The 47232-nt window shown below is 68.8% G+C and carries 57 protein-coding genes, 1 tRNA gene and 3 pseudogenes; 24 read left to right on the forward strand and 37 right to left on the reverse strand.

The features are described 5' to 3' along the window. The 4 genes and pseudogenes from B043_RS12870 to B043_RS0111875 form a co-directional block, all read left to right on the forward strand. Window positions 1-258 (forward strand): annotated as a pseudogene (locus B043_RS12870) (transposase); the annotation flags it as partial. 31 nt (window positions 259-289) lie between these two features. Further along, the gene (locus tag B043_RS0111865; protein WP_018462162.1) at window positions 290-1195 is read left to right on the forward strand and encodes an ABC transporter ATP-binding protein; all 906 of its coding nucleotides are present in this window, start codon (window positions 290-292) and stop codon (window positions 1193-1195) included. Then, complete coding sequence (locus B043_RS0111870) at window positions 1188-1940, forward strand: hypothetical protein (protein WP_018462163.1); 753 nt, start codon at window positions 1188-1190, stop codon at window positions 1938-1940. The genes B043_RS0111865 and B043_RS0111870 overlap by 8 nt, the downstream gene beginning before the upstream one ends. Next, complete coding sequence (locus B043_RS0111875) at window positions 1930-3003, forward strand: YbfB/YjiJ family MFS transporter (protein WP_018462164.1); 1074 nt, start codon at window positions 1930-1932, stop codon at window positions 3001-3003. Before B043_RS0111870 ends, B043_RS0111875 begins: the two co-directional genes overlap by 11 nt. Here B043_RS0111875 and B043_RS0111880 read toward each other — a convergent pair. Both B043_RS0111880 and B043_RS0111885 read right to left on the reverse strand, forming a co-directional pair. Then, window positions 2990-3310: an FUN14 domain-containing protein gene (locus tag B043_RS0111880; RefSeq protein WP_018462165.1), complete on the reverse strand. Its 321-nt coding sequence runs from the start codon at window positions 3308-3310 to the stop codon at window positions 2990-2992. The genes B043_RS0111875 and B043_RS0111880 overlap by 14 nt on opposite strands. Before the next feature lie 42 nt (window positions 3311-3352). Continuing rightward, window positions 3353-3904: an HD domain-containing protein gene (locus B043_RS0111885; RefSeq protein ID WP_018462166.1), complete on the reverse strand. Its 552-nt coding sequence runs from the start codon at window positions 3902-3904 to the stop codon at window positions 3353-3355. Window positions 3905-3920: 16 nt separating this feature from the next. Between B043_RS0111885 and ispF the strand changes: the two genes are divergently transcribed. Genes ispF through B043_RS0111905 form a run of 4 tightly spaced genes read left to right on the forward strand, consistent with a single transcriptional unit; the run spans window position 3921 to window position 5793 of the window. Next, window positions 3921-4379 carry a 2-C-methyl-D-erythritol 2,4-cyclodiphosphate synthase gene (ispF, locus tag B043_RS0111890; RefSeq protein WP_016330087.1) on the forward strand — a complete coding sequence of 153 codons (459 nt, stop codon included), beginning with the start codon at window positions 3921-3923 and terminating at the stop codon, window positions 4377-4379. After that, entirely contained in the window at window positions 4372-4968 is a 597-nt protein-coding gene (locus B043_RS0111895) for a trimeric intracellular cation channel family protein (RefSeq protein WP_018462167.1), read from the forward strand. Before ispF ends, B043_RS0111895 begins: the two co-directional genes overlap by 8 nt. Window positions 4969-4977: 9 nt before the next feature. Then, the gene (gene moaC, locus B043_RS0111900) at window positions 4978-5460 is read left to right on the forward strand and encodes a cyclic pyranopterin monophosphate synthase MoaC (protein ID WP_016330089.1); all 483 of its coding nucleotides are present in this window, start codon (window positions 4978-4980) and stop codon (window positions 5458-5460) included. Window positions 5461-5469: 9 nt separating this feature from the next. Continuing rightward, entirely contained in the window at window positions 5470-5793 is a 324-nt protein-coding gene (locus B043_RS0111905; RefSeq protein ID WP_018462168.1) for a NifB/NifX family molybdenum-iron cluster-binding protein, read from the forward strand. Here B043_RS0111905 and B043_RS12480 read toward each other — a convergent pair. From B043_RS12480 to B043_RS0111940, 6 genes and pseudogenes are all read right to left on the reverse strand, one after another. After that, entirely contained in the window at window positions 5750-6715 is a 966-nt protein-coding gene (locus B043_RS12480) for a hypothetical protein (protein ID WP_018462169.1), read from the reverse strand. The two genes, B043_RS0111905 and B043_RS12480, sit on opposite strands and share 44 nt — an antisense overlap. Before the next feature lie 10 nt (window positions 6716-6725). After that, window positions 6726-8174: a phosphodiester glycosidase family protein gene (locus B043_RS0111925; protein ID WP_018462170.1), complete on the reverse strand. Its 1449-nt coding sequence runs from the start codon at window positions 8172-8174 to the stop codon at window positions 6726-6728. A 34-nt stretch (window positions 8175-8208) separates the two neighbouring features. After that, window positions 8209-10563: an RtcB family protein gene (locus B043_RS13505; RefSeq protein ID WP_425425195.1), complete on the reverse strand. Its 2355-nt coding sequence runs from the start codon at window positions 10561-10563 to the stop codon at window positions 8209-8211. A gap of 21 nt (window positions 10564-10584) precedes the next feature. Continuing rightward, window positions 10585-11088 (reverse strand): annotated as a pseudogene (locus tag B043_RS13440) (RtcB family protein); the annotation flags it as partial. 91 nt (window positions 11089-11179) lie between these two features. Further along, window positions 11180-11434 carry a hypothetical protein gene (locus B043_RS0111935; protein WP_016330094.1) on the reverse strand — a complete coding sequence of 85 codons (255 nt, stop codon included), beginning with the start codon at window positions 11432-11434 and terminating at the stop codon, window positions 11180-11182. After that, window positions 11431-11694, reverse strand: coding sequence for a hypothetical protein (locus B043_RS0111940; protein ID WP_016330095.1), 264 nt, complete (start codon window positions 11692-11694; stop codon window positions 11431-11433). The genes B043_RS0111935 and B043_RS0111940 overlap by 4 nt, the downstream gene beginning before the upstream one ends. 123 nt (window positions 11695-11817) lie before the next feature. On the opposite strand from B043_RS0111940, the gene B043_RS0111945 reads away from it, so the two are divergent. Beyond that, window positions 11818-12261: a Fur family transcriptional regulator gene (locus B043_RS0111945; protein WP_018462172.1), complete on the forward strand. Its 444-nt coding sequence runs from the start codon at window positions 11818-11820 to the stop codon at window positions 12259-12261. Between the two features lie 72 nt (window positions 12262-12333). On the opposite strand, the gene B043_RS0111950 is transcribed toward B043_RS0111945, so the two are convergent. After that, a complete protein-coding gene (locus tag B043_RS0111950) occupies window positions 12334-13731 on the reverse strand; it encodes a leucyl aminopeptidase (RefSeq protein WP_026234272.1) in 1398 nt (465 codons plus the stop codon). A gap of 27 nt (window positions 13732-13758) precedes the next feature. Between B043_RS0111950 and B043_RS0111955 the strand changes: the two genes are divergently transcribed. Genes B043_RS0111955 through B043_RS0112000 form a run of 10 tightly spaced genes read left to right on the forward strand, consistent with a single transcriptional unit; the run spans window position 13759 to window position 23426 of the window. Continuing rightward, a complete protein-coding gene (locus B043_RS0111955; RefSeq protein ID WP_413217166.1) occupies window positions 13759-14646 on the forward strand; it encodes a DUF1385 domain-containing protein in 888 nt (295 codons plus the stop codon). Further along, window positions 14643-15740 (forward strand): tRNA 2-thiouridine(34) synthase MnmA, encoded by a 1098-nt coding sequence (gene mnmA, locus B043_RS0111960; protein ID WP_018462174.1) that lies wholly within the window; start codon window positions 14643-14645, stop codon window positions 15738-15740. Before B043_RS0111955 ends, mnmA begins: the two co-directional genes overlap by 4 nt. Window positions 15741-15766: 26 nt before the next feature. Next, window positions 15767-16741, forward strand: coding sequence for a PstS family phosphate ABC transporter substrate-binding protein (locus B043_RS0111965; RefSeq protein ID WP_018462175.1), 975 nt, complete (start codon window positions 15767-15769; stop codon window positions 16739-16741). A gap of 57 nt (window positions 16742-16798) precedes the next feature. After that, entirely contained in the window at window positions 16799-17701 is a 903-nt protein-coding gene (pstC, locus tag B043_RS0111970; protein WP_018462176.1) for a phosphate ABC transporter permease subunit PstC, read from the forward strand. Beyond that, entirely contained in the window at window positions 17694-18881 is a 1188-nt protein-coding gene (pstA, locus tag B043_RS0111975; RefSeq protein WP_018462177.1) for a phosphate ABC transporter permease PstA, read from the forward strand. The genes pstC and pstA overlap by 8 nt, the downstream gene beginning before the upstream one ends. Further along, window positions 18875-19690: a phosphate ABC transporter ATP-binding protein PstB gene (pstB, locus tag B043_RS0111980; RefSeq protein WP_016330103.1), complete on the forward strand. Its 816-nt coding sequence runs from the start codon at window positions 18875-18877 to the stop codon at window positions 19688-19690. The genes pstA and pstB overlap by 7 nt, the downstream gene beginning before the upstream one ends. Window positions 19691-19700: 10 nt before the next feature. After that, window positions 19701-20867, forward strand: a complete 1167-nt coding sequence (locus B043_RS0111985) for an MFS transporter (RefSeq protein WP_018462179.1) — start codon at window positions 19701-19703, stop codon at window positions 20865-20867. Between the two features lie 2 nt (window positions 20868-20869). Further along, window positions 20870-21901 (forward strand): DNA replication/repair protein RecF, encoded by a 1032-nt coding sequence (gene recF, locus B043_RS0111990; RefSeq protein WP_016330105.1) that lies wholly within the window; start codon window positions 20870-20872, stop codon window positions 21899-21901. Beyond that, window positions 21886-22644: a DciA family protein gene (locus tag B043_RS0111995; protein ID WP_018462180.1), complete on the forward strand. Its 759-nt coding sequence runs from the start codon at window positions 21886-21888 to the stop codon at window positions 22642-22644. The genes recF and B043_RS0111995 overlap by 16 nt, the downstream gene beginning before the upstream one ends. A gap of 5 nt (window positions 22645-22649) precedes the next feature. Then, window positions 22650-23426, forward strand: a complete 777-nt coding sequence (locus tag B043_RS0112000) for a C40 family peptidase (protein WP_018462181.1) — start codon at window positions 22650-22652, stop codon at window positions 23424-23426. Here the strand turns inward: B043_RS0112000 and B043_RS0112005 are convergent. Both B043_RS0112005 and B043_RS0112010 read right to left on the reverse strand, forming a co-directional pair. Then, window positions 23423-24343, reverse strand: a complete 921-nt coding sequence (locus B043_RS0112005; protein WP_018462182.1) for a nitroreductase family protein — start codon at window positions 24341-24343, stop codon at window positions 23423-23425. The genes B043_RS0112000 and B043_RS0112005 overlap by 4 nt on opposite strands. A gap of 5 nt (window positions 24344-24348) precedes the next feature. Then, window positions 24349-25476, reverse strand: coding sequence for a prepilin peptidase (locus B043_RS0112010; protein WP_018462183.1), 1128 nt, complete (start codon window positions 25474-25476; stop codon window positions 24349-24351). Between the two features lie 86 nt (window positions 25477-25562). Here B043_RS0112010 and B043_RS0112015 point away from each other — a divergent pair, with 86 nt between their 5' ends. Beyond that, window positions 25563-26723, forward strand: a complete 1161-nt coding sequence (locus tag B043_RS0112015) for an acyl-CoA dehydrogenase family protein (RefSeq protein ID WP_018462184.1) — start codon at window positions 25563-25565, stop codon at window positions 26721-26723. Here B043_RS0112015 and rlmN read toward each other — a convergent pair. After that, window positions 26692-27783, reverse strand: a complete 1092-nt coding sequence (rlmN, locus tag B043_RS0112020; RefSeq protein WP_018462185.1) for a dual-specificity RNA methyltransferase RlmN — start codon at window positions 27781-27783, stop codon at window positions 26692-26694. The two genes, B043_RS0112015 and rlmN, sit on opposite strands and share 32 nt — an antisense overlap. An 85-nt stretch (window positions 27784-27868) precedes the next feature. Between rlmN and B043_RS0112025 the strand changes: the two genes are divergently transcribed. After that, window positions 27869-27944, forward strand: a tRNA-Trp gene (locus B043_RS0112025). Between the two features lie 27 nt (window positions 27945-27971). Then, the gene (locus B043_RS0112030) at window positions 27972-28673 is read left to right on the forward strand and encodes an FAD-dependent oxidoreductase (RefSeq protein WP_016330112.1); all 702 of its coding nucleotides are present in this window, start codon (window positions 27972-27974) and stop codon (window positions 28671-28673) included. Here B043_RS0112030 and B043_RS0112035 read toward each other — a convergent pair. From B043_RS0112035 to B043_RS0112095, 13 genes are read right to left on the reverse strand one after another with little or no spacing between them, the layout of a single operon-like run. Then, window positions 28590-29567: an A/G-specific adenine glycosylase gene (locus B043_RS0112035; protein WP_026234275.1), complete on the reverse strand. Its 978-nt coding sequence runs from the start codon at window positions 29565-29567 to the stop codon at window positions 28590-28592. The two genes, B043_RS0112030 and B043_RS0112035, sit on opposite strands and share 84 nt — an antisense overlap. Further along, window positions 29564-29974, reverse strand: a complete 411-nt coding sequence (locus B043_RS0112040; protein WP_018462187.1) for a CoA-binding protein — start codon at window positions 29972-29974, stop codon at window positions 29564-29566. The genes B043_RS0112035 and B043_RS0112040 overlap by 4 nt, the downstream gene beginning before the upstream one ends. Window position 29975: 1 nt before the next feature. Continuing rightward, window positions 29976-30626, reverse strand: coding sequence for a nuclease-related domain-containing protein (locus tag B043_RS0112045; RefSeq protein ID WP_018462188.1), 651 nt, complete (start codon window positions 30624-30626; stop codon window positions 29976-29978). A gap of 9 nt (window positions 30627-30635) precedes the next feature. Beyond that, a complete protein-coding gene (locus B043_RS0112050; RefSeq protein WP_018462189.1) occupies window positions 30636-31481 on the reverse strand; it encodes an NAD+ synthase in 846 nt (281 codons plus the stop codon). Beyond that, complete coding sequence (locus B043_RS0112055) at window positions 31478-32341, reverse strand: nitrilase-related carbon-nitrogen hydrolase (RefSeq protein WP_018462190.1); 864 nt, start codon at window positions 32339-32341, stop codon at window positions 31478-31480. The genes B043_RS0112050 and B043_RS0112055 overlap by 4 nt, the downstream gene beginning before the upstream one ends. Then, a complete protein-coding gene (locus B043_RS0112060; protein ID WP_018462191.1) occupies window positions 32338-33888 on the reverse strand; it encodes a 1,4-alpha-glucan branching protein in 1551 nt (516 codons plus the stop codon). Before B043_RS0112060 ends, B043_RS0112055 begins: the two co-directional genes overlap by 4 nt. A 4-nt stretch (window positions 33889-33892) precedes the next feature. After that, window positions 33893-34702 carry a [LysW]-aminoadipate kinase gene (locus tag B043_RS0112065; RefSeq protein WP_018462192.1) on the reverse strand — a complete coding sequence of 270 codons (810 nt, stop codon included), beginning with the start codon at window positions 34700-34702 and terminating at the stop codon, window positions 33893-33895. Between the two features lie 9 nt (window positions 34703-34711). After that, window positions 34712-35746, reverse strand: coding sequence for an N-acetyl-gamma-glutamyl-phosphate reductase (gene argC, locus B043_RS0112070; protein WP_026234276.1), 1035 nt, complete (start codon window positions 35744-35746; stop codon window positions 34712-34714). Continuing rightward, window positions 35739-36584, reverse strand: a complete 846-nt coding sequence (lysX, locus tag B043_RS0112075; protein ID WP_018462194.1) for a lysine biosynthesis protein LysX — start codon at window positions 36582-36584, stop codon at window positions 35739-35741. Before lysX ends, argC begins: the two co-directional genes overlap by 8 nt. Before the next feature lie 6 nt (window positions 36585-36590). Then, entirely contained in the window at window positions 36591-36755 is a 165-nt protein-coding gene (gene lysW / locus B043_RS0112080) for a lysine biosynthesis protein LysW (protein WP_016330122.1), read from the reverse strand. Beyond that, on the reverse strand, window positions 36749-37066 hold the full coding sequence (locus B043_RS0112085; protein ID WP_016330123.1) for a paraquat-inducible protein A: 318 nt from the start codon (window positions 37064-37066) through the stop codon (window positions 36749-36751). The genes lysW and B043_RS0112085 overlap by 7 nt, the downstream gene beginning before the upstream one ends. A 9-nt stretch (window positions 37067-37075) precedes the next feature. Next, window positions 37076-37567, reverse strand: a complete 492-nt coding sequence (locus B043_RS0112090; protein ID WP_016330124.1) for a LeuD/DmdB family oxidoreductase small subunit — start codon at window positions 37565-37567, stop codon at window positions 37076-37078. Then, complete coding sequence (locus tag B043_RS0112095; RefSeq protein ID WP_018462195.1) at window positions 37560-38810, reverse strand: 3-isopropylmalate dehydratase large subunit; 1251 nt, start codon at window positions 38808-38810, stop codon at window positions 37560-37562. Before B043_RS0112095 ends, B043_RS0112090 begins: the two co-directional genes overlap by 8 nt. Before the next feature lie 14 nt (window positions 38811-38824). Between B043_RS0112095 and B043_RS12485 the strand changes: the two genes are divergently transcribed. Together B043_RS12485 and B043_RS12490 are read left to right on the forward strand one after the other, a co-directional pair. Beyond that, entirely contained in the window at window positions 38825-39058 is a 234-nt protein-coding gene (locus B043_RS12485; RefSeq protein WP_018462196.1) for a type II toxin-antitoxin system HicB family antitoxin, read from the forward strand. Further along, the gene (locus B043_RS12490) at window positions 39048-39245 is read left to right on the forward strand and encodes a type II toxin-antitoxin system HicA family toxin (RefSeq protein ID WP_038037168.1); all 198 of its coding nucleotides are present in this window, start codon (window positions 39048-39050) and stop codon (window positions 39243-39245) included. Before B043_RS12485 ends, B043_RS12490 begins: the two co-directional genes overlap by 11 nt. Before the next feature lie 2 nt (window positions 39246-39247). Here B043_RS12490 and lysS read toward each other — a convergent pair whose 3' ends face one another. From lysS to B043_RS0112160, 12 genes and pseudogenes are all read right to left on the reverse strand, one after another. Further along, window positions 39248-40378 carry a homocitrate synthase gene (gene lysS / locus B043_RS0112105; RefSeq protein WP_018462198.1) on the reverse strand — a complete coding sequence of 377 codons (1131 nt, stop codon included), beginning with the start codon at window positions 40376-40378 and terminating at the stop codon, window positions 39248-39250. A 143-nt stretch (window positions 40379-40521) separates the two neighbouring features. Next, window positions 40522-41337: pseudogene (locus tag B043_RS0112110) on the reverse strand (isoprenyl transferase); the annotation flags it as partial. Window positions 41338-41347: 10 nt separating this feature from the next. Beyond that, on the reverse strand, window positions 41348-42469 hold the full coding sequence (locus B043_RS0112115; RefSeq protein ID WP_018462200.1) for an acyl-CoA dehydrogenase family protein: 1122 nt from the start codon (window positions 42467-42469) through the stop codon (window positions 41348-41350). Between the two features lie 37 nt (window positions 42470-42506). Next, complete coding sequence (locus B043_RS0112120) at window positions 42507-43067, reverse strand: UbiX family flavin prenyltransferase (protein WP_026234277.1); 561 nt, start codon at window positions 43065-43067, stop codon at window positions 42507-42509. Window positions 43068-43180: 113 nt separating this feature from the next. Next, on the reverse strand, window positions 43181-43558 hold the full coding sequence (gene rplL, locus B043_RS0112125) for a 50S ribosomal protein L7/L12 (protein ID WP_016330131.1): 378 nt from the start codon (window positions 43556-43558) through the stop codon (window positions 43181-43183). Window positions 43559-43568: 10 nt separating this feature from the next. After that, window positions 43569-44090, reverse strand: coding sequence for a 50S ribosomal protein L10 (rplJ, locus tag B043_RS0112130; RefSeq protein WP_016330132.1), 522 nt, complete (start codon window positions 44088-44090; stop codon window positions 43569-43571). A gap of 228 nt (window positions 44091-44318) precedes the next feature. After that, a complete protein-coding gene (gene rplA, locus B043_RS0112135; protein WP_016330133.1) occupies window positions 44319-45008 on the reverse strand; it encodes a 50S ribosomal protein L1 in 690 nt (229 codons plus the stop codon). Beyond that, window positions 45001-45444 (reverse strand): 50S ribosomal protein L11, encoded by a 444-nt coding sequence (gene rplK, locus B043_RS0112140; protein WP_016330134.1) that lies wholly within the window; start codon window positions 45442-45444, stop codon window positions 45001-45003. Before rplK ends, rplA begins: the two co-directional genes overlap by 8 nt. A gap of 44 nt (window positions 45445-45488) precedes the next feature. Further along, window positions 45489-46043: a transcription termination/antitermination protein NusG gene (gene nusG, locus B043_RS0112145; protein WP_016330135.1), complete on the reverse strand. Its 555-nt coding sequence runs from the start codon at window positions 46041-46043 to the stop codon at window positions 45489-45491. Continuing rightward, window positions 46040-46222 (reverse strand): preprotein translocase subunit SecE, encoded by a 183-nt coding sequence (gene secE / locus B043_RS0112150; RefSeq protein WP_018462202.1) that lies wholly within the window; start codon window positions 46220-46222, stop codon window positions 46040-46042. Before secE ends, nusG begins: the two co-directional genes overlap by 4 nt. Next, the gene (gene rpmG, locus B043_RS0112155) at window positions 46222-46386 is read right to left on the reverse strand and encodes a 50S ribosomal protein L33 (protein WP_016330137.1); all 165 of its coding nucleotides are present in this window, start codon (window positions 46384-46386) and stop codon (window positions 46222-46224) included. Before rpmG ends, secE begins: the two co-directional genes overlap by 1 nt. Window positions 46387-46429: 43 nt before the next feature. Beyond that, the coding region (locus B043_RS0112160) for an EF-Tu C-terminal domain-related protein (protein ID WP_018462203.1) at window positions 46430-47232 on the reverse strand (803 nt) is incomplete at its 5' end.

Consider the following 47232-nt stretch of genomic DNA (forward strand, 5'->3'; position numbering starts at 1 on the left):
CGTTGGGTCCAGGGAGTCAAGACACCACCCTATCGGGTCAGGGGAGGAAGGGTGGTGGAGACGGGGTGGAGAGGGTGGATGGGAAGGGTACGGAACTGGATAGAGACCCGCTTCAGCGTGATGGTGCGGTCTTTGGGGCTTCATCGGATAGAGGCCCGGTCCTACTGGGGGCTGGTGGCCCGGGTGAACCTCATCCTGCTTGTTCACAACCTCATACGTAGCCGGGTGCTTCTCAGGATGGCCGGGGTGGAGCTATGAGGTAGCACACGAAGGAATTAGAATTAGGTAGATGGAAACCCCCTACCTGGTGGCCCAGGACCTCTGGAAGCGCTTTGGAGGGCTGGAGGCGGTCCGGGGGGTGAGCCTGGTTTTGCGGCCGGGGGAGGTCCTGGCCTTTCTGGGCCCCAACGGGGCGGGCAAGACCACCACGGTGAAGATGGCCGCAAGCCTCCTCCTCCCCGACCGGGGGGAGGTGCGCCTTTTGGGCCAAGACCCCTTCAAGAACCCCTGGGCCCTCCGCCACCTGGGGGCGGTCCTGGAGGGGAACCGCAACACCTACTGGCGCCTGACCCCGCTGGAAAACCTCCTCTACTTCGGGGTGGCCCGGGGCCTAAGGCTTGGGGTGGCCAGGCGGCGGGCCCTGGCCCTTTTGGAGGAGTACGGCCTTTTGGAGAAGGCCCACGTGGAGGTGCGCCACCTCTCCCGGGGGATGCAGCAGAAGCTGGCCCTTCTCCAAGCCCTGGTGCACGACCCGGAAGTGCTCCTCCTGGACGAACCCACCTTAGGTCTAGACGTGGAGACGGCGCTTCTGGTGCAGGAAAAGATCCGCGCCCTGGCCCAGGCGGGCAAGGCCATCCTCCTCACCACCCACCAGCTGGAGGTGGCGGAGGCCCTGGCCCACCGGGTGGCCATCGTGCACAAGGGGCGCCTGGTCCTGGAGGGGGAGAAGGCGGGGATCCTCAGGCGCTTCGCCGGGGACCACTACGTGATCGAGCCGGAAGGCCCCCTGCCGGCGGAGGTCTTGGCCCGGCTTAGGGCGCTCGGGGTGGAGGGGGAGGGGCCCTTCCTCTACCGGGGGGACGGGGCGGGGCTTTGGCGGGTCCTCGAGGCCCTGAAGCCCCACCCCCTGAGGCGGGTGGCCCGGGCGGAGACGGGGCTTCTGGAGGTGTTCTTGGAGGTGGTGGGGCGTGCTTGACCTCTTTTTGGCCGAGCTCTACCGGAGCTTCCTCGGGCTCCGCCGCTACCCCCTGGACTTCCTGGGGGGGCTTGTGACCCTAAGCCTCATCTTCTACCTCCTCTTCGCTGGGGCGAGGCTCCTGGCGGGGCCTGGGGTGGAGTTCGGGGCGAGGCTGGAGGGGGTTTTGGTGGGGTACCTCCTCTGGACCTTCACCCTCTCCGCCTACAACGGCCTGAGCTTCGTCCTCATGGAGGAGGCCCGCACGGGCACCCTGGAGCAGCTCTTCCTCACCCCCTACGGCCCCACCCGCCTCCTCCTCCTGCGCCAGGCGGCGGACCTCTTCGGCCAGGGGGTCTTCGTCCTCACCCTGGGCCTCGTCCTGGCCCTCCTCACCGGGGCCCGCCCGGCCCTGACCCCTGGGGTTTTGCTCCCGGCTTTGGCCGTCCTCCTTGGGGGGTACGGCCTGGGGCTCCTCATGGGGAGCCTGGCCCTGCTTTTTAAGCGGGTAGAGCAGCTTCTGGGCCTTTCCCAGTTCCTCCTCCTCATCCCCCTCCAGGCCCCGGGGGAGGGGGTTTGGGCCCTTCTCCCCTTGGCCCCGGGGGCCGCCTTGGTGCGGGGGATGATGGCCCACGGAACCCCCTTGGAGCCCCTGCCCCTCCTCCTCGCCTGGGCCAACGGCCTGGCCTACCTTCTCCTCGGGCTTGGGGCCTTCCGCAGGGCGGTCCGGCGGGCCAAGGCGCGGGGGCTCCTCCATGGGTACTAGGGGGCTTTTCCTCCTCCTAGGGCCGGCTTCCGCCTTGGGGGTGGGCCGGTTCGCCTACGCCCTGGCCCTTCCCCTAATGCAGGGGGCCTGGGGGCTTTCCTACGCCCAAGGGGGGCTTTTGGGGAGCGCCAACACCCTGGGCTACCTCCTGGGGGCCCTTCTAAGCCACCACCTCCTTGGGCGCCTGGGCTACCGGAAGGGGTTCTTCCTGGCCCTTTTCCTGCAGGCCCTGGCCGTGGGCCTCACCGGGGCCTTCGGCTTCCCCCTGGCCTTCCTTTTGCGGCTCCTCCAGGGCTTTTTGGGGGCCCTGGTCTTCGTGGGCGGGGCGGCCCTCCTCATGGCCTCCGGGGGCTCGGGCCGGGTCCTGGGGCTCTACTACGGCGGGGTGGGCCTGGGCCTCCTCCTCAGCCCCCTGGCCCTAAGGGAAGGCCTCTCCCCCCTCGAGGCCTGGGGGCGGCTGGGGCTTACGGCCCTTCTCCTGGCCCTTCCCGCCCTGCGGGCCCTTCCGGCCCTAAGGGAGCCGCCCCCGCCCGCCCGGGGGGAAGGGGGCCTTGGCCCCATCCTTCCCCTCCTTCTGGCCTACGGGCTTTACGGGGCGGGGTACATCGGGTACATGACCTTCGTGGCCGCCGCCCTAGGCCAGGGGGCGCTCCTCTTCGTCTCTCTAGGCCTGGGAGCGCTCCTCACGGGGTTCCTGTGGGGCCCCTGGGTGGAGCGGGTGGGGGGGTGGCGGGGGCTCTTCCACGTCCTTTTGGTGCTCTTTCTGGCCAGCCTCCCGCCTTTAGCCCAGGCCTTCCCCGCCCTCAGCGCCTTCCTCTTTGGGCTTTCCTTCCTGGGGGTGATCACCGCCCTCACCCAGGCCTTCCGCGCCCTCCTGCCCCCTTCCGCCTGGCCTAGGGCCATGGGGCTTTCCACCGCGGCCTTCGCCCTGGGCCAGGCCCTGGGCCCCGCGGCCACCGGCCTCTTCGCCGAGGCGATGGGGCGGGCGGAAGGGGCGCTTTGGGCGGCCTCCTTCCTCCTCCTCCTGGCCCTCCTTCCCGCCCGGCCCCTTACCCGGCCCTAAGACCTAAAAGAAGCCCCCCCACGAAGCTCGCCCCAAAGGGGAGGTTGTAGGTGAGGGTGGAAAGAAGCCTCTCCCAGAGGCTCTTAAGGCCGGGCTGGTCCAAGAGGGGCTCCATGTCCTTCTGGATGCGGGTCCAGTCCACCTGGACGTACCCCGCCTGGGCCAGAAGCTGGAGGGCGATGAAGAGGAGGCCGAGGCCAACGGCCAGCAGGCGGCCGATCTTCTTCAAGGCGTAGCCCACCGCGTAGCCCGCCAGGCCCCCGAAGGTGATCTGGCCCAGGTAGGGGGTGAGGTCGGGAAGGTTCATCCCCCTCACCCTAGCCAGGATGGCGCCCCTTCGGCAAGGGGGCTATTTGAGCCCGAGGAGGTCCGCCTCGGCCTTCATGGCCTCCAGGACGAAGGCCAGGTGCTCGTCCAGGGAGAGGCCCAAGGCCTCCGCCCCCTCCCGGATCTCCTCCCGGTTCACCCCCTTGGCGAAGGCCTTGTCCTTGAACTTCTTCTTGAGGCTCGGGAGCTCGAGGCCCAGGATGGACCGGTCGGGGCGCACGTAGACCGCGGCGGCGATGAGCCCGGTGAGCTCGTCCACCGCGAAGAGGGCCTTGCTCATGAGGGTCCTCCGGGGCACCCCGGTGTAGCTGGCGTGGGCCAGGATGGCCTCCAGAACCTCCTCCGGGTAGCCCAGGCGCCTAAGCTCCTCCACCCCCCGGTAGGGGTGCTCCGCGGGGTATTTCTCGTAGTCCATGTCGTGGAGAACCCCCGCCATGGCCCAAAGCTCCTCGTCCTCGCGGAAGCGGCGGGCGTAGGCCCGCATGGCCACCTCCACCGCCCGCATGTGCCGCCTTAGGGACTCGCTTTCCGTCCACGCCTCCATGAGGGCCAGGGCCTCTGCAAAGCTCGGCATGCCCTAAAGTATAGCCATGCGCCTGGGCTACGGAGAGGACAGCCACCGCCTCGGGGAGGGCAGGCCCCTCTACCTCTTTGGCCTCGAGGTCCCAAGCCCCTTAGGCCCCTTGGCCCACTCCGACGGGGACGCCCCCCTCCACGCCCTCACGGACGCCCTCCTTTCCGCCTACGCCCTGGGGGACATCGGCCTCCTTTTCCCCGACACCGACCCCCGCTGGCAAGGCGCAAGGAGCGAGGTCTTCCTTCGGGAGGCCCTAAGGCGGGTGGAGGCCCTGGGGGGAAGGCTTCTCCAGGTGAGCGTGGTTGTAGTCCTGGACCGGCCCAAGCTTGGGCCCTTCCGGGAGGCCTTCAGGGAGAACCTGGCCCGCCTCCTTGGCCTCCCCCAGGACCGCATCGGCCTCACCTTCAAGACCTCCGAGGGGCTCGCCCCGGAGCACGTGCAGGCCCGGGCGGTGGTCCTCCTCCATGATTGAGCTCCTCGCCTGGCTCGGCACCCTGGTCTTTGCCGCCGCGGGGGCCCTTAAGGGGGTGGAGAAGGGGTTTGACCTCCTCGGGGTCCTGGTCCTGGCCCTGGTGACCGCGGTGGGGGGCGGGTCCATCCGGGACGTTCTGGTGGGCGTCCTCCCCCCTTCCGCCCTAAGGGACGAGGGCCTACTCCTCTCCACCCTTGTGGTGGGGCTTCTCGTCTTCCGCTTCCACCGGAGGGCCCTAAGGCTTTCCCGCCTCCTCTACTACCTGGACACCTTAGGCCTCGGCCTCTTCGCCGCCCTGGGCGCGGAAAAGGCCCTCTCCGCCGGGCTTGGCCCCTTGGGGGTGGGGATCGCGGGGGCCCTTTCCGGGGTGGGGGGCGGGGTGCTCCGGGACGTGCTCTCGGGGGAGGTGCCGGGCATCCTCTACCGGGCGGGGGACCTCTACGCCTCCGCGGCCTTCTTGGGGGCCCTCCTCTTCTACGCCCTCCACGGGCTCTACCCCGAGGGGGCCCTGGTCCTGGGGGCCGCGGCCACCTTCCTCCTTCGGGTCTTCGGGCGGAGGCTTGGCCTGAGCCTCCCCACCCCCCGGTAAACTCAGGGCATGGACCTCACCCACTTCAAGGACGGCCGCCCCCACATGGTGGACGTGACGGAAAAGGAGAAGACCTTCCGCACCGCCACCGCCGAGGCCTACGTGGAGCTCACGGAGGAGGCCCTCCTGGCCCTGGAAGGGGGGGGCGTGGGCAAGGGGGACCCCCTGCAGGTGGCCCAGCTTGCGGGGATCCTGGGGGCCAAGAGGACCGCGGACCTCATCCCCCTCTGCCACCCCCTGCCCCTTACGGGGATCGAGGTGCGGGTGGAACTGGAAAAGGAGGCCCGGCGGGTGCGCATAGAGGCCACGGTGCGCACCAAGGCGGAAACGGGGGTGGAGATGGAGGCCCTCACCGCCTGCGCGGTGGCCGCCCTCACGGTGTACGACATGCTGAAGGCGGCCTCCAAAGGGCTCGTCATCTCCAAGGTGCAGCTTCTGGAGAAGACCGGAGGCAAAAGCGGCCCCTGGCGCCGGGATAGGGGGGAGGGGTAATATAGACCCATGCGCATCGCCATCGCTCTAACCAAGGGGGAAGACCGCGTGTACCCAGGTCCCTTCGGCCACGCCCCCCGCTTCGCCATCTACCAGGTGGAGGGGGAAGAGGCCCGGCTTCTGGAGATCCGCCCGAACCCCTACGCGGCCCTCCACGGGGAGGGCAAGCACGAGAAGATGCGGGAGCTCCTGAAGGACGTGGACCTCAAGGTGGGGGCCCGCTTCGGGCACGGGGGAGGGCTTGGGGCCTTCCCCGTGGCGGGGCGGCGGGAGGTGCCCCCGGTGGGGCTTAAGGAGGTCCTGGCCCTCCTCCTGGCCCAAAGTACCGCCTGAGAAGCTCCCGGGCCTCCGGGGGGAGGGGGGTCCTTTCCAGGTAGACCTCCACCCCCCGCTGGACTCGCCCTGGGGGCCTCCCCTCCGGCCAGGGGCTCGGCAGGGGGGCTTCCCCTGGCCCCTCGCCGGGCGAGAGGAGGCCCGCCCCCGGGCCCTCGGGGGTGGGGCCTGGGGTTTGGGCCTCCCGGAGGGCTGGGGAAGCGCCCCCTGGGCCCGCCTGGCCTTGCCCTCCCCCGTCTTCGGAAGGGGTCCCTGGCCCCCTGGCCCCCCCTTGCTCCCCCTCCCGGCCCGGTTGGGCGGGGGTCCCCCGGGGTTCCGCCGTGCCCCCATCCCCTGACCCCCTGCCCCCCGCCCCTTCCGGGGGCCTCGAGGCGCCCCCCCCATCCTGCCCCCTTTCCCCTGTGGAGCCCTCTTGTGCGGTGGGCGTTTTGGGAGCGCCCTCTTGCCCTTCCTGGCCAGCTGGCCGGCCCTCCTGGGCGGGAGGGCTCCCTCCCTCCTGTGGGCGCCCCTCCCCCGATCCCCGGGGCTCGGAGGGAGGGGCGCCCACCTGGGGGGCCTGGGGCAGGAAGGGCACCCCCCCTTCCCCCGGGGCCAAAGGCCTCCAGAGGGCCAGGAAAAGGGCCAGGAGGTAGAGGAGGAAAAGCCCATAGGGGAAGGGGGGAAGGGGCACTGTCACCCTCTTCGCCTCCCGCCAGAGCCGCTCCTCCCCGTAGCGGAGGGCGGTGGGGTAGGCCAGGCTCACCCGGGCGATGGCCCTTAGGGCCTCCCCCGCCCAAAGCCGGGCCGGGAGGAGGAGGGCCAGGGGGGAAAGGAGGGCCAAGGGGGGAAAGAGGAGGCCCGAGAGGGCGAGGAGGAGGGCGAGAAGGAGGCGGTACCGCCAGGCCAGGCGGTGGGCGTAGCGCAGGTGAAACCCGGGCTCCACTCTACCCCCATTATGGGGTGTAGAGGGCCAGGGCGCTCACCACCGGCCGGGGGGTACCGGCGTAGGGGTTTTTGAGCCTCCCCCGCACCCAAAGCTGGGCCGAGCCCCCCCCGTCCATCCGTAGGGCGTTCCAGGCCCCAAGCTCCAGGAGGGCCTGGGCCAGGCGGTCGGGGGTGGTGGCCTCGGAGACGAGGAGCCAAAGCCGCCCCTCCCGTGTCCAGGCCACCGCGGCCTGGGGCGCCACCGCCTGAAGGGGCCTTGGGTCCTTGAAGTTCTCCTCCTCCGGCCGGAAGGCGTACCGCCCCTCCTGGAGGAGAAGGGGGCCGGCCTCGAGGGCGTAGCGGAAGGGGGGGTCCAGCCGGCCGTAGAGGCTAAGCCGGTCCCCCACGGCCAAGGGGAAGGGAGGCGCCCCTTGGGGAAAGGCCAGGGCCCAGGCTCCCCCAGGAAGCTCAAAGGGCGCGGGGAAGATCCCCTCCACCCTCTCCCCCCGCACCAGGGCCACCTCCTCCCCCGCCCGGCCCACGGGCCCCGGCACGGTGTGGGCGGTGTAGCGGGCGGGGAGGGCGTTCAGCCCCACCCGCACCCTTTCCCCCTTAGGGCCCGCCACCACCGCCTCAAAGCGGGGCCTGCCCAGGAAGAAATCCCACCCGTTCCAGAGGAGGGCGGTGCGGCCGAAGGGGTGGCTCACCGTGACCCCGTCCTGGACCCAAAGCCCGATGGGGGTCCCCGTCTTGGGGTCAAAGTACCCCCCGTTGAGGGCGGCCAGGGCCCCCGGGGCCAGGTCCTTGGGGAGGGCCCGCTTGCCGGGAATCCCCACAGGAAGGAGCCTCCCCCTTTCCGCCTCCACCAGGTAAAGCCTTAGGGGCTCCGGGGTGAAGGCCCAGACCTCGCGGTAGCGCACCCCCGGGGCCAGGGGCTCCTCCACCTCGGAGGGCAAAGCGTAGAGGTCCAGCACCAGGCGGGGAGGGTGCTCCAGGGGGAAGAGGCGGTGGTAAAGCCGCCCCTGGGCCTCCAGGGAAAGCTCCGTCCCCTCCGGGAGGAGCCGCACCCGAAGGGATAGGCCCGGCGGGGGCTTTAGGGCTAAAAGCCCCGGGGCCAAATAGGGCAGGAGGAAGCGGGCCCGGTCCCACCCCTGGGACCTTTCCCCAGGGAAGGCCCCGGGCAGGTCCAGGACGATGCGGAAGCCCCGCCCTTGGGGCCCCGCGCGCACCCCGGCCTCGGGAACGCGGAAGTACCCCAGGGCCTTCAGGGCATCCAGGGGCACCCTCTCCCTTTCCGGAGGGGGAAGGTCCAAGGGAGGCTCGGCCCAGCCCACCCCCGGGACGTAGACCAGCCGCACCCCCTGCCCCTCGTACACCCAGGCCCCGCCCTCCTCGCGGAAAGCGAGGCCGAAGGTTTCCGCCGGAACGCTTTGGGCCAAGGTGAGGCCCAGGAAGAGAAGAAGGCCAAGCCGCCTCATCCCCCCATTGAAGGGGGTTTGGATGAGAAAGGGCTTACCCCTTGACCACGATGAGGGGCCGCAGGCGGGCCACCTTCCTGCCGATGCCCGCCCCCTGCACCGCCTCCACCACCACGGAAACGTCCTTGTAGGCCTCGGGCATCTCCTCGTCCACCGTGGCCCGGGTGGCGGCCCGCACCAGGATGCCCCTTTCCGCAAGCTCCTTCACCAGGTTGCGCTCGCGGGCGGCCTTCTTGGCCTGGTGGCGGCTCATCTTCCGCCCTGCCCCGTGGCAGCTGCTGCCGAAGGAAACCGCCATGGCCTTCTCTGTGCCCGCCAGGACGTAGGAGTAGCGGCCCATGTCCCCCGGCACCAGGACGGGCTGGCCCACCTTCCGGTACTCGGGGGGGATCTCCGGGTGGCCGGGGCCAAAGGCCCGGGTGGCCCCCTTGCGGTGGACCAGGACCCGGCGGCCAAAGTGCTCCTCAAACTTGGCGTTGTTGTGGGCCAGGTCGTAAAGGACCCTTAGGCCGTGGTCCCTCGGGGCAAACCCCACCGCCTCAAAGGCCTCCCGCACGAAGTGGGCGATGAGCTGGCGGTTGGCGAAGGCGAAGTTGGCCGCGGCGGCCATGGCCTGGAGGTAGGCCTCCCCCTCGGGGCTCTTGATGGGGGCCGCGGCCAGCTGCTTGTCCACCAGCTCAATCCCGTACCGGGGGGCAACTTTTAGGAAGCGCTCCACGTAGTCCTGGCAGACTTGGTGGCCGAGGCCCCGGCTTCCGGTATGGATGAGGACCGTGACCTGATTGGGGAAAAGGCCGTAAGCCTCCGCGGCCTCCGGGTCGTAGATCTCGTCCACGTACTGGACCTCGAGGAAGTGGTTCCCGCTCCCCAGGGTGCCGATCTGGGGGGCCCCCCGCTCAAAGGCCCGCTCGGAGACCTGGTCGGGATTGGCCCAGGGGAGGCGGCCTTCGGACTCAATGAAGCGGAGGTCCTCCGGGTAGCCGAAGCCCCTCCGGATGAGAAACCCCGCCCCCTCCTTCAGGATCTCCCTTAGCTCCCGCTTGGAGAAGCGCACGTCCTTCCGCTCGCTCCCCACCCCCGAGGGGACCAGGCGGTAGAGGGCGTCCGCCAGCGCCCGCTGGCGGGGGAGGAGGTCCTCCAGGGTGAGGTGGGAGGTGAGGAGGCGTACGCCGCAGTTGGACACCACGAAGCCCTCGGCAATGAAGTTGTGGTCTGGATGGGCCATGGTGAGGTCGTAGACCCGTCCCCCGTAGGGCACCCGCTCCACGGCTACCACCTCGTCCATGGGCATGGCCCCCGCCCCCTCCAGGTATTCGGGGAAGGTGGGGAAGGCCCAGGGCCGGAAGGAACCCCGCTCCCCGTACACGCTCCGCTCCACAAAGCGGCGGGAAACGCCCAGGGCCTCGGCTACCCTTTCCGGGCTCCTAAAGTCCCGGTGGAGGGCCTGGGCCAAGGCAGCCTTCTCCGCCCGCTCGGCGAGGTGGGCCTCCTTAAGGCGGAGGTACAAAGCGGCGTGGAGGGCAAGCCGGGCCTTCCTAGGGCTATAGGCGTAGCCCACCTCCTCGTAAAGCCGAAGAAGGTTCTCTGGGGTGGCCCTAAGGACGAGCTTTAGGCGGTGGGAGGTGTCCCCGTCAGGGGCCTGCCAGTCCTTCTCTTGGTAGAGCCCCTGGACCTCGAGGCCCATCCCCTCCAGGAGGCGGGCCAGATCCTCCAGGAAGAGGCGGCCCGCTTGGAGCCAGGCCTGGCGCTTGGACTGGCTGAGGACCGGGGCCTGAAGGTTGTAGCCGTGGCCGGGCACTGGGGCAGGGGCCGATAGCTCCGCTCCGAAGAGGCCTGCCAGAAAGTTGGCCCTAAGCCAAGGGGGCAGCGCAAAGAGCCAAGCGGGCAGGGGGAAACCCTGCTTGGCCTTGGGCCCCAGGGGCAGGCCCAAGGCGTGGAGGAGGGCCAAAAGGCCCCGGGAGGAAGCCTTAAGGCTAGCCTCCGCTGCCTCAAAGACGCGCCCGCGGAAGGCGTGGCGGCGCCGCCTGAGGTAGGGCCCACCCGCCCGGAACCCCAAGCGGGCGAGATCCCTTTGGGCCTCGAGGAGGCCCTCGGGCTCGCCGTAGAGGATCAGGTAGGCCCGCCCCCCGCTCCGGTAAAGGGTCCCGTCCCCCAGGGCGTACCCGAGGAGGCGGAGGAGGGCGGGCAGGTGGGGGTGGGAGGCCTTAAGGGGAAGGAGGCCCCGCCCCTTGAGCTCCTGCCAAGCCTGGGGAAAACCCAGGGCCTGGCTTAGGGCCTTGGCCTCCTCCTCGGAGAGGAGCACGGTCTCGGGTGGGGGTTCGTAGGGCAGGCCCCGGAAAGGGTGGACGGCCACCCGGTCCCCGGGGGCCAGATGGCCTATGGGGCGCATCCCCTCAGGGGTGTAGACGGGGTGGTCCGAGGTGGCCTCCAGGACCCACCCACCCCGGGTGCGAAGGCGCACCAAAGCCTCCCCCTCCCGGGAGAGGAGGAAGGCCGCCCGCCCCTCTTCGGGCCTTTCCCCAAGCCGCCAGCACCAGAGATGAGGGTCTTCCTCCCCCGCGAGCTCTTCTATGGGCCGGGTGTATCCATCCCGGAAAAGCACCCGAGTGCCCGGGGGGAGGCAGTTGATGTCAAACCCCACCCCGCCCGGGCTCACCACCCCGCCCGCCTCGGGGTCAAAGGCCGCCACCCCCCCGATGGGGAAGCCGTAACCCCAGTGGATGTCCGGCATGGCCAGGGCGGGCTCCACGATGCCGGGCAGGGTGGCCACGTTCATGAGCTGCTGGAGCGAGGCGTAGCCCTCGGCCTCGAGGTCCTTTAGGATCTCCTCCGAGGCAAAGAAGACCGCGTCCACCCGCATCTTCCCCTGCCGGGGGATGCGGTAGGTGTAGGGGCCCACCTTCTGGAAAACCATGGCGCCCTCCCAAAACAAAACCACCGGGCTTTTCCGCCCGGCCTTACCTTCACCCTACCGCCTTATGCGCTATGCGTCAAGGGTATGCGCCCTAGGCCTGGAGCCCCGGGGGCTCGGGGGCCTCCCAGGCGAGCTCGAGGAGCCCGATGAGGTCCTCCACCGGCACCCCATAGTCCCGGGCCAGGCGGGCCACCTCGTGCCCCAGGCGGCGGAGATGGGCCAGGTGGCTTGGGTCCACCTCTTCCGCCAGGTCCCTAAGCCAGGAGAGAAGGGCCTGGGCCTCCTCGTCCGTTAGGCCGTCCGTGAGGGCCTCGTCCTCCATCAAGTAGGCTAGGTCTTCCCTCATCGCCGCTTCAGCTCCTCCTCCTTCCCCACCCAGCCCGCCCGGCGGGCCAGGGCCTCAAGGTGCTGGGGGTCCCCCAGGGCCTCGGCCTCCATCCTAAGCCGGGCCACCCGGGCCTCCAAGAGGGCCAGCTCCCCTTCCAGCCGCCTGGCCTCCTGGGCCAGGGCGTGGGCCCGCACCCCCTCCTGCAGGAAGAGGAACAGGGCATGGGCAAGCCCCAGGGCGAACACCAGGTGGAGAAGGCGGTGAACAGGCCGGTCCAAAGCGGGTTCATTATACCAGGCTGGGAGAGGGGGGCATGGAGGGCCTTCTAACAGACCACCTTTTCCAGGGTGTTGCATTTGCACAGGATAGGTGTATACTGGAATCGTAAGGAAGGAGGAGCCATGCCAAGGACTAGGGAAAAAGAAAACTATCGGGCGCGGCTAAAGGCGGTGGGCCTCCGGCACACCCTACCTCGGGAGCGCATTTTGAGCTTCCTGGACCGCAAAAACGTCCACCCCACCCCTGAAGAGCTCTACCAGGGTCTGAAGAAGCGGGGGTACGACATCGGCCTCTCCACCGTCTACCTGAACCTCCACGTCCTCCGGGAGCACGGCCTCATCTACGAGTTCAAGGACCCCAAGGGCAACACCCGCTACGACGGCTACAACGAGCCCCACGTGCACCTGGCCTGCCAGGAGTGCGGAAGGGTGGAGGACCTCCTCCTGAAAAACCTCCCCGAGCTGGACCTAGGCCCCGCCCTCCAGGCCGCGGCCGAGCGCTCGGGCTGGGACCTAGAGAGGGCCCGGGTGGAGTTCAGGGGCAAGTGCCCAGACTGCAAGGCCTAAAGGCCCCGTAAGGGAAGGCCCCCGTTTCCGGGGGCCTTCTTTACGTACCCCAAACGAAGGGTGCCCTAGGCGTTACAAGGCCTGGGCCAGCTCTAAGATGGTGCGCACCCCAAAGCCCGTCCCCCCTTCCGGCCCCAGGGCGTGGGCCTTGCGGGCAAAGGCCGGCCCGGCGATGTCCAGGTGGACCAGGGGCACCCTCACGAACTCCGCCAGGAAAAGCGCGGCCACGATGGCCCCACCGTAGCGGTCCCCCACGTTCTTCAGGTCGGCCACGGGGCTTTTCAGCTTCTCCCGGTAGCTCCCCTCGAGGGGCAGGGGCCAGACCTTCTCCCCCGCCCTTTCTGCCGCCTTTTGCACCCTCTCCCCAAAGGCCTCCTCCGTGGCGAAAAGGGCCGCCACCTCCTCCCCCAGGGCCACGGTGGCCGCCCCCGTGAGGGTGGAAAGCTCCAGGATCCGCTCCGCCCCCTCCCGCTCCGCGTAGGCCAGGGCGTCCGCCAGGGTGAGGCGCCCTTCCGCGTCGGTGTTCATCACCTCCACGGTCTTGCCGGAAAGGGTCTTCAGAACGTCCCCGAGCTTGTAGGCGTGGCCCGAAACCAGGTTCTCGCAGGCGGCGATGTAGCCCCGAAGCTCTACGGGAAGGCCGAGCTCCGCCGCGGAAAGGAAGGCCCCCAGCACGGCCGCCGCCCCCGCCATGTCCCCCTTCATGGTGGCCATGCTCTCCGTGGGCTTCAGGGAGTAGCCCCCCGAGTCAAAGGTGATCCCCTTGCCCACCAGGTCCAGCCGCGCCCGGGCCCCTTCTGGGCGGTAGCGGAGGACGATGAAGCGGGGGGGCTCGTCCGAGCCCTGGGCCACCGCCAGGAAGGCCCCCATCCCCAGGGCCCGGATGGCCTCCTCGTCCAGCACCTCCACCTCCACCCCATACGCCCTAAGGCCAAGGGCGGCCTCCGCCAGGACGCGGGGGGTGAGGGCGTTTGGGGGCTCGTTCACCAGGTCCCGGGCCCAGGCCACCCCCTGGGCCACCTTCCGGGCCCGCTCCAGCACCCCTTCCTCCACCCCGGAAAGGGTCAGGGTGAGGTCTTTTTCCTCCTTCTTCCCCTTGTAGCGGTCAAAGCGGTAGCTCCCCAGAAGAAGCCCCTCCACGAAGGGGTAGGCCTCCCCGTAGGGCTCGGCCACGGCCTCCCGGAAGCCCGTCTTCAGGAGGGCCTGGGCCAGCCTCCCCCCAAGGGCCCGGCCGTCCCCTTCCCGCCCCGTGCCGAAGAGGAGGGCGTACCCCTCGGGAAGGGCCAGGAGGAGGCTTTCCCCAGCCTCCCCTTTGAGCCCGGCCTCCTCCACCGCCCGCCTTAGGCGCCCCCCTAAGGCCTCGTCCAGGACCTTCCCACCGCCCAAAAGGCCCTCCGGACCGAAGAAGACCACCTTCAAGGGCGCCTTGGCCTCCAAAACCCCGGCTTCGGTTCGCTGAAGCGCAAGCACGCTTGGGTTATACCACGGTGTGCCAAAATGGGAAGGATGCTTCGGACCCTCCTTACCCAAGCCGCTTTGGGCGGGGCCGCGGCCATGGAGGGGGTCATGATGAAAGCCCCCTGGGCCTGGGCCCTGGCCGTCCGCCTCAAGAACGGGGAGATCCACGTGGAGCGCCACGAGGAGCCCGCCCTAAGCCAGCGCTACCCCTGGGCCCGCCTCCCCTTCCTCCGGGGGGTGGTGGCCCTGTGGGATGCCCTTTCCGTGAGCTACCGGGCGCTCATGCGGAGCGCGGAGCTCGCCGGGGAAGAGGAAATGCCCAAGGGGGCCCTTTGGGCCACGGTGGCGGTGAGCCTCCTCCTTGGGATTGGGCTCTTCATCGTCCTGCCCGGGGGGCTTGCGGGGCTTTTTGTGGACCCCGCCCGCCACCCCATCCTCCACAACCTCCTGGCGGGGGGGCTCAAGGTGAGCCTTTTGGTGGGCTACCTCCTCTTCATCGGCCGCATGCCGGAGATCCGCCGCTTCTTCATGTACCACGGGGCGGAGCACAAGGCCATCCACGCCTACGAAAAGGGGCTTCCCCTCACGGTGGAGAACGTCCTGGCCCAGCCCCGCTTCCACCCCCGGTGCGGAACCACCTTTTTGGTCTTTGTGGTCCTGGTCTCGGTGCTGGTCTACAGCCTCATCCCCGCCCCGGAGGTCCTGTGGTGGCGGCTCCTGGCCCGGGTCCTCTTCCTGCCCCTGGTGGCCGCCCTGGCCTTTGAGCTCCTCTACTTCTCCGCCCGCCATGAGGACCCCTTTTCCAAGGCCCTTAGGGCCCTGGGCTTCCGCTTCCAGGCCCTCACCGTGGCCGAGCCCACCCCGGACATGGTGGAGGTGGCCATCAAGAGCACGGAGGCCGCCCTGAGGCGGGAGGTGGTGGCGTGAAGCCCTCCGTCCTGGTGGCCCTCTCGGGGGGGGTGGACTCCTCCGTCTCCGCCCTCCTCCTGAAGGAGGCGGGCTACCAGGTGGTGGGGGCCATGATGCGCTTCTGGCCGGACTGGAAGGAGTTCCACACCGAGGTGGAGGAGGGGGCCTGGGAGAGCTGCTGCACCCCCGACGCGGCCTACGAGGCCCGGCGGGTGGCGGAGATGCTGGACATCCCCTTCTACCTCCTGGACTACCGGGAGGTCTTTGAGGAGCGGATCATCGGCCCCTTCCTCCAGGGCTACGCCGAGGGGAAGACCCCAAACCCCTGCGTCTTCTGCAACACCGACGTGAAGTTCGGGGCCCTCCTAAAGCACGCCAAAAGGCTCGGCCTGGACTACGTGGCCACGGGCCACTACGTGCGCCGGGAAGGGGAGGCCCTCCTCCGGGGCCTGGACCCGGAGAAGGACCAGAGCTACTTCCTCTGGGGCACCCCCAAGGAGGCCCTCCCCCACCTCCTCTTCCCGGTGGGCCACCTCACCAAGAAGGAGGTGCGGGCCCTGGCGGAGAGGGCAGGCCTCCCCACCGCCCGGAAGCCCGAAAGCCAGAACCTCTGCTTCGTGGCGGGGGACCTAAGGGGGTTCCTGCAGGAACGGCTCAAGACCCGGCCGGGCCCCATCGTGGACGCCCTCACGGGGGAGGTGGTGGGGGAGCACCAGGGGGCCAGCCTCTACACCATCGGCCAGCGGAAGGGGCTTGGCCTTTTCAAGAGCCACCTGGAGCGGTACGTGGTGGGGGTGGACCCCAAGGCCAACGTGGTCTACGTGGGGCCGAGGGAGGCGGCGCTTTGGGAGGGCCTCGAGGCCCACGGGGTCAACCTCCTCGCCGAGCTCCCCGAGGCGGTGGAGGTCCAGGTGCGCTACCGCACCCCCCCCGTGCGGGCCAAGGTGGAAAGCCTTGCCCCCTTGCGCCTCCGCTTTGAGAAGCCCCTCTTCGCGGTGGCCCCGGGGCAGAGCGCCGTCTTCTACCGGGGGGAGCGGCTTCTTGGGGGCGGGGTGATCCGCCGGGGGGTCTACAACCTGGCCGGTCTTGACCTTCTCCTGACAAAGGCCTGAGACAGTAGGGGAGGGAGGTTTTAGGTATGGCGAAGAAAGCGATCGGCCTGGTCTTGGCGGCGGCTCTCCTAGGGGTGGCCTCGGCCCAGCAGATCCGGGCGGACGGGTCCTCCACCGTCTACCCCATCACCCAGGCGGTGGCGGAGGAGTTCACCGCCCGCAACCCCAACGTAAAGGTGACCGTGGCCTTCTCCGGGACGGGGGGCGGGTTCAAGAAGTTCTGCCGCGGGGAGACGGACATCCAAGACGCCAGCCGCCCCATCAAGAAGGAGGAGCTGGAGGAGTGCACCAAAAACGGGATCCGCTTCCTTGAACTCCCTGTGGCCTACGATGCCCTCACCCTCATCATCCACCCCCAAAACACCTTCGCGGCTTGCATGAAGACGAGCGAGATCAAGGCCATCTGGGAGCCCAACAGCCGGGTGCGCACCTGGAGGGATGTCCGCCCCACGTGGCCCAACGAGCGCATCCAGCTCTTCGGGGCGGGGACGGACTCCGGCACCTTTGACTACTTCACCGAGGCCATCATGGGCAAGGCGGGGGCCATCCGCACGGACTACCAGCCCACGGAGGACGACAACGTCACCATCCGGGGGGTGGCGGGGAACCGCTACGCCCTGGGCTTCCTGGGGGTGGCCTACTACGAGGAGAACAAGGACAAGGTGAAGGCGGTGGCGGTGGACAACGGCAAAGGCTGCGTCCTGCCCACCCGGGAAAACGTCCTGAACGGCACCTACCAGCCCCTCTCCCGGCCCCTTTTCATCTACGTGAGCCTGAAGAGCCTGGAGCGCAAGGAGGTCCAGGACTTCGTGGAGTTCTACCTCTCCGCCCAGGCCCGCCGGGCCATCCGGAGCACGGGGTACATTGAGCTCCCCAGCGATGCCTACCAGGTGGTACAGGAGATCCTGAAGCGGCGCAAGACGGGGACCTTCTTCATGGACCTCCCCCCGGGCACGCCCCTCTCCAAGTTCGTGGAGGAGCTGAAGAAGGAGTTCAAGTAAGCTAGGCCCAGGAGTGGGGTGGGGGGCACCCCCCACCCCTTTAGAATGGACAGAGGCATGGACCTTCTCCGCCAGAAGCCCTCGCGAAACCCCAAGGAGATCCTCACCTACCTCCTCCTCCTCCTCCTCTCCTCCGTCACCCTCCTCACCACCTTGGGCGTGGTGGTGACCCTCCTTCTGGACGTGGCGGAGTTCTTCCGCCGGGTGCCCCTCTTAGAGTTCCTCTTCGCCCCCGAGTGGACCCCCCTTTTCGCCGAGCCCCGCTACGGCATCGCCCCCCTCCTGGCGGGCACCTTCCTGGTCACGGCCATCGCCCTCCTGGTGGCCGTACCCCTGGGGCTTATGCTGGCCATCTACATCTCGGAGTACGCCCCCCACCGGGTACGGGCCCGCATCATGGGGACGCTGGAACTCTTTGAGGGCATCCCCACCGTGGTCTTCGGCTACTTTGCCCTCCTCTTCGTGACCCCGCTTCTCCAGCGCTTCATCCCCGGGCTCAGCATCTTCAACCCCCTCTCCGCGGGGCTGGTGATGGGCTTCGCCATCGTCCCCTACGTCTCCAACGTGGCCGCGGACGCCATGCAGGCCGTGCCCCGCTCCATCCGGGAAGCGGCCTACGCCCTGGGGGCTAGGCCCTACGAGGTGGCCCTCAAGGTGGTCTTCCCCGCGGCCATCTCGGGGATCGTGGCGGCCATCATCCTGGCCACCAGCCGGGCCATCGGGGAGACCATGATCGTGGCCATCGCCGCGGGGCAGCGGCCCACCCTCACCCTGGACCCCCGGGAGACCATCGCCACCATGACCAGCTACATCGTCCAGGCGGCCACCGGGGACCAGCCCGCGGGCTCCACGGCCTCCTTGGCCCTTTTCGCTGTGGGGTTCACCCTCTTCCTCCTCACCCTCCTCCTCAACATCCTGGCCCAGTACGTGGTGGAACGGTATCGGGAGCGTTATGAATAGGGCGTTCGGCCAAGACCCTTGGAAAGCGCGCATAGACCGCACCTTCGCCCGGGCCCTGGTCCTGCCCCTCCTCTTGGCCTTTCTGCTCCTCGCCACCCTCCTGGGGGACACCCTCTACCGGAGCTTCTCCGTCCAGGTGGTAGGGGGGGAGGGGGCCGGGCGCACCTACCCCTTGGGGACCCCCTGGGAGACCCTGGTGAAGGAGCGCCTCCTGGCCGAGGGGTACCTGGAGGAGGAGGTCCAGGAGCTCCTCCAAGACCCAAAGGAGCGCCGGGCCCTTTGGCTCCAGAACCGGGTGGAGCTCATGCCCCTGACCCACGAAGGCCCCTTCCGTCTGGTCCTCACGGGCCTCTACGACGAGCGGCTTGGGGACTATAGCCTCCTCCAGGGCCTCCGGCGCTGGGAGGAGCTTAAGGCCTCCTTGGGGGAAGGGGAGCGGCTGGTCCTGAACCCCTGGCTGGACGCCTCCTTCCTCACCCGCTACCCCTCCCGGAGCCCCCTTCTCGCAGGGATCGCCCCGGCCATCGTGGGCACCCTATGGGTCCTGGGCCTGGCCCTCCTCATCGCCATCCCCGTGGGGGTGGGCACGGCCATCCTCCTGGAGGAGTACCTGCGCCAGGGGCGCCTGAGCCGCATCCTCGAGGTGAACCTGAGGAACCTGGCCGGGGTGCCCTCCATCGTCTACGGCCTCCTCGGCCTGGCCCTCTTCGTGCGGGGCTTTGGCTTCGGCCCCACGGTGCTGGCCGCAAGCTTTACCTTGGCCCTTCTCGGCATCCCGGTCATCGTGGTCACCTCCCGGGAGGCCCTAAGGAGCGTGCCCGACTCCATCCGCCAGGCGGCCTTCGCCCTGGGGGCCACCCGGCGCCAGGTGGTCTTCCGCACCGTGGTCCCCGCCGCCTTGCCCGGGATGGTCACGGGGGTCATCCTCTCCGCCGCCCGGCTCATCGGGGAGGCGGCCCCCCTCCTCCTGGTGGGGGCGGCGGCCTACGTGCCCTACATTCCCTCCGGGCCCCTCTCGGAGTACACGGTGATCCCGGTGCAGATCTACCTCTGGGTCAGCCAGAACCAGCCCGAGTTCGCCCGGGTGGCCGCGGCGGGCATCCTGGTGATGCTCATGGTGCTTTCCGTCCTCTACCTGGCCGCCCTTTACCTTAGGAACCGCTTCAGGAGGGAATGGTGAGCCTAGAAATGCTCAAGGACCACGAGACGGTGCGCACCGCGCCCGTCTCCGAGGCCGAGGCCCTGGTGGACGTGCGGAACCTCAGCCTCTGGTACGGCCCCAAGCAGGCCCTTTACGGGATCAGCGTGCGCTTCCCCAAGAACCAGGTCACGGCCATCATCGGCCCCTCGGGGTGCGGGAAGAGCACCCTCTTGCGCTCCCTAAACCGCATGAACGACCTGGTCCCTGGGGTGCGGGTGGAGGGGGAGGTCCTCTACGAAGGGGTGAACATCTACGACCCCCGGGTGGACCCCGTGGCCGTAAGGCGGCACATCGGCATGGTCTTCCAGAAGCCCAACCCCTTCCCCAAGACCATCTTTGAGAACGTGGCCTTTGGCCTCCGGCTTCTTGGGGTGAAGGGAAGCGAGCTGGAGGACCGGGTGGTGGAGGCCCTGAAGCGGGCCGCCCTCTGGGAGGAGGTGAAGGACCGCTTCAAGAAGGAAAGCGGCCTGAGGCTTTCGGGAGGCCAGCAGCAGCGCCTTTGCATCGCCCGGGCCATCGCCGTGGAACCCCCCCTCCTCCTCATGGACGAGCCCACGAGCGCCCTGGACCCCATCGCCACCCAGGCCATAGAGGACCTGATCCTGGAGCTCAAGAGCCGCTACACCGTGGTCATCGTCACCCACAACATGCAGCAGGCGGCCCGGGTCTCCGACCGGACCCTTTTCATGCACCTAGGGGTCCTGGTGGAGGAAGGCCCCACGGAGGAGCTCTTCACCAAGCCCAAGCACCCCTACACGGAGGCCTACATCACGGGGCGGTTCGGCTAAACTCTAGGGCATGCCGCCCCTTGCCCTCCTCTTCCTCACCCTCTTCAACAGCATCCTAGGGCTTTCCATCCTCTTCCCCATCCTGGGGCCCTTGGGCCGGGCCCTGGGGCTATCCGAGCCTCAGGTGGGGGCCTTCTCCACCGCCTACGCCCTTTTGCAGTTCCTCCTCGCCCCTTACTGGGGCCGGCGGAGCGAAGGGGGGCGCAAGCCCGTCCTCCTCGTGGGGATCTTGGGCTTCGCCCTAAGCTTTTTCCTCTTTGGGCTCTTCGCCTTTTTGGGCTTCAAGGGGGTGCTCACGGGGTGGGGGCTTTTCCTGGCCCTTCTCCTCGCCCGCCTCCTTGGGGGGGCCTTCTCCTCCGCCACCCTGCCCACGGCCCAGGCCTACGTGGCGGACGTTACGGGAAGGGAGGAGCGCACCGGGGGGATGGCCCTTTTGGGGGCGGCCTTCGGGCTTGGGGTCATCCTGGGGCCCGCCTTGGGAGCCGGGCTCGCCTCCCTCTTCGGCCTCCTCGCCCCCGTGTTCTTCTCCGCGGGGCTCGCCCTCTTGAACGCCCTCTTCGTCCATCTGGCCCTGCCGGAGTCCCGGGGCAAGGTGACAAGGGAGCCGGCCCGGCTTTCCCCCTGGGACCGCCGGGTCTTCCCCCTCCTCCTCCTGGGCTTCGCCCTGAACCTCTCCAGTGTGGCCCTGGAGCAGACGGTGGCCTTCCACTTCCAGGACCGCCTGGGCCTGGACGCTCTAAAGACCGCGCAACGGGTGGGCCTCGCCCTCTTCTTCTACGGGCTGGTGGCCGTTTTCATCCAGGGCTTCCTGGTGCGGGCCCTGCGCCCACCCCCGAGGGTGCTCCTCCTCCTGGGCCTACCCGTGGGGGCCTTAGGCTTCCTGGTCCTGGCCTTTGGGCAGGGGTTCTGGGCCCTGGCCTTGGGCCTGGTCCTCCAGGGGGCGGGGCAGGCCCTGGCCGCCCCGGGGGTCACCGCCGCCCTTTCCCTAGCCGTGGGGGAGGAGGAGCAAGGGGCGGTGGCGGGGCTCAGCAGCGCCGCCCAGGCCCTGGGGCGGATGCTCGGGCCCCTTCTCGGCACGGGGCTTTACCAACTCTTTCCCGAGGGGCCCTACCTCCTGGGGGCCTTTTTGCTCCTCCTGGCCCTCCTCGGCCTTAGGGCCCTTAAGGGGCGCCCTTAGCCATGCGGCTTCTCCTCTTCCGGCAACGGAACTTCCGCAACCTGGCCCTTACGGCCTACCGCCCCCCCGAGGGGCTTTCCGCGGTGGTGGGGGGGAACGCCCAGGGCAAGACCAACCTCCTAAGGGGGATCCACCTCCTCCTCACGGGGGAGATGGAGGGAGGCCTCCAGGACCAGATCCGCTTCGGGGAAGGGGAGGCCTGGCTGTGGGGCGAGGTGGAGACCGCCTTAGGGGTCTTCCGCCTCGAGGCCACCCTCACCCTCGAGGGGCGCACCTTCCGGATCAACGAGAAGCCCACGGGGCTTAAAGGGCTCCTGGAGCTTCCGGGCTCCGTCCTCCTTTCCCCGGAGGACGTGGAGGTGGTCCTGGGCAGCCGGGAGGCCCGGCGGGGCTTTCTGGACCGGCTGATCGCCCGCTTCTCCGCCCGGTATGGGGGGCTCCTTTCCGCCTACGAGAAGGTCCTAAGGCAACGGAACGCCCTCCTGCGCCAGGGGGGAAACGGCCTTTCCGCCTGGGACCAGGCCCTGGCCCGCTACGGGGAGGAGATCATGGCCTATAGGAGGCGCTTCCTCGCCCGCTTCCTGCCCATCCTGGAGGAGGTCCACGCCGCCTTGGGGGGAAAAGGGGTGGGGGTGGACCTGGAAGAGACCGCAGGCCAGGGGCTTCTGGAAGCCCTGAAGGCCACGGCCAAGGAGGAGCGGGAGCGGGGCCAGACCCTGGTGGGGCCGCATCGGGACGACCTCCTTTTCCTCCTTGCGGGCCGGCCCGCCCATCGCTTCGCAAGCCGCGGCGAGGCCAAAACCCTGGCCCTCGCCTTAAGGCTTGCGGAGCACCGCCTCCTCTGGCAACACCACGAGGAGCCCCCTCTCCTCCTCCTGGACGAGTGGAGCGAGGAGCTGGACGAGGCCCGGCAAAAGGCCCTTTTGGCCTACGCTCGAGGCCTCCCCCAGGCCATCCTGGCGGGGCTCAGCGCCCCAGAGGGGGTGCCGGTATGCTGGATGGAGGGGGGGGTGGTGCTGTGCCCTGGCGGCTGAAGGAGGCGGTGCCCCTGGCCCTAGGCCAGGCGGGAAGCCGGGCCAGGCTGGAGCGGGCCCTCGTCCTCGCCTACTGGAAGGAGGCGGTGGGGAAGGAGCTCGCCCAGCTCACCGAGGCCGTGGCCTTAGAGGATGGGGTCCTCACCGTGCTGGTGGGGGATGCGGTCTTGGCCCACCAGCTCACCTACCGCCGGCTGGATCTTCTCCAGCGCTTTTCCGCCCGCTTTCCCGGGAAGGTGCGGGAGATCCGCTTCCGGGTGGGGCCCCTGGAGGCCCCTCCGCCGGAGGAAAGCCCCCAGGAAGAGCCCCTCACCCCCGCCCTTTTGCAAAAGGCCCGGGCCCTGGCCGAGGCCGCGCCCCCAGAGCTTCGGGAAAAGGCGGAGCGGGCCGCCCTGGCCCTCTTGAAAAGGCAGCGGGGAAACCCCTGCCCCATCTGCCAGACCCCAAGCGAGAAGAGCCCTTGCCCCACCTGCCGCCGCCACCTGCAAAGCCCCCTGGTGGCCAAGGAGGCCGAGAGGCTCGCCCGGGGAAAGCCCCCCAGGCTTTCCGGCGAGGCCCTCCTGGCCGCCCGGCACCTGGCCCGGGAAAAGCTTCTCTCCGAACTTCGGGGCCTCTACCCCGTGGCCCTGAAGGAGCCCGAGTTCTGGCCACTTCTCAAGGACCTAGCCCGGCGCTTCCAGGCCCTCTTTCCCGAAGAAGCCCTGCCCGATGGGGTGCAAAGCCTCCTCAAGCGGATAGAATAGGACCAATGCGCCTCCTCCTACCTTTCCTCTTGGGCCTGGCCCTGGCTCAGGGGGAGCTCACCCACGTGGTGGCCCCGGGGGAAACCCTCTTTTCCATCGCCCGGCGCTACGGGACCACGGTGGAGGAGCTCCAAAGGCTAAACGGGCTTTCGGACTTCCTCATCCGGCCTGGGCAGGTCCTCAAGGTGGGCCCAGCGCAGGCCCCCACCCATGTGGTGGCCGCCGGGGAGACCCTCTTCTCCATCGCCCGGCGCTACGGGACCACGGTGGAGGCCCTAAAGGCCCTGAACGGCCTACAGGACGAAACCCTAAAGGTGGGCCAGGTCCTCCGCCTACCCTCTACCGCACCCGAGCCTCCGGGCGCCCCCTCTGGGGCCCCCCTAGAAGAAGAAGAGGCCCTGGACCCCGAAAGCCCCCTCCTCCGGGCCGTGCTCCGCTATTTGGGCGTGCCCTACAGGTACGGGGCCAACTCCCCCCTGGCCCTGGACTGCTCCGCCTTCGTGGCCCAGGTCTACGCGGAGCTCGGGGTGGGCCTGCCCCGCACCACCAAGGAGCAGTGGAACGCCCTGCCCCAGGCGGAGGGCCTAAAGCCCGGGGACCTGGTCTTCTTCAGCTTCGGCGGGCGGGAGGTGGACCACGTGGGGGTGTACCTGGGCCGGGGGGTCTTCGCCCACGCCAGCAGCTACGGGAGCCGGGTGGTCATCGAGAGCCTCGAGGCCCCCTTTTACCAGAAGGCCTACCGGGGGGCCCGGAGGCCCCCCCTCCCCGAGGCAACCCGCTAAGGCCAGGAAGGCTTCCGCCCCCGGGCCTTTTCCAGGGCCTCCCAAAGGGCCTCCCCCGGGGCGCCTTCCCCGCGGAAGGCCTCGGTTTCCCGTTCCACCCAGGCCTCCCCCTTTCGGAAGAGCACCCCCCGGGCCTCCGCCAAGGCCTCCCCGATGAGGGCCCCCAGGGAGTAGGCCCGGGCCCCTTGGGGCAGGTCGGGGTCCAGGCCCTGGCGCACCAGGGCGCGGCCGTAGGGGGCCTCCCGCTCGGCCATGGTCCCTCCCTGGGCGAAGTAGCGCCGGAGGACCCGGCCCCAGTCCCCCACCCGGCTGTAGGGGGCCATGGCCCCGTAGGCGGCCTCGAGGTCCTCCGAGGTATAGGGGCGGTAGCGGTTCTCGTGGACCACCAGGGCCCGGGGGAGCCTGGGCCTGGGGGGGCCCTCCTCGTCGGGCACGCCCACCGCCAGCCCCACCGCGGGGAGGACCCCCGGGGGAAGGGCGAGAAGGTCCACCAGGGCCTCCACCCCACCCAGCACCCCCCCGATGAAGCAAACCCCATACCCCAGGCTCTCCGCGGTAAGGGCCAGGTAGGCGGCGGCCAGGGCCGCGTCCATGAGGGCGAAGTGGAGGGCGGTGCGGGGCCAGAAGGCCATGGCCTCGCCCCGGTGGGCGAGGAGCCGCTCCAGCCGGTGAATGTCCGCCAGGAAAACGAAAAACTCCGCCGCTTGGCGGATGTGCTCCTGCTCCCCGGAAAGCCGGGCCACCTCCCTTCGCAGCTCGGGGTCCGTGATTCGGATAACGGAGTAGAGCTGGGCGCTGGCGTCCGTGGGGGCGCGCTGCAGGGCAAAGAGGAGCTTCTCCAGGTCCTCTTCAGGGAGGGGCACCGGCTTGAACCGGCGCACGCTCCGCCTGCGCTTCAGGGCTTCCAACACCTCCACGCCCCCTAGCTTACGCCGAGGTGGGCCAGGTAGGCCCGCACCAGGGCCTCCCCATAGAAGAAGGCCACCACCCCCCCCAGGGCCAGGTGGGGCCCGAAGGGAAGGGTGCGCTTCCTAAGGAGAAGGCCAAAGAGGGCCCCGGAAAAGACCCCAAGGAACAGGGCGAGGAGGGCGTAGGGCCCAAGCCAGGCCCCCAGGGCCCCCATGAGCTTCACGTCCCCGTAGCCCATGGCGATGGGCTCTTCTTCCCCTTCCGTTTCCCCGGGACCCCCCCTAAAGGCCCAGTAGAGCCCCCCCGCCAGGGCCAGCCCCCCGGCGGCGATGAGCCCCCCCTTCAGGGCGGCCAGGGCGGCAAGCCCCTCCCACCCTTCTCCCCAGAGGTTCCCCAGGGGCGGGAAGAGAAGGGGGGCCAGGGGGATCAAGGGGAAAAGGGGAAGGGTAAGCCGGTCGGGGAGGACCACCGGCCTCCCGGTGCGGGCGGAAAGAGCCCAGGAGAGGAAGGCCAAGGCCATCCCCACCCCCGGGCCCAAGAGGGCCCCCAAGAGGGCCGCCATGTGCACCTGGTGGGGCCCTACGGGCACCTCCGGCCTCCCCTCCCCAAAGCGCCTCAGGAAAAAGGCCCCGTACCCCGCGATGAGGGCCATAAGGCCCGCGGAGAGAAGCGCCCCGTCCAGGGCCCCAAGGTTAGCCCCTTCGGGCTGAAAGGGAAGGGGAAAGCGGAAGGCCCAGGCCCCCACGAGGCCCAGGAGGAGAAGGCCGTAGGTCAGAGGGTCGGGGAGCTCGTAGGTGTCCAGGTCTATGAAGGCCAGGGCCACCAGGAAGGACAGGAACAGGAAGGTGAAGAGGGCCTCGAGGCTGGGAGGAAAGCGGAGGGCGGTGAGGAGGAAAAGCCCCCCGGTGAGCCCCTCCACCAGGGGGTAGCGGGGGGAGATGGGCCCCTGGCAGTAGCGGCACCGCCCCCTCAAGGCGAGGTAGGAGAAGACGGGAAGGAGGTCCAGGGGGGAAAGCGTACGCCTGCAATGGGGGCAGCGGCTCCGCCCGCCCAAGGTCTCCCCTTTGGGAAGGCGGTGGATCACCACATTGAGGAAGGAACCCACGGCAAGGCCCAGGAGGAAGGCCAAAAGGGGCCACATGGGGGCCATTTTACGGGAAGGGGTCCGCCTCCCCTACCTGTGACGGATTTTCACATTTAGGTGCTAAACAGTCATATAATGTCCCCATGGCCCTGTGGTTTGAAGAGAGCCAGGAAGAGCGGCAGGTGCTCGGGCCTTTCCGCGAGTTCTTGAAGGCCGAGGTGGCAGAAGGGGCGGCGGAGCGGGACCGCACGGGGGCCTTCCCCTGGGAGCTGGTGCGGAAGCTTTCCGAGTTCGGGGTCTTCGGGGCCACGGTCCCTGAGGCCTACGGGGGGGCAGGGCTTTCCACCCGGCTTTTCGCCCGCATGGTGGAGGAGATCGCCTACGTGGACGGGGCCTTGGCCCTCACCGTGGCCAGCCACAACTCCCTGGCCACGGGGCACATCCTCCTGGCGGGGAACGAGCGGCAGAAGGCCCTTTTCCTCCCCAAGCTGGCCTCGGGGGAGGCCCTCGGGGCCTGGGGCCTCACCGAGCCGGGGGCGGGTTCGGACGCGGCGGGCCTCAAGACCCGGGCCGAGCCCGTGGCCGGGGGGTTTATCCTAAACGGCACCAAGCAGTTCATCACCCAGGGGAGCGTGGCCGGGGTCTACGTGATCATGGCCCGCACCGACCCGCCTGTGGGGGAGAAGCGGCACCTGGGGATCTCCGCCTTCGCCTTCTTCCGCCCCGAAAAGGGCCTAAAGGTGGGGCGGAAGGAGGAAAAGCTTGGGCTTAACGCCTCCGACACCGCCCAGCTCCTCCTGGAAGACCTCTTCCTACCGGAGGAGGCCCTCCTTGGGGAGCGGGGCAAGGCCTTCTACGATGTCTTAAGGGTGCTGGATGGGGGCCGCATCGGCATCGCCGCCATGGCCGTGGGCCTGGGGCGGGCCGCCTTGGACTACGCCCTCCGCTACGCCAAGGAGCGGGAGGCCTTCGGCAGGCCCATCGCCGAGTTCCAGGGGGTTTCCTTTAAGCTGGCCGAGATGGCCACGGAGCTGGAGGCCGCAAGGCTCCTCTACCTGAAGGCGGCGGAGCTCAAGGACGCGGGGCGGCCCTTCGCCCTCGAGGCCGCCCAGGCCAAGCTCTTCGCCAGCGAGGTGGCGGTGAAGGCCTGCGACGAGGCCATCCAGATCCTGGGGGGCTACGGGTACATCAAGGACTACCCCGTGGAGCGCTACTGGCGGGACGCCCGCCTCACCCGCATCGGGGAGGGGACGAGCGAAGTTCTAAAGGTGGTCATCGCCCGGCGTCTTCTGGAAGGGGTTTAAAGGTTAGGGCCTGGGGGGTCCTAAGGGCCAGCTGGCCGCAGGCCGCCCCCACGTCCTGCCCCCGGCTGAAGCGGATGGAGGTGGGGATGCCCTGTCGCTTAAGCTCCTCCGCGAAGGCCAGGATGCCCGCTTTGGGGGTGCCCTTCACCGGGGCGCCGGGCCAGGGGTTGAAGGGGATGAGGTTCACGTGGGCGCTTAGCCCCTTTAAGAGCCTGGAGAGAAGCCGGGCCTGCCAGGGGTGGTCGTTGAGCCCCTGGAGGAGGGTGTACTCAAAGGTCACCCGGCGCTTGGTCTTGGCGTAGTAGGCCCGCACCGCTTCCATGATCTCGGCGATGGGGTAGCGGTGGGCGGTGGGGATGATCTTCTTCCGGGTCTCGTCGTCGGGGGCGTGGAGGGAGAGGGCGAGGCGGATCCCCAAGTCCTCCTCGGCCAAGCGGTAGATCCCCCGGGGGATGCCCACGGTGGAGAGGGTGATGCGCCGGGGGCTCATGGCCAGGCCCTTGGGGTGGAGCATGGTGCGCACCGCCTTGAGGACGTTGGTGAGGTTTAGGAGGGGCTCCCCCATGCCCATGAGGACCACGTTGCGGATCTCCCGGGGGGAGATCCCCTGGTGGTAGGCGATGGCTAGGAGCTGGTCCAGGATCTCCGCCGCGGTGAGGTTGCGGCCGAAGCCCAAGGCCCCCGTGGCGCAGAAGGTGCACCCCGCGGGGCAGCCCACCATGCTGGAGAGGCAGACCGTCTTGCGGTTCTCGTAGGGCATGTAGACGGCCTCGGTCTTCTTTCCGTCCAGAAGGGTGAAGAGGTACTTGACGCTCCCATCCCGGCTCGGGTAGGCCTCCACCAGGGCGAACTCGGAGATGCGCCACTCCTGGGCTAGGGCCTCCCGGAGCCCTCTAGGGAGGTCGGTCATCTCGGAAAACTCCCGCACCCCCCGGGCGTAGAGCCAGTGGGCGATCTGGGCCTTGCGGTAGCCCTCGCCCGGGAGCTCCTCGGGGGTAAGTTCCAGGATGGGCTTCATGGGTAGGGCCTCAGGCCGAAAGGGGCGCGCGTCGTCGGCCATCCCCCTATTCTAGGGGGGAAAGAGGCAAGGGCGCAACCGCCCCCCTTGGCCTAATCGGGGGGATGTGCTAGAATCCCCTAGGCGGGGGCCGTTAGCTCAACTGGCAGAGCACCGGTCTCCAAAACCGGGGGTTGGAGGTTCGAGTCCTTCACGGCCCGCCACATCGCCCCTCCGGGGGCCTTTTTGTTATGGGGAACTACCAGGTGCTCATCGTGGGGGCGGGCTTCGCGGGGAGCGAGGCCGCCCACCGGCTGGCCGGGCGGGGGGTGCGGGTGGGCCTCCTCACCCAGAGCCTGGACTCGGTGATGATGCCCTTCCTCCCCCCGCGCCCGCCTTTTCCCAAGGGGAGCCTCCTGGAAGCGGCCTACGACCCGGAGGACCCCCGGGTCTGGGCCTTCCACGCCCGGGCCAAGGCCCGCCTCGAGGCCCAGGCCCCCCACCTCCACCTCTTCCAGGCCACGGCCACGGGCCTCCTCCTGGAAGGGAACAAGGTGGTGGGGGTGAGGACCTGGGAGGGGCCGGTGGCGCGGGGGGAACGGGTGGTCCTGGCGGTGGGGAGCTTTCTTGGGGCGAGGCTCCGGATGGGGGAGGTGGAGGAGGAGGCGGGGCGGCTTTCCGAGGCCAGCTACCCCGACCTTTACGAAGACCTCCTCCGCCTGGGCTTCCGCTTCGTGGAACGGGAGGGGGCGGTGCCCGACACCCCCACCACCCCGGGCTACCGGGTGCGCTACCGGGCCTTCCACCCCGAGGAGTGGGAGGAGGCCACCTTCCGCCTCAGGCGCCTAGCGAACCTCTACGGGGTGGGCCTATGCGTCCTGGAAGGGGACTACGCCCGCATGAGCGAGGAAGGCCTCCGCCTGGCGGAGCACCTTCTCCGTGAGCTTGGGTAGGGGCTTGGCCCTGGGGTCCGCCCCTTCCCCCTCCCAAAGGGCGGCGTAGACCCTAAGGAAGAGGCGGCGGTGGGTGAGTTCGTGGCGCACCTCCCCCACGTACGAAGGCTCCACGCCGAAGGCCCTGGCCCTTGCCCCAAGCTCCTCCTCCGGGAAGGTGGGAACCCCGTAGAGCCCCCGGAAGCGGCCCTTCTGGGGTTCCAAATAGACCCCCTTCCGCCCCCAGAGGACGAGGGCGGCCAGGCGCTCCTCCCGCTTGGCCCTGGCCCTCGCCTTGGGGTAGCGCTGGGGAGCCTTTTGCCCTTGGCAGAAGGCCCCCAAGGGGCAGGCGGGGCAAAGAGGGCGTTTAGGGCGGCAGACCGTGGCCCCAAGCTCCATGAGGGCCTGGTTCCACACCCCGGGGTCCCCCTCCTCGGGCAGGAGGGCCTGGGCCAGGGCCTGGAGGGCCTTGGGGGTGGGGGACTCCAGGGCGAAGAGCCGGGCCAACACGCGGCGCACGTTCCCGTCCACCGCGGCCACCCGTTCCCCAAAACCCATGGAGGCCACCGCGGCCGCGGTGTAGGGGCCGAGGCCGGGGAGTTCCTTAAGCTCCTCGTAGCTTCGGGGCAGGGCCTCCGCCGCCTGGCTCACGCGGTGGAGGTGCTCCGCCCGGCGGTAGTACCCCACCCCGGCCCACACCCTTAAGACCTCCTCCAGGGGGGCCTCCCGAAGGGCCTTCAGGGTGGGAAAGCGCTCCAGGAAGCGGCGGTAGTAGGGTATGGCCTGCTCCACCCGGGTCTGCTGGAGGAGGACCTCGGAGAGGAGGATGCGGTAGGGGTCCTTCTCCCCCCGCCAGGGGAGGGGACGCTTCGCCCCCTCGTACCAGGCGAGGAGGGCCTCCTGGAGCGCCCTCAGGTCCCCAAGAGGCGCCTGTGCTCCACCATCAGGCATCGGTCCACCACCAGGGGGATACCCGCCCCTAGGAGGGCCTCCTCCACCGTAGGGTTCCGGATCCCCACCTGGAGCCAGACCAGGCCCGGCCTCAGGGCCAGGATCTCGGGGAGGTGGGCGGGAAGGGCCTCCCCGGGGCGGAAGACGTCCAGGATGTCCACGGGCTCCTGGATTTCCTGGAGGTTCCCCAAAACCCTCTCCCCAAAAAGCTCCTCCCCCGCAAAGCGAGGGTTCACGGGCAGGATGCGGTAGCCCGCCTGGAAGAGGTACCGGGGCACGTAGAAGGCGGGGCGGGCAGGGTCCTTGTGGGCCCCTAGGACGGCCACCGTGCGGGCTTTGCGCAAGCGCTCCTTCAAAAGGGTTTCCTCCATCTCAGCGCACCCGTTCCCTCAGGACCTCCGCCGCCCGCCTGGCCTCGGCAAAGGTCAGGCGGGGAGGAAGGGTTTTTAGGTAGGCCACCAGGTCTTCCGTCCGCAAAACCGGCAGGCGCCCCACCTGTCCCCCTTCCACCTCTTCCCCGAGGAAAACCAAGAGGGGCTGGACCTCGAGGCCTAAAAGCTCCCTAAGCTTGTGGGCTTGGCGCCACGCCTGGCGGACGATCTCATCCCGGCGCTTTCCCCGGATCCAGAGGCCATCGGGGCGGGCGAGGACAGGGCCGCGATGGTTCTTCACCTCTACGTTGAACACCCCGGGCGGCCCCACCACCACGTGGTCGGCGTTCTCCCCGCCCAGGTCCACGTCGTGGAAAACCTGCCAGGTGGAAGGCAACTCGGCCAGCACCCGGCCCACCTGGGCCTCGCCCACATACCCCTTGACGTGGGCCACCAGGGTTCGCTCCATCTCCTTCTCTTGAAGCAGGCGCACCACGAGCAAAAGGGCTACCGGTAGGGCCAAGGCGCTGAGCCAAGGGACAAAAAGCTTAAAGAGAAGCCAGACCACCAGGCCAAAGCCTAGGAGAACCCCAGCGATGCGCAGAAGCTTTTTGGAAAGCGTCCCTCCGGCCTTGCCGACAGACCTAGCCACGACCTCCTCCTACACCCGGTAGTCCAAAGGCCTCAGGTAAAACTCCCCGATGGCCGTGGGGGAAAGGAGGGCCACGGTGGGCAGGGCCCGCTTCCAGTGGGTGCGGTTCACCCGCTCCTTCACCCGCCTGAGCTCCTCCTCCGTGAACCCCAGGCCCAGGATGTACTCGTCGGGGTAACCCTTAAGGTAATGCTCCAGGATCACGTCCGCCCGGAGGTAGCGCACGCCCAGGTCGGCCTCGTCCGTCTGCCCGGGCTCGAGGTCCGCGGTGGGGGCCTTCTCCACGATGGCCTCCGGCACCCCCAGGTGGCGGGCCAGGGCCCAGACCTGGGTCTTGTAGAGGTCCCCCAAGGGGTTGATGGGCGGGGAATCGTCCCCGTGCCAGGTGTAGTAGCCAAAGAGGCGCTCCGTCTTGTTCCCCGTGCCCAGGGGCAGGGCCCGGTAGGCTTCGGACTTGTCAAAGAGGACGATCATCCGCGCCCGGGCCATGACGTTCCCCTTGCGGCGGGGGGTGAGGTCTGGGGTCTTTTCCGCGTACCCCTCCACCATGGGGGTGATGTCCACCACCTCCAGCTCCACCCCGAAGGTCTTTGCCGCCAGGCGGGCGTGCTCCAGGGAAAGGGGGCTGGAGTCCCGGTGGGGCAGGGCCAGGGCGTGGACGTTTGCCGGCCCTAAGGCCCGCACCGCCAGGGCCAGGGTGGTGGCGGAGTCCACCCCCCCGGAGACGGCCACGATGGCCTTCTGGTAGCCGCGCCAGGCCAGCTCCTCCCGGATGAAGCGGGTGAGGAAGTCCGCCACCAGGGGCAGGTTGAGGTCCAGGCTTTCCCGAAGGGGGGGGGCCTCGAGAATCCTCATGCTCGCCTCCCTAAAACCCGTGTGAGGTCGTCCAGCAGGAGGGGAAGGCCGGCCTCGAGGTCGGAGAGGAGGGGGTTGTCGTAGCGCACCGGCGGGATGCGCGCCGGGTCCAGGCCGAAGAGGAGGGCCGCCTCCTCAAAGAGGGGGGCCTCCCCCAGGATCCGCCCGTCCGGCCCCACCGCCAGGCTCCCCCCGCTCATCCCCTTCCCCCCCTCAAACCCCACCAGGCTGGAAAGGACCACGTAAAGCCCGTGCTCCGCGGCCACCGCCTGGGCCAGGATGCGCCAGCGCTCCACGTTCCAGGGCCTCTCCCCCTGGAAGCCCCTCGCCGGGCTTGCCGCGGGGACGTAGAGGACCTGGGCCCCGTCCAAGGCGGCGATGGTGGCGGTCACGGAGTGCCAGAAGTCCTCGCAGATGAGAAGGGCCGCCCGGCCAAAGCGGGTGTCAAAGGCCGCCACCCTCTGCCCCCGGGCAAGGTACCGCTCCTCGTCAAAAACCCCGTAGGTGGGCAGGAAGACCTTGCGGTGCACGTGGACCACCCGGTGGGGAAGCTCTAGGTAGGCGGCGCTGTTGTAGAAGGCCCCCCCGTCCCGCTCGTAGAAGCCCACCACCAGGTCCAGCATCCCCTCGTACCCCGCCCTTCGGTGGACCTCGGAAAGGAGCTCCAAAAGCTCGTGGCGGGTGAGGGCGAGCTCCCTAACCCCTCCCTGGAGGAAGTAGCCCGTAAGGGCCGCCTCGGGCAGGACCACCACCTCCGGGGCGTGGGGCAGGAGGGCCTTAAGGTGCTCCGTAAGGCGCGCCAGGTTGGCCTGGATCTGCCCCTTTTCGGGGCGGAACTGGAGGACGGCGTGCCGGATCATAGGTAAAGCCTCGGGTCCGCGTCGGGGAAGGGGTTGTCCAGCTCCTCTAAGGCCTTTAGCTCCTCCTCGGAAACCCCCCTAAGAAGGCGGAAAAACCGCTCCCCGTGGGCCTGGTAGCGCTCCTTGGCGTACTCCGCCGCCTGGCCGGTGTCCATGAGGAAAGGCCAGTCGGAGGCCTCGAGGAGGAGAAGCTCCCGCATGGCCTGCCGGAGGACCCCAGGGGGGAGGATGCCCTGCCTTGCCGCCTCCCGCATGGCCCCTTCCGCCCGGTACACCAGCCGCCAGTAGTCCAGGGTCTTGGGGTTGAGCCACACCTCGTGCCCCCCACCCCGGCCCCAGGAACCCTCGGGCAAGGCGGTGCGCACCGCCGGCCCCTGCACCGCCTCCTTGGCCGTCACCGCCTCCACCCCTTCCGCCCGGGGGAGGAGGCGGAGGACCTCCTCCAAAAAGGCCACCCCCTCGTACCACCAGTGGCCGAAAAGCTCGGCGTCGTAGGGCGCCAGGATGACCCCTTGGGGGTGGCGGGCGGCGAGGCCTTCCACAAGCCCCACGAAGTGGGCCGCGTGCTCCTTGGCCTTGGCGAAGGCCAGCTCGGGGTCGTACGGGGCCTTGGCGGAGAGGTCCGCCTTGCGGTGGGTCACCCGCCAGTGGTGGAGGCCGGAAAGGGGGTCTTTGCGGTGGAACTCCCGGTAAAGCCCCTCCCCAGGGTAGCCGTAGTCCGCGCTCCAGACCTGGAGGGCGGTCTCCTGGTTGCGGGCCAGGACCCTTAGGCCGCTTGGGAGCTCGTGGACGTAGAAGGTGGCCTCACCGCTCTCCACAGGGCCCAGGTGGGCCTCCCCATAGGGGCTTAGGGGCGTTCCCCCCTGGACCAGATGGGCGTCCACGAAGGTGTAGCGCACCCCCGCGCGCATGAGGAGCTCGTCCACCCCTGCCCGCATCCCCTCCGGCGCCCCCTCCACGGGGGGCTTCCAAACCCCCTTGGGCCGGTAGGCCATCTCGGGCAGCCAGTAGCCCGTGGCGTCCTTGGCGAAGTGGCGGCGGTAGGTGGCAAGGCCCGTCTTGATCTGGGCCGAAAGGGCCTCGTCGTAGCCCAAAAGGGGGCTATAGCCGTGGGTGGCGTGGGAGGCGATGAGCTCCACCTGCCCCCGTTCCTGGGCCCGGCGGAAGGCGGAGGGGAGATCCTCCCCAAGCCCGTGGAAGTGGTCCAGGGTGAGCTCCCAGAAGGCCACCTGGTGGCGGGCGCTTCCCTCCAGCTCCGTCCCCCGGTAGCGCAGGTAATCCCCTTGGGCCCGCTCCAGGCGGTCCTTGGCGTAGGCCCGGAAGCCCTCTTTCACCTTGGGGTCAGAAAGCTGCTCCGCCAGGATGGGGGTGATCCCCAGGGTGAACCGCGCCCCCACCCCCTCCTGCCAGAGCCGGTCCAGGGCCCGGAGGAGGGGGAGGTAGGTCTCGGCCATGGCCTCGTAGAGGGTTTCCTCCCCGAAGGGCCACATCCCGTGGGCCCGCACGTAGGGCAGGTGGGCGTGGAGGACCAGGGCGAGGCGCGCCATGGCCCTAGCGTACCACGGTGCCTTCTCCCGAAAGGGCGCGGCGGATGGGGGTTTTCACCCTTCCGTCCGCGAAGACCACCCGCCCCACCCCGCCCCGCACCGCCTCCACCGCCCCCATGACCTTGCGCTTCATCCGCCCTTGGGCCAGGGCCAGGTACTCGGGGTCCTCGAGGCGGGCGATGGGGATCTCCCGGACCAGGCTACCCTCGTCCGGGTAGCGGGCGAGGAGGCCGGGCACGTTGGAGAGGAAGACCAAGGCCTCGGCCCCGTAGGTGACAGCAAGAAGGGCCGCGATGCTGTCCCCGTCGGTGTTGATGGCCTCGCTCTCGTAGCTGATGGCCGGGGGGGTGAGGACGGGGAGGTACCCCGCGGAAAGGAGGAGGTCCAAAAGGGCCTTGTTCACCCGCTCCACCGTGCCCGTGTAGTCCCCCCGGTGGATCTTCACCTTGCCGTCTTCCACGTACTTCACCGCGGTCTTGCGGCGGCCTTCCAGAAGCCTCCCATCCAGCCCGGAAAGGCCAACCGCGTTGGCCCCAAAGCGCTGGAGGTGCTCCACCAGGCGCTTGTTGACCAGGCCGCAGTAGACCATCTCAAAGATCTCCAGGGTCTTCCGGTCCGTGAGGCGGCTCACCTGCCCCCCGGGGTGGGTGAGGAACCGGGGGGGGTGGCCCAGGGCCTCGGCGATGCGGTTGGTCTCGCTGCTTCCCCCATGGACCAGGATGAGCCTCTGGCCTTCCCGCCAAAGGGAGGCCGCGTCCTCGGCCACGGCCTCGTAGTCTATGCCCTCCGCGCCGCCCACCTTCACGACGATCACGGCCACCCCCTACGGATGAAGCCCCGGGAACTCCAGGCCCAGGGTCTCGGGCCAGCCCATGCGCAGGTTCAGGGCCTGGAGGGCGTGGCCCGCGGTGCCCTTCACCAGGTTGTCTATGGCCACCATGACCACCAGCCGCCCCGTGTCCTCCTCCAGCTCAAACCCGATGTCCGCGTAGTTGGTGCCCTGGACGAAGCGGGGGTCGGGGTAGCGGTGGATGCCCTTCTTCTGCTTGACGATGCGGACGAAGGGCTCCCCCCCGTAGGCCTCCCGGTAGGCCTGCCACACGTCCCGCTCGCTCCAGCCGTCGTGGAGGAAGGCCTGGGCGGTCATGAGGATGCCCCGCACCCGGTCGGTGGCGATGGCCGTGAGGTGGACCTCGGGGCGGCCCGGGAGGTTCTCCACCACCTCCGCGGTGTGGCGGTGGCCGGTGGGCTTGTAGACCCTAAGGGAGCCCGCCCGCTCGGGGTGGTGGCTTGCGGGGCTCGGCTCGGCCCCCGCGGCGGAGGTGGAGATGAGGAGGGTGACGAAGACCGGCTTGGGCTGGAGGAGCCCGGCCTTAAAGAGGGGGTAGAGGCCGAGGAGGGTGGCGGTGGCGTTGCACCCCGCCCCCGCCATCTGGTCCGCCCCCCTTAGGGCCTCCCGGTAGAGCTCGGGGAGGGCGTAGACGAAGCTGCCCAGGAGGTCGGGGCGGGGGTGCTCCCCGTAGTACCTGCGGTAGAGGTCGGGGTTTTTCAGGCGGAAGTCCGCGGAAAGGTCCAAGACCACCTTCCCCAAGGGCCGGTAGCGCTCGTACTCCTGGGCGAAGACCCCGTGGGGCAGGGCCAGGACCAGGATGTCCGCAGGCTCCAGCCTCTCCGGGGGGATGAACTTGAGGTTCGTTCTCCCCCGTAGGTTGGGGTGGACGAAGTGCACGGGCTCCCCGGCGAAGCGCCTCGAGGTCACCTGGGTCACCTCCAGGTGGGGGTGGAAAAGGGCCAGGCGCAGGAACTCCCCCCCCGCGTACCCCGACCCCCCCACGATGGCCACGGTCCTCCTATCCACGGGCCACCTCAAAGGCGTAGCGCAGGATCTCCCCGGGGATGTCCACCCCGGTGGTGTGCACGGAGTTCTTGAACTCCATGGTGTGGTTCACCTCGTTCACCAAAAGGCCCCGCTCGGACTCAAAGAGGTCGATGGCCACCACCCCGCCCCCCACCGCCCTTGCCGCCCGCACGGAAAGCTCGGCGATCTCCTCCGTGAGGGGGCAGTTCTCCGCCACCCCGCCCCGGGCGGTGTTGGTGATCCAGTGGTGGCTCCGGCGGTAGATGGCGGCGATGGCCCTATCCCCCACCACGAAGACCCGGATGTCCCGCCCGGGCTTCTTCACGTACTCCTGCAGGTAAAGGAGCTGGTGCTGGAAGCCCCCCAGGACCTCCTTGTGCTCCAGAAGGGCCTCCGCCGCCTCCCGGTCGGTGATCTTGGCGATGAGCCGCCCCCAGCTCCCGATGACGGGCTTCAGGACCACCGGGTAGCCCCACTCCTCCATGAGCTTAAGGGCCTCCTCGGTGTCGGTGAGGAGGGCGGTTTTGGGCTGGGGAAGGCCCGCCCTCTCTAGGGCCGCGCTCGTGGCCCACTTGTCCCCGCAGGTCTCGATCACCTGGGGGCGGTTCACCACGGGGATGCCCAGGGCCTCGAGGTAGCGGGCGGCCGCCAGGCCCCGGCTCTGGCTCACGCACCGCTCCAGGGCCACGGTGACCCCCTCTAGCTCCTTAGGGGGCTCCCCCAGGACCATCCGCAGGGCGGGGACGTAGACCTTTTTAAAGGGAATCCCCAGGGCCTCGGCCCGCTCAAAGAGCATCCTTTCGTCGGGCCGGATGCGGTCGTACAGGATGGCCAGCATGGGGATCTACTCGCCCCAGTCCTCCGCCTCCTCGGGGGCGGGCTCCAGGCGCAAGGGGTCTAGGGAGACCACCTCCAGCTCCGCCCCGCAGTCCTCGCAGACCAAAAGCTCGCCCAGCTCAGGGTTCTCCAGCCTAAGTTCCGCACCGCACTCCGGACAGGTGGCTACCATTCCTCGTCCTCCTCTTCCACTTCGCTCCAGTCGGGCACAAAGCTAAAGCCGCACTCGGGGCAGGAGACGGCCTGCCCCTCTTCCTCCTCGGAAACCTCAAAGGTGTAGCCGCACCGGGGGCAGTCCACGAAGAAGCCCTCCAGGCCCCCCTCGGTCACCTCCAGCTCCAAGGGGTCCAGGGACACCACCTCCAAAAACGCCCCGCAGGCCTCGCACTCCAGGACGTCCCCGGCCTCGAGGCCCTCCAGATCCTCGGCCAGCACCACGCTGACCTCGCCGCACACCGGACAGGTGATCTCCAGGTCCTCCATGACCCAAGTCTACTCCCCCGGGAAGCGCCCGTGCTTCTTGTAGTACTCCAGGAGGGACCCCTCCTTGAGCGCCTCCAGGAGGAAGGGGGGCGGGGGGCGGAGCTGAAACCGCTCCCCTCCCCGCTGGAGGACCCCCCGCTCCAGGTCCAGCTCCACCAGGTCGCCGTCTTCTAACGCATCCACCACCTCCTCCGATTCAAAGGGGACGATCCCCAGGTTCACCAGGTTGCGGAAGAAGATGCGGGCGTAGCTCTTGGCGATGACCACCCGGATCCCCAGCTTTTTCAGGGCCTCGGGGGCGTACTCGCGGCTGGAGCCCAGGCCCGTGTTCCGGCCGAAGACCAGGATGTCCCCGGGCCTGACCTCCTCCGCAAACCCCGGCCGCAGGTGGGCGAAGGCGTAGAGGTGAAACCGGTCCTCCCCCACCATGAAGGGGGCGTACTTGCCGGGCAGGATATCGTCGGTGTTGATCTGGTCGCCGAACTTAAAGACCCTAGGCATGGGCTTCCTCCAGTTCCTCCGGGGTGGTGAGGTAGCCGGCCACCGCGCTGGCCGCGGCCACCCGGGGGCTCGCCAGGTAGATCTCCGCGTCCGGGGCCCCCATCCGGCCGCGGAAGTTGCGGTTGGAGGTGGAGACGCACACCTCCCCCGGGGCCAACACCCCCATGTGCCGCCCCATGCAGGGGCCGCACCCCGGGGTGCCGATGGTGGCCCCGGCCTCGAGGAGGGTGAGGAGGGTGCCGTCCCTGGCCGCCTCCTCCAGGACCTGGCTGGAGGCGGGGATGACGAGGAGGCGCACCCCGGGGGCCACCTTCCTCCCCCTTAGGACCTCCGCCGCGGCCCTTAAGTCCTCTATGCGCCCGTTGGTGCAGGTGCCGATGAAGACCTGGTCCACCCGCTTCCCCTTCACCGCCGTCACCTCGTGGACGTTGTCCACATAGAAGGGCACGGAAACCCTGGGGGTGAGGGCGGAAAGGTCTATCTCCAGGGTCTTGGCGTAGCGGGCCTCAGGGTCCGGGAAGAGCCAAGGGGGCACTTCGTAGCGCGCTAAGACCTCCCCGGAGGGCACCACCAGCCCCGCCTTGGCCCCGGCCTCCACGGTGAGGTTGGCCAGGGTCATCCGCTCCCCCAAGGTAAGCCCCTCCGCCCCCTCCAGGAGGTGGATCTCCACCGCCATGTAGGTGGCCCCGTCCGCCCCGAGAAGGCGCACCATCTCTAAGGCGGCGTCCTTGGCGGTGACCCCTTTGGGAAGCCTCCCCCGGAAGACCACCTTCACCGTCTCCGGCACCCTTAGCCAGGTGCGGCCGCTGGCCGCGGCCAGGGCCACGTCCGTGGCCCCCATCCCCGTGCCGAAGGCGGCCACCGCCCCGTAGGTGGTGGAGTGGCTGTCCGAGCCCACCACAATCCAGCCGGGCTGGGCCAGGCCCTCCTCCATGAGGACCTGGTGGCACACCCCCCGGCCCACGTCAAACACCCTAACCCCGTGCCTCCCCGCCCATTCCCGGATCTCCTTCTGGGCCTTGGCCACCTCCAGGTTGGCCGCGGGGGCCACGTGGTCGATGACGATGGAGACCCGCTCGGGGTAACGGGGGCTCGCCTCCAGGTACTCCAGGCGGCGGATGAAGCTCCCCGCGATGGAGTCCACCACCATGACCTGGTCCACCTCCACCACCACGAGCTCCCCCGCCTCCACCCTTCGCCCGGCCTTCTGGGAAAGGATCTTCTCCGCTAAAGTCTGGCCCATGCCGCCCTCCTATAATGAAACCGCTGCCTCGCTACACCGCCATCCTCTACGAGGACCCGGACACCCCCGGGGTCTGGATCGCGGAGTTCCCCGCCCTCCCCCAGGCCCACTCCTTTGGGCGGACCCCAGAGGAAGCTCTAGCCCACGCCAAAGAAGCCCTGGAGCTGGTTCTGGCCTACCTTCGGGAGGAAGGTCTCCCCCACCCCCCCGACATCCGGACCGCCGAGGTCGGGGTGGATGCCGCCTAGACCCGAGGAGGTGGCCCGCAAGCTTTGGCGCCTGGGGCTCGAGGAACGGGCGGGGCACCGGCTCTTCACCCACCCCGACGGACGGGTGGGGGTGATCCCCTTCCCTAGCGGCGAGCTGCCCCAGGGCACCTTCAAAAAAATCCTTAAGGCAGCGGGCCTGACGGAAGAGGAGTACCGCGCCCTCTAGCCTCATGCGGTGATCCACTCCCTCAGGATCCGGTCCAGCTCCTCCAAGGTGAGCTGCCCCCTATCCGCCAGGGCCTTGATGTGCTGGGTGATGCGGGCGAGCTCCTCCTCCCCGTAGTGCAGGCCGAGCTCCTCCGCCCGCGCCTTGATGGCGTGGCGGCCCGTGAGCTTGGAGGCGATGATGAGCTTGCGCCGCACGCCGAAGACCTCGGGGGGATAAGGCTCGTAGGACTCGGGGTTCAGGTAGATGGCCTTGAGGTGCATCCCCGCCTTGTGGCTGAAGGCGGTCTCCCCGGTGATGTAGTTGTTGAAGGGAATCTCTATCCCCACCATCTTGGCCACCATGCGGTCCAGCTCCGGGAGCATCTCCAGCCTGTACTTCCTGCGCACGTACTCCGGCTGGAGGGTGAACATGCGGGCCAGGAAGCCCCCTAGGGGGGTGATGCCGTTCCGCTCCCCGATGCCCAGGATGGTGGTGTCCACGTGGGTGGCCCCGGCCTCGATGGCCTCGTAGGCGTTGGCGATGGCGCAGCCGGTGTCGTTGTGGCCGTGGAACTCGATGTCCACCCCAGGCCCCACCACCCGCCGCACCTCCCGCACCAGGGCGTAGACCTGGCGGGGGGTGGCGATGCCCACGGTGTCCGCCAGCCCCACCCGGTCCACGTAGGGGGCGATGGCCTCGTAGATCTGGAGGAGGTCGTGCTCCTCGGAGCGGAAGGTGTCCTCCGCGGAGAAGCGCACCTCCACGTGGGGGGCCTTTTCCCGGATGTAGGCGATGACCTCCCGGGCCTCCTCAATGATGCGGGGGATGTCCCGGCCGTGGGCCGCCCGCAGGTACTTGCTGGTGCCGAAGAGGAGGTCTATCCCCTGCACCCCCGTTTCCACCGCCACCTTGGCCGCGTCCAGGCGGGTCTGGATGTGGGTGACCACCTTGGCCTTGAGGCCCAAGGAGGCCAGGACCTCCGCGTCCTTGCGGGACTGGGGGGAGGCCATGGGGGTGGTGACCTCGATGTACTCAATCCCGAACTCGTCCAGGGCCTTGGCGATCTGGATCTTGTCCTCGGTGGAAAAGTTCGCCCGCTCAAACTGCTCGCCTTCCCGCAAGGTGGAGTCTATGATCTTCCATTCCCGCATGGGCCCCTCCCAAAAAGAAAACCGGCCCGCGCTCGGGCCGGGGGGTATAGCGCCTCCTTGGGGCTACCCTACCCCCCGGCGGCCGAGTTTTTTCTCGCGGGCCAGCATCTTGGGCGTAAGAATATACGAAAAAGCCCGGTTTGTCAACGGCCAAACCGGCGCTCCCGGGCCTGGTAGCTCCTCAGGGCGCGGAGAAAGTCTATCTTTCTGAACTCGGGCCAGAGCACGTCGGCGAAGTAGAATTCGGAGTAGGCGGACTGCCAGAGCAAAAAGCCGGAAAGGCGGATCTCCCCCGAGGTGCGGACGATGAAGTCCGGATCGGGAAGGCCCGCGGTGTAGAGCCTTTCTGCGATGGCCTCGGGGGTGAGGGTCTCGGCCACCTCCTTAGGGGAAAGGCCCTTCTCGTGGGCCTCCAAGAGAAGCCTCTTCACCGCATCCACGATCTCCTCCCGGCCCCCGTAGCCCATGGCGATGTTCAGCACCATCCCCTGGTGGTGCCGGGTGCGGGACTCCAGCCGCTCCAGGGCCTCCAACACCTCCTGCGAAAACCCCTCCCGCCGGCCGATGACCCGCACCTGGACCTGGTGGCGGTGGATGCGGTGGTCCTCGGCCATCCTCGAGGCCTCCTGGACGAAGAGGCGCATGAGCTCCTCCACCTCCTCGGGGCTCCGACGGAAGTTGTCCGTGGAGAAGACCCAGACCGTGACCGTGCGGATCCCCAGCTCCAAGCACCACTCCAGCACCTCGTAGGCCTTCTTCACCCCAAACTCGTGCCCCTTGGTGGGGGCCAGGCCCAGCATGCGGGCGTAGCGCCGGTTCCCGTCCAGGATGAGGCCCAGGTGGCGGGGCATGGGCCCCCCCTTCACCTCCTTCAGGAGGCGGCGCTCGTAGTACCAGTAAAGGGGCCGGGAAAGGGCAAGGAGGCGGCGCACCACGCCCTTTACCTTACCCTCTTCCGGTGAGAAAACCCTAGGAGCGGTAGAGCTCCCGGGCGATCACGTAGCGCTGGATCTCCGAGGTCCCCTCGTAGATCTCCGTGACCTTGGCGTCCCGGTAGTAGCGCTCCACCCGGTAGTCGCGGTGGTACCCGTACCCCCCCAGGACCTGGACCGCCTCCCGGGTCACCTCCACCGCCACCCCGCTGGCGAAGAGCTTGGCCGCGCTGGCCTCGAGGGTAAACCGCTCCCCCCGGTCCTTCTTCTCCGCGGCCTTCAGGGTGAGGGCCCGGGCCGCCTCCACCTTGGTGTACATGTCCGAAAGCTTAAAGGCGATGGCCTGGTGCTCCCGGAGCTTCTTCCCAAACTGCACCCGTTCGTCCGCGTAGGCCTTGGCCAGCTCAAAGGCCGCCCGGGCGATGCCCACCGCCTGGGCCGCCACCCCGATGCGCCCCGAGTCCAGCCCCGCCAGGGCGTAGGAAAGCCCCCGCCCCTCCTCCCCCAGGCGGTTCTCCTCGGGGACGAAGACGCCCTCCAGGCGCACCTCCGCGGTGTGGGCCGCGTGCAGGCCCATCTTCTCCTCGGGCTTGCCAAAGGAAAGCCCCTTGGCCCCCGCCTCCACCAAAAAGGCGCTGATCCCCGCCTCCGTGCGGGCCATGACCACGTAGAGCTGGGCCTGGCCCGCGGAGGTGATCCAGCTCTTCACCCCCCAAAGCTCGTACCCCCCCGGGACCCGCCGGGCCTCCGTGCGGATGGAGGCCGCGTCCGAGCCCGCGTGGGGCTCCGTGAGGCAGAAGGCCCCGATCCACTCCCCCCGGGCCAGGGGGACCAGGTAGCGCCTCCTCTGCGCCTCGGTGCCGAAGCGGAGGAGCATGTACTGGGGCAGGCCCGAGGTGACGGAGACGATGACCGCCACGCTGGGGTCCGCCCAGGCCATCTCCTCCAGGGCCAGGGCCCAGGTGACGGAGTCCAGCCCCACGCCCCCGTAGGCCTCGGGGGTGGTCATGCCGAGGAAGCCCAGCTCCGCCAGGGCCTTGAGCTGGGGCCAGGGGTACTTGCCCTCCCGGTCGTACTCCGGGGCCAGGGGCCAGAGGACCTCCCGGGCCACCCTGCGCACCGTGTCCAGAACCAGCCGCTGTTCGGACGATAGGGTCATCCTCCCTATCGTATCAGAGCAAACCGGTAAAAAAGCGTCACTCGCCCCACCGGGGGGCCCGCTCCGCCCTTAGGCCCAGGTGGTCCAGGACCCGCTGGGTGATGAAGGCCAGGAGGTCTTCTATGGACCTGGGCCGGTGGTAGAAGCCCGGGCTTGCGGGGAGGACCACCGCCCCCGCCTCCGCCGCCTGGACCATGGCCCGGAGGGTGGGGAGGGGCAGGGGGGTTTCCCGGGGCACCAGGATGAGGGGCCGCCTTTCCTTAAGGTGCACGAAGGCCGCCCGGGTGAGGAGGGTGTCCGCCAGGCCGTGGGCCACCTTGGCCAGGGTGGTAGCCGAGCAGGGGATGACCACCATGCCCCGGGTGGGGAAGGAACCCGAGGCGATGGGGGCCCCCAGGTCCCCGTCCTTGTAGACCCGGAAGGCCAAGGGGTAGAGGTCCTTGGGGCTTAGGCCCATCTCCTCCCAAAGGACCCGCTTGGCCCCCTGGGAGAGGACGAGGTGCACCTCGGCCAGGCCCTGAAGGGTCTTTAGAAGATCCAGGGCGTAGGGCATGCCGCTGGCCCCCGAAAGCCCCACCACCACGCGGGGAAGGTCCATGCCCCTATGGTACCGGGGCCCCACCCTAAGCTTGGTTGCCTTCCCCTTTGGGGCCCAGGGCATATAAAAACCCCGGGCCCTTGGGGCCCGGGGGGCACCCCATGGGCGGGGGGTTACTTCAGCTCCACCACCGCGCCCACGGCCTCGAGCTTCTTCTTGATCTCCTCGGCCTCGGCCTTGGGGATGCCCTCCTTGATGGGGCCGCCCTTTTCGGCCAGGTCCTTGGCCTCCTTGAGGCCGAGCCCAGTGATGGCCCTAAGCTCCTTGATGACCTCGAGCTTCTTGGCCCCCGCGTCCTTGAGGATCACGTCAAACTCGGTCTTCTCCTCCACAGGGGCCGCGGCGGCCGCCGCCGCAGGGGCCGCGGCCACGGCCACGGGGGCCGCGGCGGTCACACCCCACGCCTCCTTGAGGACATCAATGAGCTGCTTGAGTTCCAAAACCGTAGCCTGGGAAAGCTCTTCCTTGATCCGTTCGATGTCCAGCGCCATCTCCTACCTCCTACGCCGCCTTCTTCTCCGCGTACGCTTCCAAGATGCCTACCAGCTCGCGGGCCACGCCGCCCAGAACGCCCACCAGCTCCGCCATGGGGGCCTGGAGCACGCCCACCAGCTCCGCCCGGAGCTCGTCCATGGTGGGCAGCTCCGCCAGGGCCACCACGTCCTTGGCGGAGAGGGGCTGGCCCTGCAAAAGCCCGCCCTTGGCCTCGGGGATGCCCTTGGGGTTCTTCTTGGCGAACTCCTGAAGGGCCTTGGCCGCCGCCACCGGGTCCTGGTAGAAGACCAGGGCGCTGGGGCCCTGCAGGCCGTCCAGCTCGGGCAGGCCAAGCTCCTTGAGGGCCAGCCGGATCAGGGTGTTCTTGGCCACGAAAAGCCGGGCCCCCTTCTCCCGCAGGCCCCTGCGCAGGGCGTAGATCTCCTGGGCCGAGAGCCCCTGGTAGTTCACCAGGAAGAAGGAGCCACTGGCCGCCTGCAGGTTCTCCTTCAGGGCAGCCAAAAGCTCAACGTTGCGCTTGCTCGGCACGCCTTCCTCCCTTAGCGGGGCAGGGGAACCCCTCTTGGATTTTTCCGGGTTTACGAAACGCTCCCCCTCAAGCGCCTCGGCGGGATGTTTAAGGCCTTAAGCCCCCCGCTTTCTCTGGCCTTGGGCGCAAGGACGCGCCCGGGGTGCCATAGGGGAGTATAGGCCCCGCCGGGGTAAAGGTCAAGGGGGCCTGGGGCGTTCTCCCAGACCCCCCTAAACCCCAAGGCTTTAGGACTGGGGGTTGATGCGGATGGAGGGGCCCATGGTGCTGGTCACGTAGACCGAGCGGAGGAAGGTCCCCTTGGCGGCCTCGGGCTTGCTGGCCTCCAGGGCCTTGATGAAGGCCCGGATGTTGTCCGCCAGCTTCTCAGCGGGGAAGCTCGCCTTGCCCACGGGGGCGTGGATGGCCCCGGTCTTGTCGTTGCGGAACTCAATCCGTCCCGCCTTGATCTCCCGGATGATCTCCCCGATGTTGAAGCCCACCGTGCCCGCCTTGGGGTTGGGGAGGAGGCCCCTCGGGCCCAGGATGCGGCCCAGCTTGGAACCCACCGCGCCCATCACGTCCGGGGTGGCCACCACCGCGTCAAAGTCCATCCAGCCGTCCAGGATCTTCTGGATGATCTCCTCGCCCCCCACGTAGTCGGCCCCGGCCTCCTCGGCCTCCTTGATCTTCTCGCCCTTGGCGATGGCCAAAACCCGCACCTGCTTGCCCAGGCCGTGGGGCAGGGAGACCGTGCCGCGCACGTTCTGGTCGGACTTGCGGGGGTCAATGCCCAGCTTGGCGTGGACCTCCACGGTCTCGTCAAACTTGGCGGTGGCCAGCTCCTTCACCAGGCGGGCCGCCTCGTCAATGGTGTAGACCTTGCTGGGGTCCACCTTTTCCAGAAGGGCGCGGTAGCGCTTGCCGTGCTTAGGCATCCTTCACCTCCGGCGCGCCCACCACCTCCACCCCCATGGAGCGGGCCGAGCCCGCGATCATCCGGGCGGCGGCCTCGAGGTCGGTGGTGTTCAGGTCGGGCATCTTCTGCTTGGCGATCTCCAGGACCTGCTGCCAGGTGATCCGCCCCACCTTCTCCCGCCCCGCCTTGTGGGCCCCCTTCTCCAGCCCCGCGGCCTTGCGGATGAGGTAGCTGGCGGGCGGGGTCTTGGTGATGAAGGTGAAGGAGCGGTCGGCGTAGATGGTGATCTCCACGGGGACGATGGCGTCCCCCATGTTGGCCGTGGCCGCGTTGAAGGCCTTGACGAACTCCATGATGTTGGCCCCGTGCTGGCCCAGAGCCGGGCCCACCGGGGGCGCGGGCGTGGCCTTGCCCGCGGGCAGCTGAAGCTTGACTACGGCAACGATCTTCTTCATTTATCCCTCCTAGGCTCCCCCCAAGTTGGGGGTGCAGACGCCTTTTAGGCCTTGACCACCTGGGAGAAGTCCAGCTCCACAGGGGTCTCGCGCCCGAAGATGGTGACCATGACCTTGACCTTGCCCCGCTCGGGGTTGATCTCGGTCACGGTGCCGGTAAAGTCCGCGAAGGGGCCCGAAACCACCCGGACCTGGTCCCCCTCCCGGAAGGCCACCTGGGCCTTGGGGGCCTCCTTCTTGCCGAGAAGCCCCGAGACCTCGAGGATGTGCCGCACCTCGTCGGGGGAAAGGGGCACCGGGCGCATCCCCGCCCCCACGAAGCCGGTGATGCCCGGGGTCCCCCGGACCACCTCCCAGGCCTCGTTGGGCTCCTCCTCGTCCCCCAGGTCCATCTGGATGAAGAGGTAGCCGGGGAAGAGCTTCTTCTTGACGACCTCTTTCTTGCCCCCCTCGCGGAGCTCCACCACCTCCTCCGTGGGGATCAGGACCTGGAAGATCTTGTCCTGAAGGCCGAAGGCCTGGATGCGCTTCTCCAGGTTGGCCTTGGCCTTCTCCTCCTGCCCCACGTAGGTGTGGACCGCGTACCATTCGATGCTCATCGCAAAAGCCCTATCAGGAAGCGGAAGACCAGATCGTAAAGGCCCAGGATCACCATCATGGCCGCGGCGAAGAGCAGCACCGCCTGGGTCCCCTCCACGATCTGCTCCCGGGTGGGCCAGGTGACCCGGGCGAGCTCCGCGCGGGCCTCCTGGAAGTAGCGGACGATACGGGCGAACATCAGATCTTCACTTCCCGGTGCGGGGTGTGGCGCTTACACCAAGGGCAGTACTTCTTGAGCTCCAGCTTGGAGGTGGTGTTGCGCTTGTTCTTCTCCGTGGCGTAGTTGCGGCGCTTGCACTCCGTGCACTCCAAGAGGAGCTTGATGCGGACCTCGCTGGCCATGCTTCACCTCAGGAAAGGGGGAGGGGGAACCCTCCCCCTGGGGTTACTCCAGGATCTTGGTGACCACGCCGGCGCCCACGGTCCGCCCACCCTCCCGGATGGCAAACCGCAAGCCCTCCTCCAACGCCACCGGCTTGATCAGCTCCACCGTAAACGTCACGTTGTCCCCAGGCATCACCATCTCCACCCCCTGGGGCAACTCCACCACCCCCGTCACATCCGTCGTCCGAAAGTAAAACTGCGGACGGTACCCCGAAAAAAACCCCGTGTGCCGCCCGCCCTCCTCCTTCTTCAAGATGTACACCGACGCCTCAAACTTCGTGTGCGGAGTAATGCTCCCAGGCTTCGCCAACACCTGGCCCCGCTCCACCTCCTCCCGGCTTACCCCACGCAACAACAACCCCACATTGTCCCCAGCCAGCCCCTCCTGCAGCGTCTTACGGTGCATCTCCACCCCAGTCACCACCGTCCTCCGCGTCTCAGGAGCCAGCCCCACAATCTCCACCTCGTCCCCAACCTTCACCTTCCCCCGCTCAATCCGGCCCGTGGCCACCGTCCCACGACCCGTGATCGTAAATACGTCCTCCACCGGCATCAAGAACGGCTTGTCCACGTCCCGCACCGGCGTGGGAATGTACTCGTCAATCGCGTCCAACAACTCCCAAATCCGATCCACCCACTCGTTCTCCCCACGCTTCGTCTGGGGGTTCTTGTGCATCTGCTCCAGCGCTAAAAGCGCACTCCCACGGATCACCGGAACCTCGTCCCCAGGAAACTCGTACTGGTTCAGAAGGTCCCGCACCTCCATCTCCACCAGGTCCAAAAGCTCCGGGTCGTCCACCATGT

The sequence above is a fragment of the Thermus oshimai DSM 12092 genome (assembly GCF_000373145.1).
GTDB classification, from domain to species: domain Bacteria; phylum Deinococcota; class Deinococci; order Deinococcales; family Thermaceae; genus Thermus; species Thermus oshimai.

Coding starts and splice junctions, on each gene's coding strand:
- lysW (WP_016330122.1), bottom strand. CDS start 36,755: ATGGTAGCCACCTGTCCGGAGTGCGGTGCGGAACTTAGGCTGGAGAAC.
- B043_RS0112115 (WP_018462200.1), bottom strand. CDS start 42,469: ATGACCCTATCGTCCGAACAGCGGCTGGTTCTGGACACGGTGCGCAGG.
- ispF (WP_016330087.1), top strand. CDS start 3,921: ATGCGCCTGGGCTACGGAGAGGACAGCCACCGCCTCGGGGAGGGCAGG.
- B043_RS12490 (WP_038037168.1), top strand. CDS start 39,048: ATGCCGCCTAGACCCGAGGAGGTGGCCCGCAAGCTTTGGCGCCTGGGG.
- B043_RS0111965 (WP_018462175.1), top strand. CDS start 15,767: ATGGCGAAGAAAGCGATCGGCCTGGTCTTGGCGGCGGCTCTCCTAGGG.
- recF (WP_016330105.1), top strand. CDS start 20,870: ATGCGGCTTCTCCTCTTCCGGCAACGGAACTTCCGCAACCTGGCCCTT.
- lysS (WP_018462198.1), bottom strand. CDS start 40,378: ATGCGGGAATGGAAGATCATAGACTCCACCTTGCGGGAAGGCGAGCAG.
- B043_RS0111985 (WP_018462179.1), top strand. CDS start 19,701: ATGCCGCCCCTTGCCCTCCTCTTCCTCACCCTCTTCAACAGCATCCTA.
- rplA (WP_016330133.1), bottom strand. CDS start 45,008: ATGCCTAAGCACGGCAAGCGCTACCGCGCCCTTCTGGAAAAGGTGGAC.
- B043_RS0112090 (WP_016330124.1), bottom strand. CDS start 37,567: ATGCCTAGGGTCTTTAAGTTCGGCGACCAGATCAACACCGACGATATC.
- B043_RS0112000 (WP_018462181.1), top strand. CDS start 22,650: ATGCGCCTCCTCCTACCTTTCCTCTTGGGCCTGGCCCTGGCTCAGGGG.
- B043_RS0112030 (WP_016330112.1), top strand. CDS start 27,972: ATGGGGAACTACCAGGTGCTCATCGTGGGGGCGGGCTTCGCGGGGAGC.
- secE (WP_018462202.1), bottom strand. CDS start 46,222: ATGTTCGCCCGTATCGTCCGCTACTTCCAGGAGGCCCGCGCGGAGCTC.
- B043_RS0111955 (WP_413217166.1), top strand. CDS start 13,759: ATGGGAAGGATGCTTCGGACCCTCCTTACCCAAGCCGCTTTGGGCGGG.
- rplK (WP_016330134.1), bottom strand. CDS start 45,444: ATGAAGAAGATCGTTGCCGTAGTCAAGCTTCAGCTGCCCGCGGGCAAG.
- B043_RS0112060 (WP_018462191.1), bottom strand. CDS start 33,888: ATGGCGCGCCTCGCCCTGGTCCTCCACGCCCACCTGCCCTACGTGCGG.
- B043_RS0112010 (WP_018462183.1), bottom strand. CDS start 25,476: ATGTGGCCCCTTTTGGCCTTCCTCCTGGGCCTTGCCGTGGGTTCCTTC.
- rplL (WP_016330131.1), bottom strand. CDS start 43,558: ATGGCGCTGGACATCGAACGGATCAAGGAAGAGCTTTCCCAGGCTACG.
- lysX (WP_018462194.1), bottom strand. CDS start 36,584: ATGCTGGCCATCCTGTACGACCGCATCCGGCCCGACGAAAGGATGCTC.
- B043_RS13505 (WP_425425195.1), bottom strand. CDS start 10,563: ATGCGCCCCATAGGCCATCTGGCCCCCGGGGACCGGGTGGCCGTCCAC.
- B043_RS0112040 (WP_018462187.1), bottom strand. CDS start 29,974: ATGGAGGAAACCCTTTTGAAGGAGCGCTTGCGCAAAGCCCGCACGGTG.
- B043_RS0111905 (WP_018462168.1), top strand. CDS start 5,470: ATGCGCATCGCCATCGCTCTAACCAAGGGGGAAGACCGCGTGTACCCA.
- rlmN (WP_018462185.1), bottom strand. CDS start 27,783: ATGGCCGACGACGCGCGCCCCTTTCGGCCTGAGGCCCTACCCATGAAG.
- rpmG (WP_016330137.1), bottom strand. CDS start 46,386: ATGGCCAGCGAGGTCCGCATCAAGCTCCTCTTGGAGTGCACGGAGTGC.
- moaC (WP_016330089.1), top strand. CDS start 4,978: ATGGACCTCACCCACTTCAAGGACGGCCGCCCCCACATGGTGGACGTG.
- B043_RS0112055 (WP_018462190.1), bottom strand. CDS start 32,341: ATGATCCGGCACGCCGTCCTCCAGTTCCGCCCCGAAAAGGGGCAGATC.
- pstC (WP_018462176.1), top strand. CDS start 16,799: ATGGACCTTCTCCGCCAGAAGCCCTCGCGAAACCCCAAGGAGATCCTC.
- B043_RS0111875 (WP_018462164.1), top strand. CDS start 1,930: ATGGGTACTAGGGGGCTTTTCCTCCTCCTAGGGCCGGCTTCCGCCTTG.
- B043_RS0112120 (WP_026234277.1), bottom strand. CDS start 43,067: ATGGACCTTCCCCGCGTGGTGGTGGGGCTTTCGGGGGCCAGCGGCATG.
- B043_RS0111895 (WP_018462167.1), top strand. CDS start 4,372: ATGATTGAGCTCCTCGCCTGGCTCGGCACCCTGGTCTTTGCCGCCGCG.
- B043_RS0111885 (WP_018462166.1), bottom strand. CDS start 3,904: ATGCCGAGCTTTGCAGAGGCCCTGGCCCTCATGGAGGCGTGGACGGAA.
- B043_RS0112015 (WP_018462184.1), top strand. CDS start 25,563: ATGGCCCTGTGGTTTGAAGAGAGCCAGGAAGAGCGGCAGGTGCTCGGG.
- B043_RS0111925 (WP_018462170.1), bottom strand. CDS start 8,174: ATGAGGCGGCTTGGCCTTCTTCTCTTCCTGGGCCTCACCTTGGCCCAA.
- nusG (WP_016330135.1), bottom strand. CDS start 46,043: ATGAGCATCGAATGGTACGCGGTCCACACCTACGTGGGGCAGGAGGAG.
- B043_RS0111865 (WP_018462162.1), top strand. CDS start 290: ATGGAAACCCCCTACCTGGTGGCCCAGGACCTCTGGAAGCGCTTTGGA.
- B043_RS0112050 (WP_018462189.1), bottom strand. CDS start 31,481: ATGAGGATTCTCGAGGCCCCCCCCCTTCGGGAAAGCCTGGACCTCAAC.
- pstB (WP_016330103.1), top strand. CDS start 18,875: ATGGTGAGCCTAGAAATGCTCAAGGACCACGAGACGGTGCGCACCGCG.
- B043_RS0112095 (WP_018462195.1), bottom strand. CDS start 38,810: ATGGGCCAGACTTTAGCGGAGAAGATCCTTTCCCAGAAGGCCGGGCGA.
- B043_RS0111880 (WP_018462165.1), bottom strand. CDS start 3,310: ATGAACCTTCCCGACCTCACCCCCTACCTGGGCCAGATCACCTTCGGG.
- B043_RS0111935 (WP_016330094.1), bottom strand. CDS start 11,434: ATGAGGGAAGACCTAGCCTACTTGATGGAGGACGAGGCCCTCACGGAC.
- B043_RS0111945 (WP_018462172.1), top strand. CDS start 11,818: ATGCCAAGGACTAGGGAAAAAGAAAACTATCGGGCGCGGCTAAAGGCG.
- B043_RS12485 (WP_018462196.1), top strand. CDS start 38,825: ATGAAACCGCTGCCTCGCTACACCGCCATCCTCTACGAGGACCCGGAC.
- B043_RS0112085 (WP_016330123.1), bottom strand. CDS start 37,066: ATGGAGGACCTGGAGATCACCTGTCCGGTGTGCGGCGAGGTCAGCGTG.
- pstA (WP_018462177.1), top strand. CDS start 17,694: ATGAATAGGGCGTTCGGCCAAGACCCTTGGAAAGCGCGCATAGACCGC.